This is a genomic window from Kitasatospora sp. NPDC004615, from assembly GCF_042873545.1.
In the GTDB taxonomy this organism is placed as follows: domain Bacteria; phylum Actinomycetota; class Actinomycetes; order Streptomycetales; family Streptomycetaceae; genus Kitasatospora.
This window is the reverse complement of record NZ_JBIALQ010000002.1, coordinates 713,471-770,804: the sequence shown is the minus strand read 5'-3', so window position 1 is coordinate 770,804 and position 57,334 is coordinate 713,471. Positions and strand designations below refer to the sequence as shown.

Here is a 57,334-nt window from a genome sequence, read left to right as displayed (position 1 = left end):
TTCGCGGTGAGTGGCCGGGTGGGGTCGATGCGGCCGGCGGCCTGGCGGAGGACGGTGTAGGCGACCCAGGTGGTCTGGACGCCGGGGTCGGTGACGTCGATGGTGGTGCCGTTGCCGTAGGTGCGGGCGGTGGCGCGCAGGCTGTCCCAGACGGGGGAGCTCTCGGCGGGGAACCAGCCGGTGGCGTACGCGCCGCGGAGCGGGCCGCTGTCGCCGCCGGTGGAGTCGACCACGGACTGCTGGAAGGAGCCGATGACCGAGGCGAGTTGGGTGTTCCTGGGGTTGGCGCGGCGGTAGGGGTCGAGCAGGTTGCCGGTGGGTTCGGCGCCGAGTGCGGAGAGTACGCAGTTGCCGGGGCGGTCGTCGCCGATGGCCCGCCGGGCGTAGGGGGCGTAGTCGGGGGACTTTTCGGGGGCCTTGATGTCGGTGACCTTGATGCTGGTCTGCTTGACGGCGGTGTTGAGGTAGCTGACCAGGGCGTCGCCGGCCCGGGTGTCGGGGCGGATCAGGGCGATCTGCTTGCAGCCGGCGTCGATCAGTTGGCGTCCGCTGCCGGCGACGAGGGCGGGGGTGCCGCCGTTGACGGGGTAGGACAGCGGGCTGCTGAACTCGGGGGTGGAGAGGCCGTATCCGCCGATGAAGGGGATGCCGGCGGCTTCCAGGACGGGGATGAAGTTGCTGCCGTACTGGCTGGCGGAGCCGACCACGGCGACGGCGTGTGCCCCGACGGCCTGGTTGGCGCAGGCGGTGGCGCCGTCGGTGGTGTCGTGCTCGTTGCAGGTGAGGACGGTGACCTTGCGGCCGTTCAGGCCGCCGTGCGCGTTGAGGTCGCGGCCGATGGCTTCGGCGAGGGCCGTCATGCCGGGGCGGTCGGCGGCGCCGGTGCCGGACGGGGCGAAGGTCATCACGGTGACGTCCCGGCCGGTGGCGTCGGCGGCGGCGGGGCCGCCGCAGGCCGTGGTGGAGAGCAGGGCGGGCAGCGCCAGGCCGGCGGCGAGGGCGGCGGTGGTGCGGTGGTGGCGGCCGCTGACGGCGGGTCTCGGGCGGGGGGTTCCGTTCCGCGTCATGGTGCTCTGTTCCTCCCTGGAGATGCTGCGGGGACTGACCCGTGCTTCTTTGCGCAGGTTCGGCGCGTCCAGCGTGGTGGGGGCTGCGCACGGCGAGAGGGACGTGATGTGAACGGTCCGTCAACGGGGGAGGAACACGGGGTTCGCGGGTGTGATGACGTCGCGTGTGGAGGGCGACCGGCCGGGGAACGTACGATCATCTCCCGTGTCCGACAGCGTGGATTCTCCGTACCGTTCTGCCCGAAACTCTTCTCGAACGGGCGGCCGCTCCAGCACGATGGGCGTCATGCCCCTGACTGACGTGCCCTGGTGGCGCTGGCGCGCCCGGATCCGTTCGGCGTTGCACATGCTTTCCGACCCCGGCTTCCAGCGGATGGCCTGGCTGGAGGGGCAGGGCGACTACGGGGATCTCCACGACGCGGTGTACCGGCTGGTCGAGGACAGCTGGCTGGACCGGTGGAAGGCGGCGGAGAAGTACGTCGGCTCGGTGTTCCGGGACTCCGCGGAGGCGGTCGCGGTGGACGCGGCGGTGCTGCGGGTGCTGCGGATCGTGAGCCAGGTCGGCGAGTACGCCCCGGCGGCCGTCTACCTCGGGCACCCGGACTGGCCGGAGGCGGTGCGGGCGGCGCGTGAGGCGCACCACCTGCTGGCCGTCAACGACGGTACGGACCCCGACCTGCCGCCGTCCACGCCGGCCGAGCTGCGGCAACTGACCGCGCACCGCTGAGCGGTGGGGGTGGCGCGCAGTCTCGGGTGGCGGGCGGTGGCCGCAAGGCGGGCGGATTTGTGCCAGGCTGGGCGATCCGTCCGCACCAGAGCCGAGAAACGGGACCCCGCGACATGGAAGAGACCGCCCACTCCCAGTACGTTCTGACGCTGTCCTGTCCCGACAAGCAGGGCATCGTGCACGCGGTCTCCAGCTATCTGTTCATGACGGGCTGCAACATCATCGACAGCCAGCAGTTCGGCGACGCCGGTACCGGGCTGTTCTTCATGCGGGTGCACTTCTCGGCCGAGCAGCCGGTGACGGCGGAGAAGCTGCGGGCGTCGTTCGCGGCGGTCGGCGCCTCGTTCCGGATGGACTGGCAGATCCACGAGTCCGCGGAGCGGATGCGGGTGCTGCTGATGGTCTCGAAGTTCGGCCACTGCCTGAACGACCTGCTGTTCCGCACCCGGATCGGGGCGCTGCCGGTGGACATCGTCGGGGTGGTGTCCAACCACACCGACTTCCGCGAGCTGACCGAGTCCTACGGCGTCCCGTTCCACCACCTGCCGGTCACCAAGGACACCAAGGAGCAGGCCGAGCAGCAGTTGCTGGACCTGGTCGAGCAGGAGCGGGTCGAACTGGTGGTGCTGGCCCGCTACATGCAGGTGCTGTCGGACGGGTTGTGCAAAGAGTTGTCCGGCCGCGTGATCAACATCCACCACTCGTTCCTGCCGAGCTTCAAGGGTGCCCGGCCCTACCACCAGGCGCACGCCCGCGGTGTGAAGCTGATCGGTGCGACCGCGCACTACGTCACCGCCGACCTGGACGAGGGCCCGATCATCGAGCAGGAGGTCGCCCGGGTCACCCACGACGTGACGCCGGAGCAACTGGTGGCGCTCGGCCGGGACGTCGAGTGCCAGGCGCTGGCCCGTGCGGTGAAGTGGCACAGCGAGCGGCGGGTGCTGCTGAACGGCACCCGGACCGTGGTGTTCGCCTGACGAATGCTCGGCGGGCGCCGTTCGAGCGCCCGCTGGACATTTGTGGGAAGGGTGGTTCGCTCGTGGCGGCCCGGTGATGACGGGGCGTGGGGAGTACGGTCGGGAGTACCCGCGGTGGCGGTGCCGCCGACCGGTCGTGCGAACCCCGGCAGGGTGAGCGGGACAGTATGCACCGAGACATCCCCCGAACGCTGGAATATGCCCGAAGCTCTTGCTGCGACCCGGTCCCGGAATCATTCTGGGGCGTATTCGTGTCGATGCCATGGGCAGTGCGGATCGGCGGCCTCCACGAGGCACGGCCGACCGGACCGGCGGGATCAAGCGGGCCGAATACCGAGTGCGGGTGGTGGAACGGTGCAGGTACTTCAGGTACAGCTGGCGGTCCAGGCGGACCCGGCGGAGGTCTCACGAGCCCGGCGCTGGGTACGGGCCCGGTTGGAGGCCGGCGGTCTCGACCCGGACTCGCCGGTTGCCGAGACGCTGGTGCTGGTGGTCTCCGAACTGGTCACCAACGCGGTGGTGCACACCGGTTGTCCGGCGGTGCTGCGCCTGCTGATGCCGGCCGGTCCGGACGCCCCGCCGGGGGTCCGGGTGGAGGTCGCGGACGCCAGCTGCGCCGCCCCCGCCCCCCGGCACGCCGGGGCCGACGCGGAGGCCACCAACGGGCGCGGCCTGGAGCTGGTGGAACTGCTGTGCGAGCGCTGGGGCTGGTACCCGGACGGCTCCGGCAAGCGGGTGTGGTGCGAGATCGGCCCGGTGGCGGCGGTGTGCGAACGGGCGGCGCAGCCGGTCGCTTCGGCGCGCTGAACGCCCGTCGGCGGGTCCGGGCGCGCCACGCGTGCGCTGTCCGCGCTCCGGGTGATCCATCTGAATTTCGGACAACCCATTGACGTGACGTATCCGACTGATCACTCTTGGGTGCGGCGTTCCGTTGCGAGGGGACGCCGAGGGAGCCCGGGCGGTGCCGACACTCAGGGGGTCGTTGGCCGCATCCGCCCGGAACCTCGGCGAAATCGGGACGCCCGGCGTCACGGCTTCAGGGCCCGGACGCAGACCCGGACGACAGCCCGCGGTGCCGTGCTCGGGGCGCGCACGGCGGGCTGTCGTCCGGTCAGTCACCGGTCGGACGCCGCATCGTGATCCAAAAGCACTGGCAAACGGTGGTGGTCTACACCAAAACTGTGGGTCGTGACCGCACCAGAACTCGATACTGCCTCCACCGCGCGCGTCAGTACCCCCGCCGAACCCGCCATCTGGTCGGGCAATTTCCGGCTCTACTTCACCGCCCGCTCGGCCGGCCTGCTGAGCGACGCGATGCTCCCCGTGGCCGTCACCACCGGACTGCTGACCAGCGGGCACTCGGCCTCCACGGTCGGCTACGCGATGGCCTTCCTGCTCGCCCCGTTCGCCGGCCTGGTCCTGATCGGCGGCGTCCTCGCGGACCGCTTCACCGCCCGCCGGCTGATGATCTTCGCCGACCTGCTCAACCTCACCACCCGGGTGCTGCTCGCGCTGCTGTTCTTCCGCGGCGTCGACCAGCTCTGGCAGCTCTACCTGCTGCTCGCGCTGGCCGGCACCGCCGCCGCGATGTTCCAGCCGGGCGCCGCCTCCACCGTCCCGCTGGTGGCCCGCGACGTGCAGGGCGCCAACGGCATCCTGCGGATCTCCGAGGCGCTCACCGTCCTTGCCGGCCCGCCGCTGGCCGGCCTGCTGGCCGCCGCCTCCACCGGCTGGGTGATGGTCATCGCCGGCGTGATGTACGCGATCAGCGCCAGCTCGCTGCTGGTGCTGCGGCTCGGCCCCGTCCCCGCGCCGCCGCCCGGCGACAGCCTGTGGAAGAACCTGGTCGAGGGCTGGCACGAGTTCCGCTCCCGCAGCTGGATGTGGGGCGTCATCGTGATCTGGATGATCTTCACAGTGCTCTCCTGGGGTCCGCTCACCCCGCTGCTCGGCTCGCTGGTGGTGCCCGCGCACGGCGGCACCGTGTTCGGCATCCTGAACGGCATGTTCGGCGCCGGCACCGTGATCGGCGGACTGATCGCGATCCGGGTCAAGCCCGTCCGTCCGCTCGCCGCCGGTGCGTTCGCCCTCCTGGCCTTCCCGCTCCAGCAGTTCGCGCTCGCCTTCGACCTGCCCTGGCCGGTGCTCGGCGCGGCGATGACGGTCTCCGGCATCGGCATCAGCTTCTGGGGCGTCATGTGGGCCACCAGCGTGCAGACCCAGGTGCCCGGCGAGGTGCTCAACCGCATCCACGCGTACGAAGTGGCCGGCTCCGTCTGCATGTTCCCGCTCGGCTCCGCGCTCGCCGGACCCGCGATGGAGACTTTCGGCGCGCAGCACGTCCTGGTGGTCGGCGGCATCGTCACCGTACTGACCGCCACCGCCCTGCTGCTCAGCGCGCCCATCCGAGGCCTGCGCAGGGTCCCCGACGGCGGGCCGGTCGCCGGCGGGCACTGACGTCGCGGGCGCCCGGACGGCGTCCGGATCTCGATGGGAGATGGCAGCAAACCCCGTCGTGCGGGCGGGGCCGGGAACCGCAGACTCGGCGGGTGAACGAACTCACCACCACGCCCGTCGCCGACCCGGCCCCGCCACGGCCCGCCCCGCGCCTGCACTACGCCTGGATCGTCGCAGCCGTCTCGCTGGTCGTCCTGGTCGGCTCCGCCGGATTCCGCTCCGCGCCAGGCCTGATGATGGACGCCCTGCACAACGAGTTCGGCTGGTCGCACGCCACCATCTCCAGCGCAGTCTCCGTCAACCTCACCCTCTACGGCCTCACCGCCCCGTTCGCCGCCGCCCTGATGGACCGCTTCGGCGTCCGGCTGGTGGTGGTCTGCGCACTGCTCACCATCTCCGTCGGCGCCGGACTCACCGTCCTGATGACCGCCTCCTGGCAGCTGATCCTCTGCTGGGGCGTCCTGGTCGGACTCGGCAGCGGCTCGATGGCCGGCGCGTTCGCCACCACGATTTCCGGACGGTGGTTCCAGGCGCGGCAGGGATTGGTGACCGGCGTGCTGACCGCCGCCGGCGCGGCAGGCAACCTGATCTTCATGCCGGTGCTCGCCGCGCTCGTCGAAAACCAGGGCTGGCGGACGGCGGTGGTGGTCGTTTCGCTCGCCGCCACGGCCGTCGCCGTCCCCGTACTGATCCTGATGCGCGAACGCCCCGCGGACCTCGGGCTGCTGCCGTACGGGGCCACCGAGGCCCCCGCGCCGCCGGTGGTCGACGGCTCGGCGATCGCCCGCTCCCTGCGAGTGCTGCGCGGGGCCACCCGCAGCCGGGCGTTCTGGCTGCTCGCCGCCTCCTTCGCGATATGCGGTGCGACCACCGCCGGTCTGGTCGGCACCCACTTCATCCCCGCCGCCCACGACCACGGCATGCCCGTCACCACCGGGGCCTCGCTGCTGGCGCTGATCGGGGTCTTCGACGTGGTCGGGACGATCGCGAGCGGGTGGTTCACGGACCGGTTCGACTCCACGCGGCTGCTGATCGCCTATTACGGTCTGCGGGGTCTCTCGCTGGTGCTGCTGCCGTCGCTGTTCGGGGAGAGCCTGCGGCCGCCGATTCTCGCCTTCGTCGTTTTTTACGGGCTGGACTGGGTGGCGACCGTGCCGCCGACCGTCGCGCTGTGCCGGCGGCACTTCGGGGCGGATGCGCCGATCGTTTTCGGGTGGGTGCTGGCGGCGCACCAGGTGGGGGCGGCGATTGTTGCCGGGCTGGCCGGGTTGGCTCGGGACAGCTTCGGGAACTACGACGCGACTTGGTACGCGGCGGGGGTGTTGTGTGTGGTGGCGGTGGGGTGCTGTCTGGCGCTTGCAGGGCGGACATTCAGGGGCTCGGGGAACGGTGAGGCCGAGCTGCGAGTGGTCGGGGACAGCGGGGGGTCGTGACTGCGGCGGGCCTCAGGCCCTGGCGGGGCTCCCCTCTGCGCTTGAAAGATGTGAGGTCGTGCTTCACTGGGAGGGCCATTACCCCCTCGTGCCCTGCGGCGCGACCCGGCAGTGAAGGACGATCCCCGGTGAGCAGCAAGATCAACGCGACGCTCCGCTACACCTCGCTGCGGGCGAGCATCTTTCTGGCCTGCCTGCTGGTCGCGTTGCTGCTGGCCCATTTCGGGGTGATTCCGGTGGTCGGTGACCTCGGGCTGATCCTGCTGTTCGCGCTGGCGATGGTGGCGTCCTCGGCGATCAGCTACGTGGTGCTGAGCAAGCAGCGGGACGAGATGTCGGCGCAGATCGCGAACCGGATCGACAACCGCAAGGCCCGCTCCGTCGTCCGGGACGCCGCCGAGGACGAGGCGGACGACGCGGCCCGGGCCGCTGCCGCCCGGCAGGCGCAGGCCGGCTGACCGGCGTGTCGGACTCCGGGTCCGGCGAGGGGGCGCGGCGGCGGCCGACCGGGCGGGACGTGGCCCGGCTGGCGGGGGTGTCGCAGGCGACGGTCTCGCTGGTGTTCTCCGGCAGCGCCGGGCACCGGGTCTCGGACGCCACCCGCCAGCGGATCACCGATGCCGCCCGGGAGCTGGGCTATCGCCCGCAGGCGGCCGGCCGGCAGTTGCGGTTGGGCCGCAGCGGCATGGTGCTGCTGACGGTGCCGAACCTGCTCGGCCCGTTCTTCGGCCGGGTGCTGACGGGCGTGCACGAGGAGGCGGCCCGGCACGGTCTTTCGGTGGTGGTCTCCAGCGGCTGGGACGCGGCGACGCTCGCCGAGGCCGCGGCCGCGGGCCGCTTCGACGGCATGCTGATCTGCTCCCCGGACGACAAGCAGCTCGGTGGGCTGCCCGCCGACACGGCGGCGGTGTTCCTGGACGCCGACCCGGCGGCCAACCCCGGCCGCCCCACCGTCGAACTGGACCTGACCGCGGGCATGCGGGCCGCCGTCGACCACCTGGCGGCGCTGGGGCACCGGCGGATCGGCTACCTGCGTTCGGTGCACTCGGCGTACACCTTCCGGGTCCGGCAGGCGGCGTTCGCGGCGGCGGCCGCGGAGCTGGACGTGCAGGAGCGGGCGGTCAGCCTGAACGAGGGCAACCGGGAGGCGGCGCGGGCGGCCCGGGAGCTGCTGGCCGGGCCGGACCGGCCGCGCGCCGTGGTGTGCGACGACGACGTGGTGGCGTCCGGGCTGTACCAGGCGGCGAACGAGCTGGGGCTGCGGATCCCCGGCGACCTGTCGGTGGTCGGCATGGACAACATTCCGGTGGCGGAGCTGCTCAGCCCGCCGCTGACCACCGTCGATCTGCCGGGGGAACAGCTCGGCCGGACCGGCCTGGCCACCCTGGTGGCCCTGCTGGGCGGTGAACTGCCGTCACCGGCCGACCCGTTGGCGACCACGCTGGTGGTGCGGCGGTCCACGGCGCCGGCCTGAGCGGCTACTGCTCGCCGAGCACCATCCACTTCTCCGGTAGCGCGAGCGGGTTGAACCCGACCTTGGCGTACACCTCGTGCGCGTCCCGGGTGGCCAGCATCAGGCGGCGCAGTCCGAGTGCGGCCAGCTCGTCGCGGACGGCGGCGGTCAGCGCGGTGCCCAGGCCCAGGCCGCGGGCCGGCGGGGCGATGTACACGTCGCACAGCCAGGCGAATGTGGCCCGGTCGGTGACCACCCGGGCGTAGCCCACCTGGGCGCCGGAAGTCTCCTCGTACAGGCCGAAGTTGAGGGAGTGGTCGATCGCCCGGTCCTGCTTCTCGCGGGGCCGGCCGAGGGCCCAGTAGGCGTCCTCGGAGAGCCATTGGTGCACCGACTCCCGGTCGAGGAGCGCCGGATCGGTGGAGACCGTGTAGCCCGCGGGCAGCTGGAAGTTCGTCATGCGGCGCATCCAAGCAGGCCGCGGGCGGTGCGGGCGAGCGGTTTCAGGCGGCCAGCGCGACCTGGGCGGGGCGCAGCCGGTGGCGGGTGGTGAGGAGCAGCAGGCCGCCGAGGGCGGAGCCGGCGACGGCGCAGAGGGCGACGGCGTGCAGGGAGGTGTCGACCAGTGCGCCGGAGACGGCGTAGCCGGCCGCGTTGCCGGTGGCGAACAGGGTGACCAGCCAGGCGAACGCCTCGGTGACGGTGCCGGCCGGGGCGAGTTCGGCGACCAGGATGAACGCGGCGGCCAGCAGCGGGGCCAGGCCGAGGCCGGAGAGGAACGCGAGCGCGGCCATCGGCAGCGGGCCGGGCAGGAGCAGCAGCGGCAGGTAGCCGAGGGCCATGCCGAGCGCGAGTATCCAGGTGCGGGTGGCGGTGTCGGCCTTCCAGGCGGTGGCGCCGTAGCCGAGCGCGCCGAGCAGGCCGGCCAGTGCGGCCAGTGCCAGCAGGGTGCCGGCGCCGCCGGGCAGGCCGCCCGGGTGGCGTTCGGCGTAGGCGATGAACAGCACGTTCTGCGCGCCGACCGCCCAGCCGGTGCCGGCCAGGCCGAGCAGCAGGAGGACCAGGCCGGGGGAGCGCAGCGGGCCGAGCAGTCCGGCGGATTCGGCGCGCGGCGGGGCCTGCCAGTGGCGGGCGGGGGCGGTGGTGGCGACCACCAGCGAGCCGAGCAGGCCGAGCGCGGCGGCCGTCCACAGGGCTGTGGACGGCGAGAACGCGGCGGCCAGTCCGGCGACGGCCAGCGGTCCGGCGACGTACAGGATCTGCTGGGAGGCGGAGTCGAAGGCGTACGCGGTGTCGAGCTGCTTCTCCTCGACGACGTCGGGCCAGAGGGAGCGCAGGCAGGGTTCCAGCGGCGGCATGCACAGGCCGGCGATCGCGGCGCCGAGCGGGGCGGCGACGGGGGAGCCCGGGGCGAGCGCGAGCAGCGCGTAGCCGCCGCCGGCCAGGGTGGCGGAGGCGAGCAGGACGCGGGGCTGGCCGGTGAGGTCGACGATCCGGCCGAGGACGGGGCCGCCGATCGCGGCGGCGATCGCGTACGCGGCGGTGGCCAGGCCGATCCGGCTGTACGGGGTGCCGGCCTCGCGCAGGGCGAGGGCGATCACCAGTGCGGTCATGCCGGCGGGGAGTCGTCCGATCAGGGTGCCGACCAGCAGCCGGGTGACGTGCGGGGCGCGGAGCAGTGCGGCGTAGCCCATGGGCGTCCTTCTGGCGAGGTCTCGGTGAAGCCTCAAGTTATACGTATAACCAGAGGGGCGTCAAAGCTGCAGGCCGTGGGCCGTTCGAGCTGATGATCCGTCAGTGAAGGGTGGTTCGAGAACGATCTCAAACAAGTACTTTGAACATCTCAAAGGTTTGTTGCTAATCTACGGGGCATGACCACCGCAGACGCCGCGCGCCAGACCGGGACGAGCACCCCGCTCATGTCCCGCTGCCCGCGTCTGCCCGGTGCCGTGGACGGCCCGTGCCGCTGTCGCTCCGGCGGCTGTATGCGGGCGGCACGCCGCTCCTGACGCGCTGACAGCTCCGCTGTCGGCTCCCGGGTCTCCCCACCCGGCCCGCGTCCGGCGTGCCGCCGCCTCCGCCCCTCACCCCACCCCCGCACCTCACCGGAGTCGCACACCCATGTCCACCGCGCCCGTGCCCGCGCCCACCCTGCTGGGACGCATCCGACGCACCCCGTTCTGGGTCCAGATCGTCGGCGGCCTCGTCCTCGGCCTGCTGCTCGGCTGGATCGCCCGGTCCGGCGACGTGTCCTGGCTGAAGACCACCCTCGACACCATCGGCAAGACCTTCGTCCAGCTGCTCAAGCTGGCCGTCCCGCCGCTGGTCTTCACCGCGATCATCGTCTCGGTCGCCAACCTGCGGAACGTCACCAACGCCGCCCGGCTGGCCGTCCGCACGCTGTTCTGGTTCCTCGCCACCTCGCTGATCGCGGTTGCCGTCGGCCTCGGCCTCGGCCTGCTCACCGACCCCGGCAAGGGCGCCAACCTCTCCACCGCCGGCGTCAAGGGCGTGGAGAAGGGCGGCAGCTGGGTCGACTTCCTGACCGGCATCATCCCGACCAACATCGCCGACGCCTTCCTGAAGGTGAACGTCCTTCAGATCGTCTTCCTCGGCGTGGTCGTCGGCGCGGCCCTGCTCAAGCTCGGCGACAAGGCCGAGCCGGTCCGCAAGCTCTCCGAGGCGATCCTCGAACTCGTCCAGACCGCCCTGTGGTGGGTCATCCGGCTCGCCCCGCTCGGCACCCTCGGCCTGATCGGCAAGTCCGTTGCCGTCTACGGCTGGGACCTGCTCAAGCCCTTCTCCACCCTGACCATCGACGTCTACGTCGGCTGCGCGATCGTCATGTTCGGCGTCTACTCGCTGCTGCTGCGCTTCGTCGCCGGTCTCAACCCGCTGAACTTCTTCAAGGGCGCCTGGCCCGCGATCCAGCTGGCCTTCGTCTCCCGCTCCTCCGTCGGCACCCTGCCGGTCACCCGCCGCGTCACCGAGCGCCTCGGCGTCCCGTCCGAGTACGCGTCGTTCGCCGCGCCGTTCGGCGCGACCACCAAGATGGACGGCTGCGCCGCGATCTACCCGTCGCTCGCCGCGATCTTCGTCGCCCAGGTGTACGGCATCGACCTCGGCATCAAGGACTACCTGCTGATCGCCTTCGTCTCGGTGATCGGCTCCGCGGCCACCGCCGGCCTCACCGGCGCGATCGTGATGCTCACCCTGACCCTCTCCACCCTGGGCCTCCCGCTGGAGGGCGTCGGCCTGCTGCTGGCCATCGACCCGATCCTCGACATGATGCGCACCGCCACCAACGTGGCCGGTCAGGTCGTCGTCCCGATCCTGGTCTCGGCCCGTGAGAAGACCCTCGACCTCACCGCCTACAACCGCCCCACCGGCGACCTCCTCACCGAGGACCGTCCCGCCGCGGTTCCGGCCGCCGCCTGACACACACCCTGCCCGACGGCCCGCACCCCTCCTGGGGGTGCGGGCCGTCGCTCGTTGGGGTGAGATTCCTTTGGGACGAGCAGGGACGATCGGTAGCGTGGAGCCGACGAAGGAGGGGTCGATGAGTGCTCTGCCCAGCGAACTGCCGTACAACTCGGTCGATCCGGAACAGGCCCTGAAGTACGCGATCCAGCATCACGCCGGTGAACGCGTCCAGATCATTGAGGGGGTCATCGAGCCGATGGCACCGGGGTGGGGACACGAGGCGATCGCCAGTCATGTGCGCCGCCAACTGAACGACAAGGTCCACGCACTCGACTGTGTGATGGGCGCGGGCGATCTCGATCTTCCAGGGTCCAGCAACTGGTTCATCCCGGACGTGGCCGTCGTACCCACCCCGTTGGCCAAGGACGGTGGCGCACTGCTCCCCGACCAGACCCTGCTGGTGGTCGAGGTGACGTCCGACTCCAACGGCGACACCGACCGGGTGGTGAAGCGGCGGCGGTACGCCGAGTACGGGGCTCCGCTCTATCTGCTGATCGACCGCCGGGACCGGGCCTGCACGCTGTTCTCAGAGCCGGGCCCGCTCGGGTACACCCGGACGATCGGGCCGCTGCCCTTCGGGGAGCCGGTCGAGCTGCCGGAACCGTTCGGACTCCGGCTGGACACCTCGGACTTCTGACCGCCCGACGGCCCGCACCCCTTTCCGGGGGTGCGGGCCGTTCTGCTGGGTGGGGGTCAGACGCCGGTGGCGATTTGGCCGAGGTCGGTCCAACCGCCGCCGGTGTCGTCGCCGCCGTTGTTGGCGAAGGCGCGGGTGGGGCCGTTGACGATGAGGTAGTCGGCGCGGGCGTCGCCGGTGATGTCGGCGAGGTGGACGGTGTTCTGGTCGGTGGTGAGGCCGGCGGCGATCTTGGGGCGGAGGGTCCAGCCGCCGTGGGTGTCGCCGCCGTTGTTGGTGTAGCTGGTGATGGAGCCGTCCGGATTGATGACGTTGTAGTCGGCGCGGCCGTCGCCGGTGACGTCGGCGAGGCGGACCCGGGAGCGGTCGGTGGTGACGCCGCCGGCGACCTTGCCCTGGACGTTCCAGCCGCCGTGGCCGTCGCCGCCGCGGTTGAGGAAGACGTTGACGGCGCCGTCGTCGCCGATGGTCACGTAGTCGGCGCGGCCGTCGCCGTCGAAGTCGGCGAACCGGACCTGGTCGGGGTTGCTGGTGGTGCCGCTGGCGACCTGACCGTAGTCCTGCCAGCCGCCGCGGCCGTCGCCGCCCTTGTTGAGGAAGACGTTCACCGCGCCGCCCGGCTGGATGACGAGGTAGTCGGCCTTGCCGTCGCCGTCGAAGTCGGCGAACCGGACGCGGGACTTGTCGCTGGTCAGGCCGGTGGCGACCTGGCCGAGGTCCTGCCAGCCGCCGTGACCGTCGCCGCCCTTGTTGAGGAAGACCCGGACGGCGCCGGAGTCCTCGACCACGATGTAGTCGGCCTTGCCGTCGCCGTCGAAGTCGGCGAACCGGGCCCGGCCCGCGCCGCCCGCCTCGGTGCCGGCCCGCGGGGCGGCGGGGCGGACGGCCAGGCCGTCGGTGAACGCCTGGTCGAGGCCGGCGGTGAAGACCTGGGCCATCCGCGCGTAGCCCTTGTCGTTGGGGTGCAGACGGTCGTTCATCTCGGTGGTGGTGAGCGCGGGCGGCGTGAGGTAGCGGACCTTGCGGCCGGCGTCGGCGCGGCTCTGGAGCTGGGCCTGGACGGCGGCGTTGAAGGTCTGGGCGGCGCTCTCCAGCTGGCCGGTGGTCGGGATGAGGCCCTGGACCAGCACGGTCGCGGTGGGCCGGTCGGCGGCGATCCGGTCGACCAGGGCGGCGAGCCGGTCGGGGGCGTGGGTCCGGTCGCCGCGGTCGAGGTCGTTGATGCCGAGGTGCAGCAGGACCACGTCGGGCTGGGCGCCGGCCAGCCAGCTGTCGATGTTCTGGGTGATCTCGTCGATCAGGGCGCCGCTGTGGCCGTCGTTGTCCGGGTCGCCGACCGCGCCGCCGGACCAGGAGCCGACCAGGTCGAAGCGGTAGCGGGACTGTCCGGACAGCGTGTTGTAGAGCGGCAGCCGGTAGCCGGCGCCGGAGGTGCTGCCGACGCCCGCGGTGATGGAGTCGCCGAGCGGCATGACGCGCAGCGGGGCCGGGGTGGGCGGAACGGTGGCGGCGGAGGAGGGGGCGGCGGTCGCGGAGAGGACGCCCACGGCGATTGCGGCGGCCAGGGCGAGGGAGGTGGGGCGCTTCACAGCGATGTCCTTCGGCTCGTACGGGTGCGGTCGGAGGGCGGCGCCGGCCGGCCGCTCCCCGGGCGGGGGCGGCGGGCCGGCGCTGCGGCGATGCGGTGCTGCGGGGGTCAGACGCCGGCGGCGATCTGGCCGAGGTCGATCCAGCCGCCGCCGGTGTCGTCGCCGCCGTTGTAGGCGAAGGCGTTGGTGGGGCCGTTGACGACCAGGTAGTCGGCGCTGCCGTCGCCCGTGACGTCGGCGAAGTGGACGACATTCTGGTTGGTGGTCAGGCCGGATGCGATCTTGGCGCGCAGGGTCCAGCCGCCGCCGGTGTCGCCGCCGTTGTTGGTGTAGCTGGTGATCGAGCCGTCCGGGTTGATGATGTTGTAGTCGGCCCGGCCGTCGCCGTTGATGTCGGCCCAGCGGACCCGGGAGCGGTCGGAGGTGACGCCGCCCGCGACCTTGCCGAGGTCCTGCCAGCCGCCGGCGCCGTTGGTGTTGCGGAAGACGCCCACCGAGCCGTCGGCCTGGGTCATGACGTAGTCGGCCTTGCCGTCGCCGTCGAAGTCCGCGAACCGGACCTGGTCGGGGTCGGTGGTGAGGCCGGTGGCGACCTGGCCGAGGTCCTGCCAGCCGCCGCGGCCGTCGCCGCCGTTGTTCTTGAACACGCCGACGGCGCCGTTCGGCTGGATGACGATGTAGTCGGCCTTGCCGTCGCCGTCGAAGTCGGCGAACCGGACGCGGGACTTGTCGTTGGTCAGGCCGGAGGCGACCTGGCCGAGGTCCTGCCAGCCGCCGTGGCCGTCGCCGCCCTTGTTGAGGAAGACCCGGATCGCGCCGGAGTCCTCGACCACGATGTAGTCGGCCTTGCCGTCGCCGTCGAAGTCCGCGAACCGGGCCCGGCCCGCGCCGCCCGACTCGGTCCCGGCGCTGCCGTTGATGACCTTCTTGTAGCGCAGCGCCTTGTAGTCACCGTTCGGGTGCGAGTCGAAGGTGGCGGCGTTGATCGACTGCCCGGTGACGTGCTTCACCGGGGTGGACCCGAAGGAGTAGTAGGAGAAGGTGGTGTGCGCGGCGTCGTCCCATTTCTCGAACAGCAGCACGTGGTCGTAGAAGCTGTTGAGGATGTCGCCCGGCTTGAGGTCGCTGCGCGAGATCTCGGTGGCGACGCCCGGCAGGGTCTGGGTGCTCAGGCTGGAACCCAGGTGCCAAGCCATCGAGACGTAACCCGAGCAGTCGGTGCGGTAGCTGCGGCCGGAGGAGTCGCCGTACGAGCCGCCTTGGTTGTAGGGGATCGACTTGCCCAGCCAGTACTGGGCGCGCTGGATGATCTCGCTGCGGGTGATCGGACCGTCCACCGAGGACGTGGTCGCGGCGTGCGCCGAGGTGGCGCCGAAGACGGCCGTGGCGGCGGTGGTGGCGACCGCGCCGGAGAGCGAGACGGCGGCGGCCAGGGCGAGGCGGGCGAGCTTGGACGCGTTTGCGGACATGGCGAATCTCCTTGTGGCGATGGGTGATTGATGGGCTGCGCCCCCGATGGGGCGGCGTGCTCGGGCGGACGGCTGTCCTGCAGGGCCAGCGGTCGGTTGTGCGAACGGGCTTGCCTGGTACGGGAGTTCAGTGCTCGGTCGGGGCGGGTGTCCGTGCCGCGCCAGGAAGCGTCGGCGCGGCACGGGGGAGCTGCGGATGCTGCCAATGGATGCGCGAACGTCGGTGCCCGGCGCGGGAGTTCAGTGCCCGGGCGGGGCGGGCGTCGGCGCCCGGAAGTGGCGAGGTCCGGCGGCTGTGGTGCTGCCGGGTCAGACGCCGGTGGCGATCTGGCCGAGGTTGATCCAGCCGCCGGCGTCGTCGCCGCCGTTGTAGGCGAAGGCGCGGGTGGGGCCGTTGACGACGAGGTAGTCGGCGTGGCCGTCGCCGGTGACGTCGGCGAAGTGGACGGTGTTCTGGTCGGTGGTCGTACCGGTGGCGATCTTGGCGCGCGTGGCCCAGCCGCCGCGGCCGTCGCCGCCCTTGTTGGTGTAGCTGGTGACCGAGCCGTCCGGGTTGATGACGTTGTAGTCGGCGCGGCCGTCGCCGTCGAAGTCGGCGAACCGGACCCGGGAGCGGTCGGAGGTGGCGCCGGTGGCGACCTGGCCGAGGTTCTGCCAGCCGCCGCGGCCGTCGCCGCCGTTGTTCTTGAACACGGCTACGGCGCCGTTGTCGGCGATGGTGACGTAGTCGGCGCGGCCGTCGCCGTCGAAGTCGGCGAAGCGGACCTGGTCGGCGTCGGAGGTGGTGCCGGTGGCGACGGTGCCGAGGTCCTGCCAGCCGCCGCGCCCGTCGCCGCCCTTGTTGAGGAAGGCCCGGACGGTGCCGCCCGGCTGGATGACGAGGTAGTCGGCGCGGCCGTCGCCGTCGAAGTCCGCGAACCGGACCAGGGACTTGTCGCTGGTCACACCGGTGGCGACGGTGCCGAGGTCCTGCCAGCCGCCGCGGCCGTCGCCGCCCTTGTTGAGGAAGGCCCGGATCGCACCGGAGTCCTCGACGACGAGGTAGTCGGCCTTGCCGTCGCCGTCGAAGTCGGCGTACCGGGTACGGCCGGCGCCCGCTTCGGTGCCGGCGCCGCCGTCGACGACCTTCTTGTAGCGCAGTGCCTTGTAGTCGCCGTTCGGGTGCCCGTCGATGGTGCCGGCGGTGATCGACTGGCCGGTCACGTGCGTCACCGGGGTGTCGCCGAAGGAGTAGTAGGAGAACCTGGTGTGCGCGGCGTCGTCCCATTTCTCGAACAGCAGCACGTGGTCGTAGTAGCTGTTGAGGACGTCGCCCGGCTTGAGCTGATCGCGGCCGATCTCGGTGGCGACGCCTGGAAGAGTCTGGGTGTTCAGGCTGGTGCCGAGGTGCCAGGCCATCGAGACGTAACCCGAGCAGTCGGTGCGGTAGTTGCGGCCGCTGGAGTCGGGGTACGCGCCGCCCTGGTTGTAAGGGATCGACTTGCCGTACCAGTACTGGGCGCGCTGGATGATCTCGCCGCGGGTGATCGGGCCGTCCACGGCCGAGGCGGCCCGGGCGGTGGTGGCGGTGGCGAGGGTGACAGCGGTGGCGGCGACCGACCCCGAGACGGCGATGGCGGTGGCCAGGGCGACGCGGGCGAGCTTGGACGTGGCGACGGGCATGACGGATCTCCTTGTGGCATCGAACGGTTGACGGGCGATGCCCCCGAGGGGCGACGTGCGCGGGCGGACGGCTGTCCTGCAGGGTCAGCGGTCGGTTGTGCGAACGGGCTTGCCTGGTACGGGAGTTCAGTGCTCGGTCGGAGCGGGATCCGAGGTCGGCGCCTGGAAGCGTCGGCGCAGCACGGGGGAAGCCTGGTGGCTGCGGACGAGCAGGCTGTGGGCGGCGGCCACGGGTGGTGGCGTGCCGGCGCCGGGCCGGGGGGTGAGCAGGTAGAGCAGCAGGTCGAGGCGGTCGCGCTCGCTGCGGGCGCTCACGTGCTCGAGGTTCTCCTCGGGGCGGGCGTGCGCCCACAGGATGCCGAGGACCTCGCCCACCTCGTTGGGCGGGACCGGGTCGGTGGTGCTTCTGCGATGCAGGCTGGCGTAGACGATTTCCATCGGGTCAGCTGCCCCAGCCGAGGCTGTCGCCCTGGGCGATGTTGCCGCCCCAGCCGAGGCTGTCGCCGCTGACGATGTTGCCGCCCCAGCCGAGGCTGCCGTCGATCGGGCCGTCGGCGACGGTGGTGCGGGTGGTCGGGGCGGATTCGGCGGCGGCCACGGCGGCGGGGGCGGTGATCAGGGCGCCCAGGGCGAGCAGGACCGCGGCGGCCTTGGCGAAGTGGTTGCGAAGCATCGGTTTCTTCCTCAACTGTCGGTTTCGGCAAAGGGGTTGGTCGTTCCCGTGGAGGCGTCCCGCGGTTGACGCGCTCTCCGGTTCGCCGCCCGGCCGGTTCTCCCTGGCGGCAATGACTACTCTCGTCGCCCGGCCACCCGTCGAGAAGGCTTCCGGGCCGTCCCCAATCCGCCTGTCCGACTTCGGACACGGCAACATGTCCATGTCAATAATCTCCCCGCAATGCGGCCATATCGGCCGCAACGGTGATGTGCCGCACACGCAGGATCCTTCCGGCATCCGGTGCGAGAGCCCAGCAATGCCACATATTCGATCTTGTGAGCGATTCTCTGTGCTGAGAGGATTCCGTGACGCTTCGTGTGGGGGAGCTCACGAGGCTTGCACATCCGCCACCTGGAGGGGGTACTCATGCTGGAAGCACTCGGACTGTCGGCCCGTGCCGGTCGGGTCTATCAGGCCATGCTCGACCACCCGGCCGATTCGGTGACCGACGTGGCGGTGCGTTGCGGCCTGGCACCCGGAGACGTCCACGACAGCCTGGACGAGCTCGGCGCGCTGATGCTGGTTCGCGCCTCCGCCGAGCAGCCGGGCCGGATGCGCGCGGTCGACCCGTCGATCGGCCTGGCCGACATGCTGGCCCGGCAGGAGGCCGAACTCGCCTCCCGGCAGGCCGCGCTGGCCGCCTCCCGGGCCGCCGTCACCCGCATGGTCGCCGACCGCGCCGAGCACCACGCCGCGCACGGCGAGCGGCTCACCGGCATGGACGCCATCCACCGTCGGCTGGAGCGGATGGGGCGCGCCGCCGCCGTCGAGGTGCTGAGCAGCCAGCCGGGCCAGCAGTTCGCGGAGGACCTCGACGCGTCCCGGCCCGCCGATGCCGAGGTGCTCGACCGCGGGGTGGCCGTCCGGACGCTCTATCAGGACTCCACCCGCAGCCAGCCGCACGTGTCCGGATACGCGCACTGGTTGCTCAGCCGCGGCGGCGAGGTCCGCACCGCACCCGTCATCCCGCAGCGGATCGTGCTGGTGGACCGGCGGGAGGCGCTCGTCCCGATCGACCCGGACGACAACCGCAAGGGCGCGCTGCACGTCACCGAGCCCGGCATCCTGCGCGCCCTGGCGGACCTCTGCGAGCAGGCCTGGAACACCGCCGTCCCGCTCGGCGCCGCCACCCCCGACGACCCCGCCACCGGACTCACCCCCACCGAGCGGGAGTTGCTGCGGCTGCTCGGCACCGGGCTCACCGACGACACCGCCGGGCAGCGGCTGGGCATCTCCTCGCGCACCGTCGGCCGGCACATGGCGTCGATCATGGAGCGGCTGAGCGCGGCCAGCCGGTTCGAGGCGGGCATCAAGGCGGCGCAACGCGGCTGGCTCTGAACGGCCGGCTTCGGAGCGGCCGGCCGCGCAGGTCAGCGGCCGCGGGCGTGCCGGACGCGCAGGCGGCCGAAGCCGGGGGTGCCCGTGATCCGGATGAGCGGGCCGCCCGGGACGGCGTGCCGGGGTGGCCGGTAGCGGACGTCCTTCCAGCCGCCCTGGACGCCGGACACGTCGACGGTGGCGTTGTGCGGGACGGTGATGGTGGCGCGGCCGAAGCCCAGGCCGAGCTCGATGTCGACCACCGGGTGGTCGATGATCGCGTGCGACAGGTCGAGCCGGACCTTGCCGAACGGGGAGGCGACCTTCAGGACGCGGGGCACCCGCCAGGCGCCGCGGCGGACGATCCGGCCGCCGCCGGTGGCGATGGTGGCGGTGTCCCCGACCGGCCGGTCCGCGGGCAGATCGGCGGTGACCAGGTCGAGTTCGGCCCGGGTGGTGGCGGTGAGCGCCTGCTGCAGGCGCTGCTCCATCTCCTCGTGGGTGATCCGTTCTTCGGCGTACGCCTGCTGGAGGCGTTCGGTGGTGGCGTCGCGCTCGGCGGAGCCGACCCGGGTCTGCGGGGTGTCCGGCAGTGAGGTCACCCGGGCAGCGTAGTAGCTGATGCCCCGTCAGGGGCATTCCTCGCCCAGCGCTGGGCGAGGACGGTGCAGACCATCAGCTGGATCTGGTGGAACAGCATCAGCGGCAGCACCGTCAGCCCGACCGCGCCCGCGGGGAACAGGATGGTGGCCAGCGGCAGGCCGTTGGCCAGGGACTTCTTGGAGCCGCAGAACTGGATGGTGATCCGGTCCGGGCGGGAGAAGCCGAGCCGCCGGGAGGCCACGTGGGTGAAGCCGAGGACGGTGGCCAGCAGCACCGAGGACAGCACCACGAGAGCCAGCAACTGCCCGACCGTGACCCGGCTCCAGATGCCCTCGCGGACGCCCTCGCCGAACGCGCTGTAGACGATCAGCAGGATCGAACCCCGGTCCACCAGCCGGGTCACCAGCCGGTGCCGGGCGATCCACGGCCCGACCCAGCGGCGCAGCAGCTGACCGGCGGCGAACGGGACCAGCAACTGCAGCACCACGTCCAGCACCTGGCCGCCGTCCACCGAGACGCCGGACGCGCCGGAGAGCAGCCAGGCGGCGAGCAGCGGGGTCAGCACGATGCCCAGCAGGCTGGAGAAGGTCGCGGCGCAGATCGCGGCGGCCACGTTGCCGCCGGCGATCGAGGTGAACGCGATCGAGGACTGCACGGTGGACGGCAGCAGGGTGAGGAACAGGACGCCGGTGAACAGCTCCGGCGGCAGCACCGCGTCGGGCAGCAGCCGGGTGGCCTCGCCGAGCAGCGGGAACAGTACGAAGGTGCAGCCGAGGATCAGCAGGTGCAGCCGCCAGTGCCGGGCACCGGCCAGCGCCTCCTGCGGGGAGAGCCGGGCGCCGTACAGGAAGAACAGCAGGCCGACGGCGAGGTGCACACCGCCGGTGACGGCACTCGCGGCGGCGCCCCGGGCGGGCAGCACGGTGGCCAGCAGGACGGTGCCGAGCAGCAGCAGGAGATAGGTGTCGATACCGATCCGGCGCAGCGTGCGGTCGAGGGTGCGGTGGGCGGATCGGAGGCGGTGCATGCCTCGATGATCCCCCCGTCGGGCCGCGGCCCGGATAGCGGGGTCGGGGCCGCTTCGGCGGTGGGGCCGGAGGTTTATCGGAAATGCGTCCGGAATGCGGACGGAATGTGTCGGGAGGGGAAATTCGGGCGGAAAAGGCAGGGGGCCCGCCGATGGGCGGGCCCCCTTGGGGACTTCAACTCATACGGACCCGAGGGGCCGTGAGCGATCAGAAGTGCAGAGATGTCAGATAGCGACGACGTTCTCGGCCTGCGGGCCCTTCGGGCCCTGGGTGACGTCGAAGCTGACCGCCTGGTTCTCCTCCAGCGAGCGGAAGCCGCTCGCGTTGATGGCGGAGTAGTGGACGAAGACGTCGGGGCCGCCGCCCTCCTGGGCGATGAAGCCGAAGCCCTTCTCGGCGTTGAACCACTTGACGGTTCCGGTCGCCATACCGTTCTCCTTGCAAGGGACGTAGTGGACACCACACCTTGTGGCGCCCGGGTCCGCTGCGCTGATCGCCCTGCCTCCGGACGAGCCCGGAGTTTTTTCGCACAGTGCTCAATCAATGCTCAATTGATGCCTGATGCTGCTGAAAAATTACAAAAAGCCTGCGGTTACATGCTCCGCAGGCTCCAAGTACTGCAAGGGGAATCAAACTGCAACTGGTGTGAACGGTAGCACGCGGTGGCGGCCCCGACCAGGGGCCGACGGAGGTGTCGGAGAGCGTGTCGGAGAGCATGTCGGAGCGCCCCCGAACGGTGTGTCGGGCACCGGGTGCGAGCCCCCCGGAGCGGCAGGCATACGCTGCCCGGAGAGCACCAACGGCAAGGGAGTACACGGTGAGCAGTCGGGAAGCCGAACGGCCGGCGGCCGCGGTCAGGCCGCGGGTCGGACACATTCAGTTCCTCAACTGTCTTCCCCTCTACTGGGGGCTGGCGCGCACGGGGAACCTGCTCGACCTCGACCTCACCAAGGACACCCCGGAGAAGCTGAGCGACCGGCTGGTGGCCGGTGAACTCGACCTCGGCCCGATCACCTGCGTGGAGTACCTGCGCAACGCCGACCGGCTGGTGGTCCTCCCCGACATTGCGGTGGGCAGCGACGGCCCGGTGATGTCCTGCGTGATCGTCAGCAAGGTCCCGCTGGACCAACTGGGTGGCCGCAAGGTCGCGCTCGGCTCGACCAGCCGCACCTCCGTCCGGCTGGCCCGGCTGCTGCTGGAGGAGCGCGAAGGGGTGCGCCCCGAGTACTTCAGCTGCCCGCCCGATCTGGACGCGATGCTCGCCGAGGCCGACGCCGCCGTGCTGATCGGCGACCCCGCGCTGCGCGCCTCGCTGGAGCAGGCCCCCCGGCAGGGGCTGGCCGTGCACGACCTCGGCGCGATGTGGAAGGAGTGGACCGGACTGCCCTTCGTGTTCGCGGTCTGGGCCGCCCGCCGCGAGTACGTCGAGCGGAACCCGGAGCTGACCGCCGCCGTGCACCGGGCGTTCCTGGAGTCCCGCGACCTCTCGCTGACCGAGGCCGCCAAGGTCGCCGAACAGGCCGCCCGCTGGGAGGAGTTCGACGCGCCGCTGCTGGAGCGGTACTTCAGCGAGGCGCTGGACTTCTCGCTGGGCGAGCGCCAGTTGGCCGGTCTGGCCGAGTTCGCCCGCCGGGTCGCGCACGACAGCGGCTTCGCGCCGGACGTGGAGATCCGGCTGCTGGAGCCGGCCGGGGCCGAAGCGGCCGTTCCTGCCTGAGAATTGATGCACCGGACCTCCGATCATTTTGGGATGATCGGACCGGTCCTGGTGGGTTTCGCGGGCGGTCGAGGGGCGGCGGCCGGTGCCGGAGGGGGAACGGTCATGGAGCTGCTGACGGCTGACGACCCGTCGACGATCGGCGACTACCGGCTGCTGCGGCGGCTCGGCGCCGGCGGCATGGGGCGGGTCTACCTGGGCCGGACGGCGGGCGGGCGGACCGTCGCCGTCAAGGCCGTCCGCCCCGAACTCGCCGACGACCCGGAGTTCCGGGCCAGGTTCCGCCAGGAGGTGTCCGCCGCCCGCAAGGTCGGCGGCCGGTGGACCGCGCCCGTCCTGGACGCCGACACCGAAGGCCCCCGCCCCTGGGTGGCCACCGGCTACATCGCCGGCCCCTCGCTCGGCGCCGCCGTGCACACCGGCGGACCGCTGCCCGCCCCCTCCGTGCACGCCCTCGGCGCCTGGCTGGCCGAGGCCCTGGACCAGGTGCACACGCTCGGCCTGGTGCACCGGGACGTCAAACCGTCCAACGTGCTGCTCACCCTGGACGGTCCCCGGCTGATCGACTTCGGGGTGGCCCGGGCGCTGGACGCCGCTGCCTCGCTCACCCACAGCGGGTACGTGGTCGGCTCGCCCGGCTTCATGTCGCCCGAGCAGGCCGCCGGTTCGCCGGTCGGACCGGCCGGCGACGTCTTCTCGCTGGGCGCCCTGCTCGCCTTCGCCGCCACCGGCACCGCCCCGTTCGGCGAGGGCGTCAGCGCCGCCGTCCTGCTCTACCGGGTGCTCCACGAGGAACCGGAACTGCGCGGCCTGGACGGTGAGCTGCGCGAGATCGTGACGGAGTGCCTGGCCAAGGACCCGGACCGCCGCCCCACCCCCGCCGAACTGCGCGCCCGGCTCGCCCCCGGCGCCGCCGCCGTCGGCCCCGAGACCTGGCTGCCCGGCCCACTGGCCGCCGCGGTCGGCCGCGCCGCCGTCGAGCTGCTCGACCTGGAGGCCGACAGCGCGCCTGGCTTTGCCGGCCCGGCGACGCCCGCCGTCGTGGACCGGGTGCCCACCGCGCTGGACGGCGGAGCGGCGCGGGTCGCCCCGGGCGCGGTGACGGAACAGCTGGAACGCGGGCGGCGGAGCCGGGTGTGGATGGCGGTGGCGGCCGGGGTGGTGCTGCTGGGCGCGCTGTACGGCGGGCTGGCCGCGACCGGGAACCTGCCCTGGCAGTCCGGGACGCCGGGCGCCACGCAGTCTCCTGCCGCGCCGGTTCCTCCGCTGGGCGCGGCCGGTAGCAGCCCGTCCGGCGGCAGTTCCGGTCCGGCAAGCAGCGGGAAAGCGCTTCCCGGCGCGTTCCTCGGCACCTGGAAGGGCACCATCACCACCAAGGTGGTCGCGCTGCCGTCCACGTTCACGGCCACCTTCACCGCCGGGAAGGTCGGCGAGGACGTCGGACGGACCAGCAACGCCTCGGCGTTCAGCAGCACCGTCTGCCGCGGCGTGCTGACCCTGGTGTCGGCCGACGCCCGGACGATCACCCTGCGGGAACGGCTGGACGGTCCGCAGTCCGGGTGCGGCGTGGTGTCCGAGACGCAGACGTACACCGTCCTGGACAACGGTGCGGGCCTGCACGTGTCGGTCACCGGGGCGCAGCTCGGCACCGACCCGGAAGGGGACTTGCTGAAGCAGCAGTAGGGCTGAGCAGGGGCGGAAATGCCCTGGCGTAGTCTGGGCGGGACGCCCCTCCGACGATGAAAGCAGGCCCGCCAGGTGTCCGAGCAGAACCTTTCCGCCGCCCAGCTGCAGGCCGTTCTGGACCGTGCGGCCGAGGGCGGCCGGATCACCGCCGAAGAGGCGCTGGAGCTGTACCGTTCGGCCCCGCTGCACGCGCTCGGCGCGGCAGCCGACGCGGTGCGCCGGCGGCGGTACGCGGGCGTGGAGCACATCGCCACGTACATCATCGAGCGGAACATCAACTACACCAACGTCTGCGTGACGGCGTGCAAGTTCTGCGCGTTCTACGTCCCGCCGAAGAGCGACAAGGGCTGGTCGCGGGACCTCGAGGAGATCCTGCGCCGCTGCGCGGAGACCGTCGAGCTCGGCGGCACCCAGATCATGTTCCAGGGCGGGCACCACCCCGACTACGGGGTCGAGTACTACGAGCGGAACTTCTCCGCGATCAAGGAGCGCTTCCCCGAGCTGGTGATCCACTCGCTGGGCGCCTCCGAGGTCGAGCACATGGCGAAGATCTCCGGCGTCTCCATCGAAGAGGCGATCACCCGGATCCACGCCGCCGGCCTGGACTCGTTCGCGGGCGCCGGCGCCGAGCTGCTGCCGGAGCGGCCGCGCAAGGCGATCGCCCCGCTGAAGGAGTCCGGCGAGCGCTGGCTGGAAATCATGGAGACCGCGCACCGCCTCGGCGTCGAATCCACCTCCACCATGCTGATGGGCACCGGCGAGACCAACGCCGAGCGGATCGAGCACCTGCGGATGATCCGCGACGTGCAGGACCGCACCGGCGGCTTCCGGGCCTTCATCCCCTACACCTACCAGCCGCAGAACAACCACCTGAAGGGCTCCACCCAGGCCACGGTGTTCGAGTACCTGCGGATGATCGCCATCGCCCGCCTGTTCCTCGACAACGTCGCCCACATCCAGGGCTCCTGGCTGACCACCGGCAAGGAGGCCGGCCAGCTGTCGCTGCACTACGGCGCGGACGACCTCGGCTCGGTCATGCTCGAGGAGAACGTGGTCTCCGCGGCCGGCGCCAAGCACCGCTCCAACCTGCACGAGCTGATCCACCTGATCCGCACGGCCGGCCGCGTCCCCGCCCAGCGCTCCACCACGTACCAGCACCTGCGCGTCCTGGACGACCCCGCCAACGACCCGGTGGACCCGCGAGTCGCCTCGCACATCGCCTCCACCGCGATCGAGGGCGGCACCGCGCACCCCGAACTGACCATCCTGGCCACGAACTGACCACTGTCCCGTGCTGACGCTCCATCGCGCCCGCGAGGTCGTGGCCGACCCTGCCGCCCCGTCGATCGTGGACGGGGCGGTGCTGGTCGACGGGACGACCGTCGCCGCGATCGGGCCGTTCGCCGAGCTGGCCTCCGGGTCGGCCAGGGTACGTGACTGGGACGGCGTGCTGGTGCCCGGGCTGGTCAACCGGCACGGGCGGTGGCTGCTGGAGAGCGCCTACCACCCGGACCCGCGCGAGGAGTTGGGGGACCAGCCGCTGCTGCCGTCCGGCGAGTTGAGCGAGGAACGGTGGGGCGGGAGCGCCCGCCGGGGCCTCCAGCGGATGCTCGGGTTCGGCGCGACGGCCGTGACGGGCCCGTTCGACCGGGCGTCGGTGCGGACCGCGGTGGCGCGGTCCGGGTTTCACGTGGTGGCGGGTGATGGCGCGCCGGGGCCGCTCTCGCCGTTGGACGGTCGGCCTCTCGCGGCGGCGGCGCATCGGCCGTTGACGGTCGGCGGGCCGGCGGACTTCGCGGTGTTCGACGCCCGGACGCTGGAGGAGCTGGAGACCGGGGCGAGCTGCTTGGCGACGGTCCTCGGCGGGCGGCTGCTCTATCGCAGGCGGTGAAGCGTTTCAGGGGCCCGGGGAACGGCGGGGCCGGGCTGCGGGTGGTCGGAGACAGCGGGGGGTCGTGGCTGCGGCGGGTCAAAGGCGGGGACCAGAAACGACGGGACCTCTTCGCGCCCTGTCGATCCTCCGCGGACTCGCCCTCGCCGTTCCCCGAGCCCCTGGTCGTTGACCCCAAATCCTGACGCATCGTGACCTGACGGCCTACCAGCGGCTACGATCCCGATTCAGTACTTCGCCGAGTCAGGAACAGGACGCATGCGACCCGCCACCTCCGATTATTCGCGGACCAGGTCCGGCCGGGGGTGGTACGTGGGGGCGGTGCTGAGTGCCGTGGTGGCCGTCACGATGTGTCTGCTGGGGTGGCGGCAGGCGGACCAGGCGGACCGGATCAATGCGCATCCGGTGCGGGTCGAGGGCACGGTGACCCAACTGCCGGGTGGCAGCGGGACGTACAGCCAGGTGAGTTATCTCGCGGACGGGCGGAAGCTGACGGCCGCGGACCTGTGGCTGCCGGAGGGCGCGAAGGTCGGCGATCCGATCTGTCTGGAGCGGGCGGCGGACGACGCGGGTGCGGTGCGGGTGTGCGGGAAGCGGTATCCGCAGCCGGTGGGTGTCGGGCTGGCGCAGACGAGTGTGCCGGTGGCGGTGCTGCTGTGCCTGGTGTGCGTGTTGCGGATCCGGCGGCTGAGGCGGGCGTACCCGGCGGACGGGCAGGCGGGGGCGGCCGGGATCACGGTGGCGTTCGCGGCGGAGGGGATGCCCGCGCTGACGCACGGGAAGCGGTCGCGTCGGCGCCGCAAGGGGGGCCGCCGCGCGCTGCGGTGAGCCCTGGTGACGGTCGTCCGGGGGGCTGGGTTAAGAATGGGGGCGTGACCCGAGCCCATCTGGACAAGCAGCCGCACGATGTCGCCGCCATGTTCGACGACGTCGCGGCCAAGTACGACCGCACCAACGACGTGCTCTCGCTGGGCCAGGCCCGGCTGTGGCGCCGCGCGGTGGCCGACGCGGTGGGGGCCGTCGCGGGCCAGCGCATCCTGGACCTCGGTGCGGGCACCGGGACGTCCTCGCTGCCGTTCCTGGAGGCCGGCGCGGACGTCGTGCCGTGCGACTTCTCGATCGGGATGCTGACCGAGGGCAAGAGCCGGCACCCCGAACTGGCGCTGACCGCCGGCGACGCGACCCGGCTGCCGTTCGCGGACGAGTCGTTCGACGCGGTGACGATCTCCTTCGCGCTGCGCAACGTGCAGGACCACCAGGGCGCGATGCGCGAGATGCTCCGGGTCACCAAGCCCGGTGGCAAGGTGGTGATCTGCGAGTTCTCCACGCCGACCTGGACGCCGTTCCGCACCGTGTACACCGAGTACCTGATGCGGGCGCTGCCGCCGGTGGCCACCAAGGTGTCCTCGAACCCGGAGGCGTACGTCTACCTCGCCGAGTCGATCCGGTCCTGGCCCGACCAGCCTTCGCTGGCCGCCGAGTTGCAGCAGGCCGGCTGGACGAAGGTGGCCTGGCGCAACCTGACCGGCGGCATCGTGGCCCTCCACCGCGGCTTCAAGGCCCCGTAGACTGCGAGGGTTCGGCACTCCGGGCCGTTTCCGACGACGGAGGGTCCGGACCCGACCCCCGTGACCCCGACGCGCTCAGGAGAGAGCCGAATGACCGAGACCGCCGTGGAGTCCACCGCCGACGTCATCGTGGTCGGGGCCGGTCCGGCCGGCTCCACCACCGCGTACTGGCTGGCCCAGGCGGGCCTGGACGTACTGCTGCTGGAGAAGACCGAGTTCCCGCGCGAGAAGGTGTGCGGCGACGGCCTGACGCCGCGCGCCGTCAAGCAGCTGGTGGACATGGGCATCGACGTGTCCACCGAGAACGGCTGGCTGCCCAACAAGGGCCTGCGGATCATCGGCGGCGGCGTCCGGCTGGAGCTGGACTGGCCGGAGCTGGCCTCGTTCCCCGACTACGGACTGGTCCGCAAGCGCGCCGACTTCGACGAACTGCTGGCCCGTCAGGCGCAGAAGGCCGGCGCCCGGCTGTACGAGAACTGCAACGTCAGCGGCCCCATCCAGGACCGCACCGGCCGGATCACCGGCGTCACCGCCAAGCTCGGGCCGGAGAAGCGCGAAGTCGCCTTCCACGCCCCGCTGGTGGTCGCCGCCGACGGCAACTCCACCCGGCTGTCGCTGGCTATGGGCCTGCACCGGATCGAGTCCCGCCCGATGGGCGTCGCCTACCGGACGTACTTCACCTCGCCCCGGCATGACGACGACTACCTGGAATCCTGGCTGGAGCTGTGGGACACCCGCGGCGGGCAGAAGAAGCTGCTGCCCGGCTACGGCTGGATCTTCGGCATGGGCGACGGCACCTCCAACGTCGGCCTCGGCATCCTCAACTCCTCGCCGGCGTTCGGTGACCTGAACTGGCGCGAGGTGCTGAAGAGCTGGTGCGCCGGCATGCCCGAGGAGTGGGGCTACACGCCGGAGAACATGACCGAGCCGATCCGCGGCGCCGCCCTGCCGATGGCCTTCAACCGCCAGCCGCACTACACCCGGGGCCTGCTGCTGGTCGGCGACGCCGGTGGCATGGTCAACCCGTTCAACGGCGAGGGCATCGCCTATGCGATGGAATCCGGCCAGCTCGCCGCCGGCGTCATCGTCCAGGCCATGGCCCGCATCACCCCCGAGGGCCGCGAGCGGGCCCTGGCCCGCTACCCGCAGATCCTCAAGGACACCTACGGCGGCTACTACACCCTCGGCCGCGCGTTCGTGAAGATGATCGGCAACGACCGCGTGATGCGCATCGCCGCCGAGCGCGGCCTCACCCACCCGGTCCTGATGAAGTTCGTCCTCAAGCTCCTGGCCAACCTCACCGACCCCACCGGCGGCGACGCCGCTGACCGCATCATCAACGGCCTCGCAAAGGTCGCCCCCCGGGCCTGAGAGTGCCTGGGCCGGCCCGGCCCTCCGTTCGGCCGGGCCGGCCCGCATCAGGCCACGTAGAGCCGTCCGGCGCGAGCCCGCGGCACCTTGTCTGCCTGGAGCTTCGTGAGTTTCCGAAGCTCCAGGCAGAACTCGTAGGTGTTCCACCGAGGGACCGGTGAGCGGCCGACAGGTCAACGCGCACGACCTCGGGCCGATACACGACCAGGGGAAACGCCTCGTCCGGCCAGTACGGCCGCTCCGGAAACGTTGCCAGGCCCCTGCTTCGAAGCAGCTCGCACACTCTGCGCCGAGAGCGACGCCGTCGTTCCGGTCCGCCCGCCTCTCCAGGACATCGAGCGTGTCACTTCGGACGTAGCCGGCCAACGCTTCCTCCACGCCGGGTAAATGGCGCCGACTTCGTGGTCGGCCGCTGCTGGGCGCCGGACTTCCCCCCGTTCTCGAGCGAACCGATCGGGAGTCCTGGTGCGGCCGCCGATCTGTTGCCCGTCACCTGTCGTGGGCGGCGTCGGGCGGGCGGTCGCGGGGGCTTGTGAATGAAGGGTCAAGCGGGTGGGGGTCGGGGTCCATCGGGTGGGTGAGGGGCTTTATCACGTAAACGTGATCGTGCAGAAATTTGCTTGTTCCGCCGCAGAATTGATATAGGCCGTGGCCGAACAGCGGTTGTTTCGCGTTGAGTTGCGACTGTATGTGGCCATGTGCCTGCTCTGGGTCGAACAGTGGTGCCCTGTGGCGGTCTGTGCGGTTCGTCGGGTGGCGAAGATCACAAAGATCGTCGGGAACTGCGTGTCGCAGATCACAAGCAGACAGGCATAGGATGCGCTCCAACCTGGCTTTGTGAACTGCCTCACATGGAGCCGGATCTCACGAAGTGGATCATCGGTTCACCGCTGGTGACCTGGTGGTTCCGATCTGCAGTCAAGGACGACTGGACGGAGGGAGCGGGGGCTATGAATGCCTACGCGCCGATCCTCGTACTCGGTGCCATTGCCGCGGCGTTCGCGGTCGGCTCCGTGGTGATGGCCTCGCTCACCGGCCCGAAGCGCTACAACCGGGCCAAGTTGGAGGCGTACGAGTGCGGCATCGAACCGACCCCGCAGCCCGTGGGCGGCGGTCGGTTCCCGATCAAGTACTACCTGACGGCGATGCTGTTCATCGTCTTCGACATCGAGATCGTCTTCCTCTACCCGTGGGCGGTCAGCTTCGACGCCCTGGGGATCTTCGGGCTGGTCGAGATGCTCCTGTTCATCGCCACCGTGTTCGTCGCCTACGCCTATGTGTGGCGCCGCGGCGGCCTGGAGTGGGACTGACCCCCGACCCCGTGTTTGTGAACGGGCGGACAAGCCACCGGACTCGAAGGCATTGAGAGGGAACTGATGGGTATCGAGGAGAAGCTGCCGAGCGGCTTTCTGCTCACCAGCGTGGAGGCCGCCGCGGGTTGGGTGCGGAAGGCTTCGGTCTTCCCGGCCACCTTCGGGCTCGCCTGCTGCGCGATCGAGATGATGACCACGGGGGCGGGCCGTTACGACCTGGCCCGGTTCGGCATGGAGGTGTTCCGCGGGTCGCCGCGGCAGGCCGACCTGATGATCGTGGCCGGCCGGGTGAGTCAGAAGATGGCTCCGGTGCTGCGCCAGGTGTACGACCAGATGCCGAATCCCAAGTGGGTCATCTCGATGGGCGTGTGCGCCTCCTCCGGCGGCATGTTCAACAACTACGCGATCGTCCAGGGCGTCGACCACATCGTGCCCGTGGACATCTACCTGCCGGGCTGTCCGCCCCGTCCGGAGATGCTGCTGGACGCGATCCTCAAGCTGCACGACAAGATCCAGCACGAGAAGCTCGGCGTGAACCGCCGCCGGGCCGAGGAGGAGGCCGAGCGCCTCGCGCTGCAGGCCACCCCGACCAGTGAGATGCGGGGGCTGCTGCGATGAGCGAGCAGGAGAAGGGCGAGCAGGCCGAGGTTCCGGCGACGCGGCGGGAGATTCCGGTCGAGGTGGTCGGCACCCGGCAGGGGATGTTCGGTGCGCACGGTACCGGCGACACCTCGGGTTTCGGTGGACTGAACGCCGCGATCGTGCTGCCCGGCCCGAGCGAGCGGCCGTACGGCGGCTACTTCGACGAGGTGGCGGACGAGTTCGAGGGCGCGCTGGAGGAGCAGGGCCTCGACGTCGACGACGTGATCGAGAAGACCGTGGTGGACCGCGGCGAGCTGACCTTCCACGTCGCCCGCGAGCACCTGCTGAAGGCGGTGCGGATCCTGCGCGACGACCCGGCGCTGCGGTTCGAACTGTGCCTGGGCGTCAGCGGCGTGCACTACCCGAGCGAGGTGGGCCGGGAGCTGCACGCGGTCTACCACCTGCGTTCGATCACCCACGGCCGGCTGATCCGGATCGAGGTGACCGCGCCGGACGCGGACCCGCGGATCCCGTCCGTGGTGAGCGTCTACCCGACCAACGACTGGCACGAGCGGGAGACCTACGACTTCTTCGGCCTGGTCTTCGAGGGCCACCCGGCGCTCACCCGGATCATGATGCCGGACGACTGGCTGGGGCACCCGCAGCGCAAGGACTACCCGCTCGGAGGCATTCCCGTCGAGTACAAGGGCGCCCAGATCCCGGCGCCCGACCAGCGGAGGTCGTACACCTGATGAGCAGCACACAGTACGAAGCGGGCTCCAGGGAGACCACCGAAGGACGGGTGTTCACCGTCACCGGTGGCGACTGGGGCGAGGTCGCCGAGGCCGTCGCGGGCGCCGACGACGAGCGGATCATCGTCAACATGGGCCCGCAGCACCCGTCCACCCACGGCGTGCTGCGGCTGATCCTGGAGATCGACGGCGAGACGGTCACCGAGGCCCGCTGCGGCATCGGGTACCTGCACACCGGCATCGAGAAGAACATGGAGTTCCGCAACTGGGTGCAGGGCACCACGTTCGTGACGCGGATGGACTACCTCACTTCGCTGTACAACGAGACCGCCTACTGCCTGGCCGTGGAGAAGCTCCTCGGGATCACCGCCGACATTCCCGAACGGGCGTCTGTGATCCGGGTGTTGATGATGGAGCTGAACCGGATCTCCTCGCACCTGGTGGCCCTCGCCACCGGTGGCATGGAGATCGGCTCCACCACCCTGATGATCTACGGCTTCCGCGACCGCGAGACCGTCCTGGACATCTTCGAGCTGGTCACCGGCCTGCGGATGAACCACGCCTACGTCCGCCCGGGCGGGCTGGCGCAGGACCTGCCGCCCGGCGCGGTCGACAAGATCCGCGAGGGCGTCAAGCTGCTCCGCTCCCGGATGCACGAGTACGACAAACTCGCCACCGACAACCCGGTGTTCAAGGCCCGCCTGGTCGACGTCGGCTTCCTCGACCTGCCCGGCTGCCTGGCGCTCGGCGCCACCGGCCCGATCCTGCGCTCCACCGGGCTGCCGCACGACCTGCGCAAGACCGACCCGTACTGCGGGTACGAGAACTACGAGTTCGAGGTCGCGACGGCCGACAGCTGCGACTCCTACGGGCGGTTCGTGATCCGCCTGGAGGAGATGAAGCAGTCGCTGCGGATCGTCGAGCAGTGCCTGGACCGGCTGAAGCCCGGACCGGTGATGGTCGCCGACAAGAAGATCGCCTGGCCCGCCCAACTCGCCGTCGGCCCCGACGGCATGGGCAACTCGCTGGACCACATCCGGAAGATCATGGGCACCTCGATGGAGGCCCTGATCCACCACTTCAAGCTGGTCACCGAGGGCTTCAAGGTGCCGGTCGGGCAGGCGTACGCGGCCGTCGAGTCGCCCAAGGGCGAGCTCGGCGTGCACGTGGTCAGCGACGGCGGCACCCGGCCCTACCGGGTGCACTTCCGCGACCCGTCGTTCACCAACCTGCAGACGATGGCGGCGATGTGCGAGGGCGGCCAGGTGGCCGACGTGATCGTGGCAGTGGCCGGGATCGACCCGGTGATGGGAGGCGTGGACCGGTGAGCAGCACAGAACTCGGCCTGCCGGCGCTGCCGGCCAAGCCCTACCCGCCGGAGGTCGAGCAGCGACTGGCCGCCGACGCGGCCGAACTGATCGCCCGCTACCCGCACTCCCGCTCCGCGCTGCTGCCGCTGCTGCACCTGGTGCAGGCCGAGGAGGGCTTCGTCTCGGCGACCGGAATCCGGTTCTGCGCCGAGCAGTTGGACCTCACCACCGCCGAGGTCACCGCGGTCGCGACCTTCTACACCATGTACCGGCGCCGCCCGGCCGGCGAGTACCACGTCGGGGTGTGCACCAACACGCTGTGCGCGGTGCTCGGCGGCGACCAGATCTTCGACGAGCTGAAGCAGCACCTGGAGATCGAGAACAACCGCACCACCGAGGACGGCGCGATCTCGATCGAGCGGATCGAGTGCAACGCGGCCTGCGACTACGCGCCCGTGGTGATGGTGAACTGGGAGTTCTTCGACAACCAGACACCGGAATCCGCACGGGAGCTGGTGGACCGGCTGCGCGCGGGCGAAGAGGTCCGGCCGACCCGCGGCGCGAAGCTCTGCTCGTTCAAGGAGACCTCCCGGATCCTGGCCGGTTTCGCCGACGAACGCGAGGGCGCGGTCGACGAGTCCGGGGCCGGCGGCGCGCCCTCGCTGGCCGGCCTGCGGCTGGCCAAGGGCGAGGCACTGCCCGGCACCCCGGGCGCCAAGGTGGTCTCCCCCCGGCAAGAAGGGACGGAAGCGTGATGACCTCCGCCGAGCCGGCCGAGAAGCTGCTCTCCCCAGTCCTCTCCGCGTCCTGGGACGACCACCGCCCCTGGACGCTCGAAACCTACCGCCGGCACGGCGGCTACGACGGCCTGCGGGCCGCCCTGGCGATGGCCCCCGACGACGTGATCGCCCTGGTCAAGGACTCCGGCCTGCGCGGCCGCGGCGGCGCCGGCTTCCCCACCGGCATGAAGTGGCAGTTCATCCCGCAGAACGACGGCAAGCCGCACTACCTGGTGGTCAACGCCGACGAGTCCGAGCCGGGCACCTGCAAGGACATCCCGCTGATGTTCGCCAACCCGCACTCGCTGATCGAGGGCATGGCGATCGCCTCCTACGCGATCCGCTGCAACCACGCCTTCATCTACCTGCGCGGCGAGGTCGTCCCGGTGCTGCGCCGCCTGCAGGCCGCCGTCGCCGAGGCGTACGCGGCCGGGTTCCTCGGCAAGGACGCCCTCGGCGAGGGCATCGACCTCGACATCACCGTGCACGCGGGCGCCGGCGCGTACATCTGCGGCGAGGAGACCGCACTGCTGGACTCGCTGGAGGGCCGCCGCGGCCAGCCCCGGCTGCGCCCGCCGTTCCCGGCGATCGCCGGCCTGTACGCCTGCCCGACGGTGGTCAACAACGTCGAGTCGATCGCCTCGGTGCCGCCGATCCTGGCCCGCGGCAAGGAGTGGTTCAAGTCGCTGGGCACCGAGAAGTCGCCCGGCTTCACGCTGTACTCGCTGTCCGGGCACGTCACCAACCCCGGCCAGTACGAGGCCCCGCTGGGCATCACGCTGCGCCAGCTGCTGGACATGTCCGGCGGCGTCCGGACCGGGCACCGCCTCAAGTTCTGGACGCCGGGCGGCTCGTCCACCCCGATGTTCACCGACGAGCACCTCGACGTCCCGCTCGACTACGAGGGCGTCGGCGCGGCCGGCTCGATGCTCGGCACCAAGGCCCTGCAGGTGTTCGACGAGACCACCTGCGTGGTGCGGGCCGTCACCCGGTGGACCGAGTTCTACGCCCACGAGTCCTGCGGCAAGTGCACCCCCTGCCGGGAGGGCACCTACTGGCTGGTCCAGCTGCTGAAGCGGATCGAGGCCGGCCAGGGCGTGCCCGGCGACCTGGAGAAGCTGCTGGACATCGCCGACAACATCAACGGCAAGTCCTTCTGCGCGCTGGGCGACGGCGCCGCCAGCCCGATCGTCTCCTCGCTCGAGCACTTCCGCGCCGAGTACGAGCAGCACATCAACGAGCACCGCTGCCCGTTCGACCCGGCGGCCTCCACCGTCTGGGCCGACCGGGCCTCCGTCCACGAGTCCGCCACCGAGAGGGAGGTGCACGCGTGACGGTCACGGAGCCTTCGTCCACCCAGACCGAGCTGGTCACGCTCACCATCGACGGCGTCGAAGTCAGCGTCCCCAAGGGCACGTTGGTGATCCGCGCCGCCGAGCAGATCGGCACCCAGATCCCGCGCTTCTGCGACCACCCGCTGCTCGACCCCGCCGGGGCGTGCCGCCAGTGCATCGTGGAGGTCGAGGGGCAGCGCAAGCCGGTCGCCTCCTGCACCATCCCGGTCGCCGAGGGCATGGTGGTGCGCACCCAGCTGTCCTCGCCGGTCGCCGAGAAGGCGCAGCGCGGCGTGATGGAACTGCTGCTGATCAACCACCCGCTGGACTGCCCGGTCTGCGACAAGGGCGGCGAGTGCCCGCTGCAGAACCAGGCGATGACCAACGGCGACGCGGAGTCCCGGTTCGAGGGCGTCAAGCGGACGTACGAGAAGCCGATCCCGCTCTCCACCCAGGTGCTGCTGGACCGCGAGCGGTGCGTGCTGTGCGCGCGCTGCACCCGGTTCTCGCAGCAGATCGCCGGTGACCCGTTCATCGACCTGGTCGAGCGCGGCGCGCTCCAGCAGGTCGGCACCGGCGTCGACCAGCCGCTGGACTCGTACTTCTCCGGCAACACCATCCAGATCTGCCCGGTCGGCGCGCTCACCTCCGCCGCCTACCGGTTCCGCTCCCGCCCGTTCGACCTGGTGTCCTCCCCGTCCGTGTGCGAGCACTGCTCGGCGGGCTGCGGGCAGCGCACCGACCACCGGCGCGGCAAGGTGCTGCGGCGGCTGGCCGGCAACGAGCCGGAGGTCAACGAGGAGTGGAACTGCGACAAGGGCCGGTTCGCGTTCCGCTACGCCCAGCAGCGGGACCGTTTCACCTCGCCGATGGTGCGCCGTGACGGCGAACTCGTCGCGGTGTCCTGGTCGGAGGCGCTCGCCGAGGCCGCCGAGGGGCTGCGCGGCAAGCGGGCCGCGGCGCTGGCCGGCGGCCGGGTCACCGTCGAGGACGCCTACGGCTGGGGCAAGTTCGCCCGCCTGGCGCTCGGCACCAACGACGTCGACTTCCGTTCCCGCCCGCACAGCGCCGAGGAGGCCGAGTTCCTGGCCGCGGTCGTCGCCGGGCACGGGACGGATGTGGACGGCGGCGGGGTGACGTACCGCGAGCTGGAGGCCGCACCGGCCGTGCTGCTGGCCGGACTCGAAGCGGAGGAAGAGGCGCCGATCGTCTTCCTGCGGCTGCGCAAGGCCAACCGGGCCACCGGACTGCGGGTGTTCTCGATCGCCTCGCACGCCACCCGGGGCCTCGCCAAGCTGCACGGCGCGCTGCTGCCCGCCGCCCCCGGCACCGAGGCCGAATGGCTCGGCGCGCTCGCGGGCGACGAGGTGCTCGCCGACGACGCGGGACGCTGCGCCGACGCGCTGCGCTCCCCGGGCGCGGTGATCCTGGTCGGCGAACGGCTCGCCCAGACCGCCGGCGGCCTGACCGCCGCGCTGCGCCTGGCGCAGACCACCGGGGCGAAGCTCGCCTGGGTGCCGCGCCGGGCCGGCGAGCGCGGCGCGGTCGAGGCGGGCGCGCTGCCCGGGCTGCTGCCCGGCGGCCGGTCCGTCGAGGTGCCCGCCGCCCGCGCCGAGGCCGCCACCCACTGGGGCGTCGACGAACTGCCCGCCGCGCCCGGCCGCGACACCGGCCGGATCCTGGCCGCCGCCGCGGCCGGTGAGCTGGACGCGCTGGTGATCGGCGGCGTCGGCCTGGACGACCTGCCGGACCCGGCGCTCGCCGAACAGGCCCTGGAACAGGCCGGGTTCGTGCTCTCGCTGGAGCTGCGCCCGTCCGCCGTGACGGCGCACGCCGACGTGGTGCTGCCGGTCGCGGCCGTCGCGGAGAAGGCCGGCACCTTCCTGGACTGGGAGGGCCGGGTCCGGATGTTCGAGCCGGCCATCAAGCCCGACCAGCTGATGGGACGCCACCTGCACGCGGACGTCCGGGTGCTGTCGATGGTCGCGGACGCGCTGGGGCGGCCGATCGGCCTGCCCGACGTCCGGGTGGCCCGGCTGGAGCTGGACCGCTTCGCCCCCTGGCAGGGCGACCGCCCCGCCGAGCCCGCCGCGCACCCCGCCGCGCTGCCCCGCCCCGTCACCGGGCAGGCCGTGCTGGCCGGGCACCGGATGCTGCTCGACAACGGCTCGCTGCAGGACGGCGACGAGCACCTGGCCGGCACCCGGCACCCCGTGGTGGCCCGGCTGTCCGCCGCCACCGCCGCCGAGATCGGCGCCACCGGCGCGCTGCTGCGGATCTCCGGCCCGGCCGGGTCGCTGACCCTGCCGCTGGAGGTCACCGGGGCGATGCCGGACCGCACGGTCTGGCTGCCGCTCAACTCGACGCCCGGCGGCGGCGTGCACCGCACGCTCGGCACCACGCTCGGCCACCTGGTCACCATCGCCCCGGCGGAGGAATCATGACGGACCTCGCTGCTGCGTACGACACTTTGGGCTACTTCGGCCGCGACCCGTGGTGGCTGGTGCTGCTGAAGGCGGTGTTCTGCTTCGCCTTCCTGGTGCTGACGGTGCTGATCGCGATCGTCTGGGAGCGCAAGGTCGTCGCCTGGATGCAGCTGCGGATCGGCCCGAACCGGCATGGCCCGTGGGGTCTGCTGCAGTCGCTGGCCGACGGTGTGAAGCTGGCGCTGAAGGAAGACCTGGTGGTGAAGGGCGCCGACAAGGCGGTCTACATCCTGGCGCCGATCGTCGCGGCGATCCCCGCGTTCATGGCGTTCGCGGTGATCCCGTTCGGCCCGGCGGGCAACGAGGTGTCGATCTTCGGTACCCGGACGCCGCTGCAGCTCACCGACCTGCCGATCGCGCTGCTGTACATCCTGGCCACCGCCTCGGTGGGCATCTACGGCATCGTGCTGGCGGGCTGGTCGTCCGGTTCGACGTACCCGCTGCTCGGCGGTATCCGCTCGTCCGCCCAGATGATCAGCTACGAGATCGCGATGGGCCTGTCGTTCGCGGCGGTGTTCATCTACTCGGGCTCGATGTCGACCTCGGAGATCGTCTCCTCGCAGCAGCCGACCTGGTTCGCGGTGCTGCTGCCGGTGTCGTTCATCGTCTACATCATCGCGATGGTCGGCGAGACCAACCGGGCCCCGTTCGACCTCCCGGAGGCCGAGGGCGAGCTGGTCGGCGGTTTCAACACCGAGTACTCCTCGCTGAAGTTCGCGATGTTCATGCTGGCCGAGTACGTCAACATGGTCACCGTCTCGGCGGTCGCCTCGACGCTGTTCCTCGGCGGCTGGCGGGCCCCGTGGCCGATCTCGACGTTCTGGGCGGGTGCCAACCACGGCTGGTGGCCGATGCTGTGGATCGTGCTGAAGATCCAGCTGCTGCTGTTCTTCTTCATCTGGCTGCGCGGCACGCTGCCCCGGCTGCGCTACGACCAGTTCATGAAGCTCGGCTGGAAGGTGCTCATCCCGGTCTCGCTGGTGTGGCTGGTGATGGTGTCCGCGGTGCGGGCGCTGCGCAACGAGGGCTACGACTTCACCAAGGTGCTGCTGTACGTGGGCGCCCCGCTGGCGGCGATCCTGCTGATCGCGCTGGTGGCGGACGTGATCCGGAAGAAGCCCGCGGAGCCGCCGGCCGCCGCCCCGCCGGCGGCGTTCGACCCGATGGCCGGCGGCTATCCGGTGCCGCCGCTGCCCGGTCAGCAACTGCCGCCCGTCCCGCGCCGCCGTCGCCGGACCCCGCAACTCCAGGACGCCCTCAACGGGGCCGACCATTCCGAAGGGAGCTGAGCCCCGCCATGTCTGACGAATCTTCGGAAAAGTCGGTCCTCGGGCCGGCCGCCGGCTTCGGCGTGACCTTCAAGGCCATGTTCAAGAAGCGGCTCACCGAGCAGTACCCGGAGTACAAGAAGCCCACCGCCCCGCGTTTCCACGGCCGCCACCAGCTGAACCGGCACCCGGACGGCCTGGAGAAGTGCGTCGGCTGCGAGCTGTGCGCCTGGGCCTGCCCGGCCGACGCGATCTACGTCGAGGGCGCCGACAACCATGACGACGAGCGGTACTCGCCCGGCGAGCGGTACGGCGCGGTCTACCAGATCAACTACGCCCGCTGCATCCTGTGCGGGCTGTGCATCGAGGCCTGCCCGACCCGGGCACTCACCATGACCAACGAGTACGAACTGGCCGACGACAGCCGGCAGGACCTGATCTTCACCAAGGAGCAGCTGCTGGTCGGGCTGACCGAGGGCATGGTCGACTCGCCGCACGCGTACTTCCCGGGCGCCGACGAGGGCGCCTACTACCGGGGCGAGATCACCGGTGCCGCGCCGGGCACCGTGCAGCAGGAGAAGCACGCGCACGACAAGGAGGCGCAGTCATGACCTCCACCGGCGAGGCCGTGCAGTTCTGGGTGCTGGCCGTGATCGCGGTCGGCGGGGCGCTCGGCATGCTGCTGATGAAGAAGGCGGTGCACTCGGCGCTCTGCCTGGCCGCCACCATGCTGTCGCTGGCGGTCTGTTACCTGGCGCAGGGCGCGGTGTTCCTGGGTGTGGTGCAGATCGTGGTCTACACCGGCGCGATCATGATGCTGTTCCTGTTCGTGGTGATGCTGGTCGGCGTCTCCTCGGCGGACTCGCTGAAGGAGCAGCTCAAGGGCCAGCGGATCGCCGCGGTGCTCTGCGGCGTGGGCTTCGGCGTGCTGCTGATCGCCGGTCTGGCGAACGCCAAGCTGTCGCACTTCACCGGCCTGTCCGAGGCGAACGCCGAGGGCAACGTGCAGGGCCTGGCGAAGCTGATCTTCACCAAGTACGTCTGGGCGTTCGAGGTGACCGGCGCGCTGCTGATCACCGCGGCGGTCGGCGCGATGGTGCTGACCCACCGCGAGAAGGTTCGCGACCGCCTGACGCAGCGTCAACTCGCGGCGCAGCGTGTCAAGGACAACATCCAGGTGCCGCCGATGCCCGCCCCCGGCGTGTACGCCCGGCACAACGCGGTGGACATCCCGGCGCTGCTGCCCGACGGCACCGTCGCCGAGGACTCGGTGATGAGCACCCTGCGCGAGCGCGGCCAGATCCGCGACGTCAGCCAGGAGATGCTGCGGCGGATGGCCGAGCTGGAGGAGAGCACCGCCGACTGGCTCGGCCGGCCGTCCTCCGCCCGTCCGAAGGTCACCGGGCCCCGCCAGGCGCTGGAGACCGTGCCGACCCCGAGCAAGGAGGAGGCGGAGTGAACCCGGTCAACTACCTGTACCTGGCCGCGCTGCTGTTCACCATCGGCGCCTCCGGCGTGCTGATCCGGCGCAACGCGATCGTGCTGTTCATGTGCGTGGAGCTGATGCTGAACGCCTCGAACCTGGCGCTGGTCACGTTCTCCCGGCTGCACGGCAACCTGGACGGCCAGATCCTCGCGTTCTTCACCATGGTGGTCGCGGCGGCCGAGGTCGTGGTCGGCCTCGCCATCATCGTCTCCATCTTCCGGACCAGGCACTCCGCTTCGGTCGACGACAGCAACCTGATGAAGCTGTAGGCGGAGGGCCCTTCAGTGAACTCTCTCATTCCGCTGCTGGTCGCGGCGCCGCTGGCCGGCGCTGCCCTGCTGCTGCTCGGCGGACGGGCCCTGGACCGTTTCGGGCACTGGATCGCGACCGCTCTCGCGGCGCTGTCCTTCGCCTTCGGCCTCACCCTGTTCGCGGACATGCTCGGCCGTGACACCGCGCACCGGGCCGTCATCGAGCGGCTGTACACCTGGATCCCGGTGGACGGCTTCCAGGCCGACATCTCCTTCCAGCTCGACCAACTGTCCATCGTCTTCGTGCTGTTGATCACCGGCGTCGGCACCCTGATCCACCTGTACTCGGTGGGCTACATGGCGCACGACGAGCGCCGCCGCCGGTTCTTCGGCTACCTGAACCTGTTCGTGGCCGCCATGCTGATCCTGGTGCTGGCCGGCAACTACCTGCTGCTGTACGTCGGTTGGGAGGGCGTGGGCCTCGCGTCCTACCTGCTGATCGGGTTCTGGCAGCACAAGCCGAGCGCCGCGACGGCCGCCAAGAAGGCGTTCATCGTCAACCGGGTCGGCGACATGGGCCTGTCCATCGCGATCATGCTGATGTTCGCGGAGTTCGGCTCGTTCGCCTTCGGCCCGGTGTTCGGCGCGGCCGGCGACGCGAGCCAGGGCAAGCTCACCGCGATCGCGCTGATGCTGCTGCTCGCCGCCTGCGGCAAGTCCGCGCAGGTGCCGCTGCAGTCCTGGCTGGGTGACGCGATGGAGGGCCCGACCCCGGTCTCCGCGCTGATCCACGCGGCCACCATGGTGACCGCCGGCGTCTACCTGATCGTCCGCTCCGCGGCGATCTTCGACCTGGCCCCCGACGCGCAGACCGTCGTCGTGGTGGTCGGCGCGGTGACGCTGCTGTTCGGTGCGATCGTCGGTTGCGCGAAGGACGACATCAAGAAGGCGCTGGCCGGCTCGACCATGTCGCAGATCGGCTACATGATCATGGCGGCCGGCCTCGGCCCGATCGGCTACGCCTTCGCGATCATGCACCTGGTCACCCACGGCTTCTTCAAGGCCGGACTGTTCCTCGGCGCCGGATCGGTCATGCACGGCATGAACGACGAGGTGAACATGCGTCACTACGGCGGCCTGCGCAAGTACATGCCGGTCACCTTCTGGACGTTCATGGCCGGCTACGCGGCGATCATCGGCTTCCCGTTCCTGTCGGGCTTCTGGTCGAAGGACCAGATCATCGACGCGGCGTTCGCCAAGGGCGGCACCGAGGGCTGGATCCTCGGTGTGTGCGCGCTGACCGGTGCCGCGATCACCGCGTTCTACATGACCCGGGTGGTGCTGCTCACCTTCTTCGGCGAGAAGCGCTGGCAGCCGGACGAGAACGGCAACCCGCCGCACCCGCACGAGTCGCCGAAGAGCATGACCGTTCCGATGGTCCTGCTGGCCTTCGGCTCGGTGTTCGCGGGCGGGCTCTTCACCCTCGGCAGCTCCTTCGTGAACTTCCTGACGCCGGTCACCGGCCACGAGGAGGGCCACTCCCCGATCAACTCGGTGACCGTCAGCGTGATCGCCACCGTCTGCATGCTGGCCGGCGCCGGCCTGGCCTATGCGATGTACGGCCGCAGCCCCGTCCCGGTGCAGGCACCGGTCGGCTCGCTGCTCACCCGGGCCGCCCGCCGCGACCTGCTGCAGGACGACTTCAACCACGCCGTCCTGGTCCGGCCCGGCTCGGCGCTCGCCGCCACCCTGGTCTGGTTCGACAGCAGGGGCCTGGACGGCTTCGTCAACGGCCTGGCCGCCGCCATCGGCGGGCTGTCCGGGCGGCTGCGCCGGATCCAGACCGGATACGTCCGGACGTACGCGCTCTCCATGTTCGGCGGCACGCTGGTGCTGGTCGCCTCCACTCTCCTGATGAGGTCGGTCTGATGAGCTACCTCCTCTCCGCCACCTGTGCCGTCCCGGCCGCCGGAGCAGTGCTCACCGCTGCCCTCCCGGCCGGCACCGGCGAGGCCCGGCGGCGCACCACCAAGGCCGTCGCGCTCGCCGTCTCGGCGGTCACCCTGGGGCTGGCCGTCGCGGTCGCCGTCGCCTTCGAACCGGGCGGCCCCCGTTACCAGTTGACCGAGTCCTACAGCTGGATCCGGTCCTTCGGGATCAGCTTCTCGCTCGGCGTGGACGGCATCGGCGCCGTGCTGGCACTGCTCACCGCGGTGCTGGTGCCGCTGGTGATGCTGGCCGGCTGGCACGACGCCGACCCCGCCGCGCCGGAGGGCTCGTTCGAGTCCAAGCGCCGCACCCAGGGCTTCTTCGCCCTGATCCTCGCCGTCGAGGCGATGGTGCTGGTGTCCTTCCTGGCCACCGACGTGTTCGTGTTCTACGTGTTCTTCGAAGCCATGCTGATCCCGATGTACTTCCTGATCGGCGGCTTCGGCGACCGGGCCGGCGGACCCGATTCGGACCGTCAGCGCTCCTACGCCGCAGTGAAGTTCCTGCTGTACAACCTGCTCGGCGGACTGGTCATGCTGGCCGCCGTGATCGGCCTGTACGTGGTGGCCGCCGACCAGGGGCACGCGACGTTCAGCCTGCCCGCGCTGACCGACGCGATCTCCTCCGGCAAGCTGGTGATCGACCCGACCGCGCAGCGCGCGCTGTTCCTCGGCTTCTTCTTCGCCTTCGCGGTGAAGGCCCCGATGTGGCCGCTGCACACCTGGCTGCCGAACGCGATGGGGGAGTCCACCGCCGGAACCGCCGTGCTGATCACGGCAGTTGTCGACAAGGTCGGCACCTTCGCGATGCTCCGGTTCTGCCTCGGCCTGTTCCCGGACGCGTCCAAGACCTTCGCCCCGGCGATCCTGGTGCTGTCGCTGATCGGCATCGTCTACGGCGCGCTGGTCGCCATCGGACAGAAGGACATGAAGCGGCTGGTCGCCTACGCGTCCATCTCGCACTTCGGGTTCATCATCATGGGCATCTTCGCGATGACCAGCCAGGGCCAGTCCGGCGCCACCCTCTACATGGTCAACCACGGCATCTCCACCGCCGCGTGGATGCTGGTCGCGGGCTTCCTGATCTCCCGCCGCGGCTCGCGCCTGATCGCCGACTACGGCGGCGTGCAGAAGGTCGCGCCCGTGCTGGCCGGCACCTTCCTGATCGGCGGACTCGCCACCCTGTCGCTGCCCGGCATGGCCCCGTTCGTCAGCGAATTCCTGGTCCTGGTCGGCACGTTCACCCGCTACCCGGTGATCGGCATCATCGCCACCTTCGGCATCGTGCTGGCCGCGCTGTACGCGCTGATGCTGTACCAGCGCACCATGACCGGCCCGGTGAAGGCCTCCGTGCAGGGCATGCCCGACCTGAAGGCCCGTGAACTCGCCGTCGTAGCCCCGCTGGTGGCCCTCACCCTGCTGCTCGGCGTCTACCCGCAGCCGCTCACCAAGATGGTGAACCCGGCCGTGAACGACACCCTCGGCCAGGTCCACCGGACCGACCCCGCGCCCGCCCACCCGGTCGCCGCCACCAACGGAGGTGAGCAGAAGTGATCGCCACCCACGCGCTGGCCGCCGCCGGCGGCAACAGTCCGAGCATCCCCGCCCCGCACATCGAGTACGGCCAACTCTCGCCGATGCTGGTGGTGTTCGGCGCCGCCCTGATCGGCATCCTGGCCGAGGCGTTCCTGCCGCGACGGCTGCGCGCCTCCAGCCAGCTCGGCATCTCGCTGACCGGCCTGGTCGGCGCGTTCGTCGCCGTGGTGGTGCTCGCCGCCCAGGGCCACGCCTCCACCAAGGCCGGGCTGCTCGCGATGGGCTCGGTCGCCATCGACGGGCCCGCGCTGTTCCTGCAGGGCGTCATCCTGCTGACCGCCGTCCTCGCCGTCCTCACCTACGCCGAAGGCCGGCTGGAGCCGCGCATCAACGGCCACCGGATCGACGCGTTCACCGCGCAGGCCGCCGCCGTCCCCGGCGGCGAGCAGGAACGCGAGGCCACCCGCGAGGGCATGCGGACCACCGAGATCTACCCGCTCACCCTGTTCGCGGTCGGCGGCATGCTGCTCTTCCCCGCCGCCAACGACCTGCTGACCATGTTCGTGGCGCTCGAAGTGCTGTCCCTGCCGCTGTACTTGATGTGCGCGATCGCCCGGCGCCGCCGCCTGCTCTCGCAGGAGGCCGCCGTCAAGTACTTCCTGCTCGGCGCGTTCGCCTCCGCGTTCTTCCTGTTCGGCACCGCCCTGCTGTACGGCTACGCGGGCAGCGTCCGGCTCGGCGACATCGCCGATGTCGTCGCCGGCACCGCCCCCGTCACCCCCGCGCTCGCCGTCACCACCCAGAACGACGCGCTGCTGCTGATCGGCCTGGCCATGCTCGCCGTCGGCCTGCTGTTCAAGGTCGGCGCGGTGCCGTTCCACTCCTGGACGCCGGACGTCTACCAGGGCGCGCCCACCCCCGTCAGCGGGTTCATGGCCGCCGCCACCAAGACCGCCGCGTTCGGCGCCATGCTGCGGCTGTTCTACGTCGCCTTCCCCGGCATCCGCTGGGACTGGCGGCCCGTCATGTGGGGCGTCGCCATCCTCACCATGGTGGTCGGCTCGATCCTCGCCGTCACCCAGCAGGACGTGAAGCGCCTCCTCGCCTACTCCTCGGTCGCGCACGCCGGCTTCATCCTCACCGGCCTGATCGCCACCGACCGGCGCGGCGTCGCCGCCGTCCTCTTCTACCTGCTCGCCTACTCCTTCGTCACCCTCGGCGCGTTCGCCGTCGTCACCCTGGTGCGCGACTCCAAGGGCGAAGCCACCCACCTCTCCAACTGGGCCGGCCTCGGCCGCCGCTCACCGCTGCTCGCCGCGGTCTTCGCGCTGTTCCTGCTGGCCTTCGCGGGCATCCCGCTCACCTCCGGCTTCACCGGCAAGTTCGCGGTCTTCCAGGCCGCGGCCGCCGGCGGCGCCACCCCCCTGGTGATCATCGGTGTGCTGTCCTCCGCGATCGCCGCCTTCTTCTACATCCGCGTCATCGTCCTGATGTTCTTCTCCGACCCCCAGCCCGCCGGCCCCGCCGTCGCCGTCCCCAGCGCCCTCACCGCCACCACCATCGCCTTCGGCGTCCTGGTGACGCTCGGCCTGGGTCTGCTCCCGCAGTACTTCCTCGACCTGGCCTCGAAGGCGTCCGTCTTCATCCGTTGACGTTCTTCAGCACGATCCGGCCCCCGCCTGCACTACCTGGTGGGGGCCCGATCGTTGTCTGTGGCAGGGGGCAACAGGGAGTTCGGCCTGCCGTCCGACTTCGAGCTGGACCTCACCCGGATCATCCCCCGCTGACCTGCGGCCCCCGGCCCCCGGCCCCGCCACCAGGGGCGGAAGGTCCATGCCCGTGCAGTGATCCACTCGGGACCGGATACGCTGCCTTGTATGTGCATCGGCGGCGCTGAGGGACCGGCCCGCTGGATCGACCAGGGACAGGAGTGGTCAGCGTGACCGTCGTGGGGCCCTTCGGGCTGAGCGTGCAGGACCGCGATCTGACCCGTGACGTCCAGGCCGGGATGGAGGCCGTGGAGGCCGCCCTGATCGAGGCCGTCAAGTGCGACGTGCCCTTCATCACGGTGACCGCCAGCCACCTCATCGAGGCAGGGGGGAAGCGGTTCAGGCCGCTGCTGGTGATGCTCGCCGCCCAGTTCGGCGACCCCGCCGCGCGCGGGGTGGTGCCGTCCGCGGTGGTGGTCGAACTGACCCACCTCGCGACGCTGTACCACGACGACGTGATGGACGAGGCCCCCGTGCGGCGCGGCGCCCCCAGCGCCAACAGCCGCTGGGACAACTCGGTCGCCATCCTCACCGGCGACTTCCTGTTCTCCCGCGCCTCCCAGGTGCTCTCCGACCTCGGCCCCGAGGCCGTCCGGGTCCAGGCCGACGCGTTCGAACGGCTGGTCACCGGCCAGATCCTGGAGACCGTCGGGCCCCGCGCCGAGGACGACCCGCTGCAGCACTACCTGGACGTCCTCTCCGGCAAGACCGGCTCGCTGATCGCCGTCTCCTGCCGCTTCGGCGCGATGATGGCCGGCTCCGAACCGTGGATCGTCGACCTGCTCACCCAGTACGGCGAGCGCATCGGCACCGCGTTCCAGCTCGCCGACGACGTCCTCGACATCGCCAGCGACGGCCACGAGTCCGGCAAGACCCCCGGCACCGACCTGCGCGAGGGCGTCCCCACGCTGCCGGTCCTGCTGCTGCGTCAGATGCCCGTCGACCCGGCCGACCCCGAGGACGTCCGGCTGCGGGAGCTCCTCGACACCGATCTGGCGTCCGACGACGACGCCCACGCGGAAGCGCTGCGCCTGCTGCGTCGGCACCCCGCGCTGGAGCGGGCCCGCCGCGAGACGCTGCGCTACGCCGAGGAGGCGCGGGCGCTGCTCGACCCGCTGCCGGACTGCCCGGCGAAGGCGGCGCTGCAGGAGCTCTGCGACACGGTGGCGATTCGCACCATGTGACCGTCCGGTTGGGCGCTCTCACGTGCAAGTCGCCGTCCGTGCCGCGATCCTGCGATCGGGTGCGTTCCCCTTCGCGCGGTTCCCCGCGCCCCTGCGCGCTAGGGTTCGGGCTATGTTGCGTGTGGTGATCGCCGAGGATTCCGTGCTGCTCCGGGAGGGGCTGACGCGGTTGCTGACGGACCGGGGGATGGAGGTCGTGGCGGGGGTCGGTGACGGGGAAGCGCTGTTGCGGGCGGTGGACGGCCTGCACGGGGAGGGCTCGTTGCCGGATGTGGTGGTGGCGGATGTGAGGATGCCGCCGACGCACACCGACGAGGGGGTGCGGGCGTGCGTGGAGTTGCGCAAGCGGTACCCGCAGTTGGGGGTGCTGGTGCTGTCGCAGCACGTGGAGGAGCAGTACGCGGGTGAGCTGCTGGCGGGTTCGACCCGCGGGGTGGGGTACCTGCTGAAGGACCGGGTCGCGGAGGTGCGGGAGTTCGCGGACGCGGTGACCCGGGTCGCGGAGGGCGGCACGGCGCTGGACCCGGAGGTGGTGCAGCAGTTGTTGAGCCGCAGCCGGCAGGTGGACACGCTGGCGAATCTGACGCCTCGTGAGCGTGAGGTGCTGGGGCTGATGGCGGAGGGCCGGACCAACGCGGCGATCGCCAAGCAACTGGTGGTGTCCGACGGGGCTGTCGAGAAGCATGTGTCGAACATCTTTCAGAAGTTGCGTTTGGGACCGAGCCAGGAGGATCACCGGCGGGTTCTCGCGGTGCTGGCGTATCTGGAGTCCTGACCGGCTTGCGGACCCGCGTGGCGGTCTTCGCGAGTTCCCTTCCAGCGGTGCTCTGCCCGCTTAGGATTCCCTTGGTGCGCCAGGCGGACGGGGCACACGGCTCACGCCCGCTGCTGGCTCCCCTCGAGGAGGTCCGCGGCAGTGACCAGTCAGGTCGATCAGTCAGAGGCAGTGGACGGCCCGGGCGGCGAGCGCCGGTCGGGTCCGGCCTCGGCCCGGTCCGGGCGGCCGGCCAAGCCGATCCGGCGGTTGGACCGGGTGATCATCCGGTTCGCCGGTGACTCGGGCGACGGTATGCAGCTCACCGGCGACCGGTTCACCTCGGAGACGGCGGCGTTCGGCAACGACCTGTCCACGCTGCCGAACTTCCCGGCCGAGATCCGGGCCCCCGCAGGCACCCTGCCGGGTGTGTCGAGCTTCCAGCTGCACTTCGCCGACCACGACATCCTGACGCCGGGCGACGCCCCGGACGTGCTGGTGGCGATGAACCCGGCGGCGCTGAAGGCGAACCTGCCGGATCTGCCGGCCGGCGCCGAGATCATCGTCAACACCGACGAGTTCACCAAGCGCGCGCTGGCGAAGGTCGGGTACGACAAGGACCCGCTGGCGGACGGTTCGCTGGAGTCGTTCCGGCTGCACCCGGTGCCGCTGACCACGCTGACGCTGGAGGCGCTGAAGGACAGCGGGCTGGCCCGCAAGGACGCCGAGCGGGCGAAGAACATGTTCGCGCTGGGCCTGCTGTCGTGGATGTACCACCGGCCGACCCACGGCACCGAGCTGTTCCTGCGGCAGAAGTTCGCGAAGAAGCCGCAGATCGCCGAGGCCAACGTGGCGGCGTTCCGGGCGGGTTGGAACTTCGGCGAGACCACCGAGGACTTCGCGGTCTCCTACGAGATCCCGCCGGCCAAGCTGCCGGCCGGCACGTACCGCAACATCTCCGGGAACCTGGCGCTGTCGTACGGCCTGGTCGCGGCGGGGGAGCGGTCCGGGCTGCCGGTTTTCCTCGGCTCGTACCCGATCACCCCGGCCTCGGACATCCTGCACGAGCTGTCGAAGCACAAGAACTTCGGCGTGCGGACGTTCCAGGCCGAGGACGAGATCGCCGGTATCGGCGCGGCGCTCGGCGCGGCGTTCGGCGGCGCGCTGGGCGTCACCACCACGTCCGGTCCGGGCGTGGCGCTGAAGTCGGAGACCATCGGCCTGGCGGTGTCGCTGGAACTGCCGCTGCTGGTGGTCGACATCCAGCGCGGCGGCCCGTCCACCGGCCTGCCGACCAAGACCGAGCAGGCGGACCTGCTGCAGGCGATGTTCGGCCGCAACGGCGAGGCCCCGGTGCCGATCGTCGCCCCCGCGACGCCCGCCGAGTGCTTCGACGCCGCGCTCGACGCGGCCCGGATCGCGCTCACCTACCGCACCCCGGTGTTCCTGCTCTCCGACGGCTACCTGGCCAACGGCTCCGAGCCGTGGAAGATCCCGGACGTCGACGAACTCCCGGACCTGCGCGTCGAGTTCGCCACCGAGCCGAACGGCCCCGACGGCACCTTCCGCCCCTACCAGCGCGACCCGCACACCCTCGCCCGCCCGTGGGCGGTGCCCGGCACCCCCGGCCTCGAGCACCGGATCGGCGGCATCGAGAAGCAGGACGGCACCGGCAACATCTCCTACGACCCCGCCAACCACGACTTCATGGTCCGCACCCGGCAGGCCAAGATCGACGGCATCGAGGTGCCCGACATCGAGGTCGACGACCCGAGCGGCGAGGCCCGGGTCCTGGTGCTCGGCTGGGGCTCCACCTACGGCCCGATCACCGCCGCGGTGCGCCGGGTCCGGGCCGACGGCGGCCAGGTCGCCCAGGCCCACCTGCGCCACCTCAACCCGTTCCCGGCCAACCTCGGCACGGTGCTGAGCCGGTACGAGCGGGTGATCGTCCCCGAGATGAACCTCGGGCAGCTCGCCCTGCTGCTGCGCGCGAAGTACCTGGTCGACGCGCAGTCCTACAACCAGGTGCGCGGCCTGCCGTTCAAGGCCGCCCAACTCGCCGACGTGCTGCACGCGGCGATCGGCACGCTCGACGCGGAGGCGACGACCCGATGACCGACTTCCCCGCCCTGCGGCTCGTCCCCAAGGCTGACGGCCCGCAGACCGCGAAGGACTTCAAGACCGACCAGGAAGTGCGCTGGTGCCCCGGCTGCGGCGACTACGCGATCCTGGCCGCCGTCCAGTCCTTCATGCCGGAGCTCGGCATCCGCCGGGAGAACACCGTCTTCGTCTCCGGCATCGGCTGCTCGTCCCGCTTCCCGTACTACATGAACACGTACGGCATGCACTCGATCCACGGCCGCGCCCCGGCGATCGCCACCGGCCTGGCCGCCTCCCGCCCCGACCTGTCGGTGTGGGTGGTGACGGGCGACGGCGACGCGCTGTCGATCGGCGGCAACCACCTGATCCACGCGCTGCGCCGGAACGTCAATCTGAAGATCCTGCTGTTCAACAACCGGATCTACGGACTGACCAAGGGCCAGTACTCGCCGACCAGCGAGGTCGGGAAGATCACCAAGTCCACCCCGATGGGTTCGCTGGACGCACCGTTCAACCCGCTGTCGCTGGCGATCGGCGCCGAGGCTTCGTTCGTGGCCCGGACGATCGACTCCGACCGGCAGCACCTGCAGTCCGTGCTGCGGGCCGCGGCGCAGCACGAGGGCACCGCGCTGGTGGAGATCTACCAGAACTGCAACATCTTCAACGACGGCGCGTTCGAGATCCTCAAGGAGCCCGGCACCCGGGACGAGGCGCTCATCCGGCTGGAGCACGGGCAGCCGGTCCTGGTCGGCGCGGACCGGCACGTGGTGCGGGGCGCGGACGGGGAGCTGCGGATCGCTCCGCGGAGCGAGGGTGAGGCGCTGGTGCACGACGCGCACGCCAGCAGTCCCGCGACGGCGTTCGCGCTCACCCGGCTGACCGAGACGGACCTGCTGCACAACACGCCGATCGGTGTGCTGCGGGATGTGAAGCGGGCTGTTTACGACACGCAGATGGCTGACCAGCTGGCGCTTGCGGAGGAGCAGAAGGGGCGTGGGGAGCTGGCTGGTTTGCTGGCTGGGTCCAGCACCTGGACGGTGACCGCCTAGCCCGGAAGCTGTCAGCAGCAAAAGTTCCGTTTGGGGATGACACCTTCACCCGCGTGCCGCTACCTTTCGTAGGACGTTTCGTGCGCGGGTGAAGGGCAGGCCATGGCGGAGAGTGCGCGGGAGGCCAGGGTCGGGCTCTGGAACGGCTTTGCGGCGTACGGGATGTGGGGGCTGTTCCCGCTGTTCTGGCCGTTGCTGGAGCCGGCCGGGGCGGCGGACATCCTGGCGAACCGGATGGTGTGGTCGCTGGTGGCGGTGGTGGTGATGCTGCTGATACGCCGGCGCTGGGGGTGGATACGCCCGCTGTTGCGTCAGCCGCGCAGGCTGGCGCTGCTGGCGGTGGCGGCGGCGACCGTCTCGGTGAACTGGGGCGTGTACATCTGGGCCGTGAACGCCGGGCACGTGGTGGAGACCAGCCTCGGGTACTTCATCAATCCGCTGGTGACGATCGCGTTCGGCGTCCTGGTGCTGCGCGAGCGCCTGCGTACCGCGCAGTGGGCGGCGGTCGGGGTCGGTGTGGCGGCGGTGGCGGTGCTGACGGTGGCGTACGGGCGGCTGCCGTGGATCGCGCTGACGTTGGCGCTGTCGTTCGCCACGTACGGTCTGCTGAAGAAGAAGGTCGCGCTGGGCGGTGCGGAGAGCCTGGCGGTGGAGAGCGCGGTGATGTTCCCGTTCGCGCTGGGGTTCCTGGTGTACCTGGGCGTGCGCGGTGAGGGCAGTCTGACGCACTACGGCTGGGGTCACACCGCGCTGCTGGTGGCCAGCGGGGTCATTACGGCGGTGCCGCTGATGTGCTTCGGGGCGGCGGCGCTGCGGGTGCCGCTGACCACGCTGGGCCTGTTGCAGTACCTGGCGCCGGTGTTCCAGTTCCTGATCGGGGTGACGGTCTTCCACGAGTCGATGTCACCGGCCCGCTGGGCGGGTTTCGGGCTGGTGTGGGTGGCGCTGGTGGTGCTGAGCGTGGATGCGCTGCGCCGGGTGCGGTCGGAGCGGCGGCAGGTCGCGGTGCCGGTGCCGGCGGAGACGGTCGCCAACTGACGACGCGGGGCCCCGGGCGGTCCCGGGGCCCCGCGTGGTCGTGTGTGGTGGTTACTTGCCGGAGGCCGCGGCCTGCTCCAGGGTCTCCGGGGTGACGGCTCCCATGTAGACCTTGCCGTCCTTGGTGACCAGGGCGTTGACGATGCGGGTGGACACCAGGGTGCCGCCCTTGACCTCGCGGCCGGCGAACTTGGCGATGCCCTTGGCGGCGTCCGCGCCGGCGTCGCCGTGGGCGATGGCCGTCCAGCCCTCGCCGATGACGCCGCCCTTGGCGCCGTCCTTGGCGCCGTCCGTGCCGCCGCCCGTGGGCAGCGAGGGCAGGCCGGGGATGGACGGCATCGGGTTGGCGGTGTGGTCCTTCGCGGACTGCTCGATCACCTTGGCGCCCTTGGGGACGCTGAACTGGAAGGTCTTGGCGTCGGGCTTGTCGTAGGACAGGGTGCCGAAGCGCACGTCGAACGCGGTGGCGCCGTCCACGGTGCGCAGCTGCACGGCCAGCGGCATGCCCTTGTCGGCGTCGATCGAGACGCGGATCTCGGCGACGGTGGAGCCGGCCTGCTTGGGCTTGATGCTGAGCTTGTACGCGGCGTGCCCGGCGACCCGCTCGGTGCCGTCGACCGTCACCGAGGTGGTGGCGGAGGAGTGTTCGAGGAGCTGCTTGGCGACGTCCTGCGGGGTGATGGAGCCGATGCCCTCCTTGCCGTCGGGCCGGTGGCCGTCGGTGCCCGTGCCGGTGAGGTGCAGGGCCTGCTGGGAGCTGCGGTCGTACGCCCATACCTGGTCGCCGTTGTGGACCAGCTCGTAGCCGGACTTCTGGCCGGACAGGGTGAGCCGCTGGCGGTCCGGGCCGTCCGAGGAGACGGACAGGGTGTGCGAGCCGCCGAGCAGTTCGACGGCCTTCATCTGCGGGTCGGCACTGCCGGTCTTGGCGCCGGCGCCGCGGGCCATCTCGCCGAGCGGGCCGGAGCCGGAGGCGAGGTCGGTCAGCGCGGTGGGCAGGCCCAGGTCGGCGTTGACCCGGACGGTGCCGCTGAAGGTGTCGGTGTTCGCGGAGATGGCCTTGGCGATCAGGTCCTGGGCGCTGATGGCCGGCAGGTTCGGCGACTCGTCGCTGGCCAGTGCGGGCACCAGGCCCATGCCGATGGCGACGACGGTGGCGATCGCCGCCGGCACGCCGATCCGGACGGCGGTGCGGCGCCTGCCCGCCCGAACCGCCGTCATGTCCTCTACTGCGGTGGCTTCCTGGTTCACTGCGGCCCCCTCCAGAGCTCGTCTGCTGTCACTGTCCATTGAAGCCCCGCGGCACCCCTCGACGCGTCGCCCGGCGGCAGCAGATCGCGCTACGTCTCGCGTTGTATCCGGAGTATTGCGACCCTGAGACGCCGTCAGGGTCGTGTCCATCCGGAGGTGTACGCCTCGCGTAGGGTCGGGCCCATGAGCCACCAGCCCCCGCTGCCCGCCCCTTCCTCGCCCACCCCGACCGCGATGCGGCGTGCGCTGCGCCGGGCCCGTGACGGGGTGGCGCTGGACGCCGCGGAGGCGGCGGTGCTGCTCCAGGCGCGCGGCGCGGACCTGGCGGAGCTGTGCGGGTTCGCGGCGCGGATCCGGGACGCCGGGCTGGAGCAGGCGGGCCGTCCGGGCGTCATCACGTACTCGCGCAAGGTGTTCATCCCGCTGACCAGGCTGTGCCGGGACCGCTGCCACTACTGCACCTTCGCCACCGTGCCCGGCAAGCTCCGCAAGGACGGCCACGGGCTGTACCTGTCCCCGGACGAGGTGCTGGAGATCGCCCGCCGGGGTGCCGAACTCGGCTGCAAGGAAGCCCTGTTCACGCTCGGCGACCGCCCCGAGACCCGGTGGCCCGAGGCCCGCGAGTGGCTGGACGCGCACGGCTACGACGACACCCTGGCGTACGTGCGGGCGATGGCGGTGCGGGTGCTGGAGGAGACCGGGCTGCTGCCGCACCTGAACCCGGGCGTGCTGTCCTGGACGGACTTCCAGCGCCTCAAGCCGGTCGCCCCGTCGATGGGCATGATGCTGGAGACCACCGCCACCCGCCTCTGGTCGGAGCCCGGCGGCCCGCACCACGGCTCCCCGGACAAGGAGCCGGCGGTGCGGCTGCGGGTGCTGGAGGACGCCGGGCGCAGCGCCGTGCCGTTCACCACCGGGGTGCTGATCGGCATCGGCGAGACCTTCGAGGAGCGGGCCGAGTCGCTGCTGGCGATCCGCAAGGTGGCCCGCGCCTACCAGGGCGTGCAGGAAGTGATCGTGCAGAACTTCCGGGCCAAGCCGGACACCGCGATGCGGGCCATGCCGGACGCCGAACTGTCCGAGCTGGCGGCCGCGGTGGCGGTGGCCCGGCTGGTGCTCGGCCCGGCCGCCCGGATCCAGGCGCCGCCGAACCTGGTGGACGCCGAGTTCGCGCTGCTGATCGGCGCGGGCATCGACGACTGGGGCGGCATTTCGCCGCTGACGCCCGACCACGTCAACCCGGAACGCCCCTGGCCGCACATCGAAGAGTTGGCCGAACGGACCGCCGAGTCCGGGTACCTGCTGCGCGAGCGGTTGACGATCTACCCCGAGTACCTGAAGCGCGGCGAGCCCTGGCTCGACCCCCGGCTGCTGCCGCACGTGCGGGCGCTCGCCGACCCGGCCACCGGCCTGGCCGTCGAGGGCCGCCGCCCCGCCGGCCTGCCCTGGCAGGAGCCCGACGAGCCGATGACCGGCGGCGGCCGCACCGACCTGTTCCGCACCGTCGACACCGAGGGACGCACCGGCGACCGCCGCTCCGACTTCGACGAGGTCTACGGCGACTGGGAGTCGCTGCGCGAACAGGTCGCCGTCCCCGCCCCGAGCCGCCTGCCCGCCGACGTCCGCGCCGCACTGTCCACCGCCGCCGACGACCCGACGAAGCTGACGGACGACCAGGCCCTCGCGCTGTTCCAGGCCGACGGGGACGCGCTGGACGCGCTGTGCCGGATCGCCGACGACCTGCGCCGCGACACGGTCGGCGAGGAGGTGACGTACTGCGTCACCCGGAACATCAACTTCACCAACGTCTGCTACACCGGCTGCCGGTTCTGCGCGTTCGCGCAGCGCCGCACCGACGCCGACGCGTACACCCTGTCGCTGGACCAGGTCGCCGAACGGGCCGAGCAGGCCTGGGAGGTGGGCGCCACCGAGGTGTGCATGCAGGGCGGCATCCACCCGGACCTGCCGGGCACCGCCTACTTCGACATCGCCCGGGCCGTGAAGCAGCGGGTGCCGGGCATCCACGTGCACGCGTTCTCGCCGATGGAGGTGGTCAACGGCGCCACCCGCACCGGGCTTTCGATCCGCGACTGGCTGGCCGCCGCGAAGGAGGCCGGCCTGGACTCCATCCCCGGCACCGCCGCGGAGATCCTCGACGACGAGGTGCGCTGGGTGCTCACCAAGGGCAAGCTGCCCGCCGCGACCTGGGTGGAGGTGGTCAGCACCGCGCACGAACTGGGCCTGCGCTCCTCGTCCACCATGATGTACGGGCACGTCGACACCCCCAAGCACTGGCTGGGCCACCTGCGGCTGCTGGCCGAAGTCCAGCAGCGCACCGGCGGGTTCACCGAGTTCGTCACGCTGCCGTTCGTGCACACCAACGCCCCCGTGTACCTGGCGGGCATCGCCCGGCCCGGTCCGACCGCGCGCGACAACCGGGCGGTGACCGCGATGGCCCGGCTGCTGCTGCACCCGCACATCCCCAACATCCAGACCAGCTGGGTGAAGCTCGGCGCGGAGGGCGCCGCCGAGATGCTCCGCAGCGGCGCCAACGACCTGGGCGGCACGCTGATGGAGGAGACCATCTCCCGGATGGCGGGCTCCGGTTGGGGCTCCTACAAGTCGGTCCGCGACCTGGAGGCGATCGCCGCCCTGGCCGGCCGCCCCGCCCGGCAGCGCACCACCGACTACGGCCAGGTGCCCGCCGAACGCCGCGCGGCGGCCCTCGCCTCGGACGGACACCTGCCGCGGCTGCTGCCCGTGTTGGACTAGTGCCGCAACAGGCAACCTTTGCCCCGTCGCGGCCCGATGCATCCCGCCTGGACGCACCGCCAAAGCACCCAAGTACACCCAGTACGAGGGCGCTTCGGCGGCACGCCCAGCCGGGCGCCTCGGGCCGCTCCTTGACGGGCAAAAGTTGCCTGCCGCGGCACTAGTGCCTGTCGGGCGGATGGATGTTCGGTGGAGCCCGGCGGTTTCGGCCGGGCCTTCGAATACAGTGCGTCTGCTGTCCGACGCCCGCCGACCGAAAGGCCCCCACCCGTGATGCCCCTGTGGTCACGCGCCCAGCAGCAGGACTTCCGCAGCCGGGTGCGGGGCTGTCTGCTCGGTGGCGCGATCGGCGATGCCCTCGGCGCCGGCATCGAGTTCGAACGGCTGGGGCAGATCCGCGCCACTCACGGCGAGGCGGGCGTCACCGGCTATGTCCCCGCCTACGGGCGGCGCGGCGCCGTCACCGACGACACCCAGATGAGCCTGTTCACCGTCGACGGCCTGATCCGCGCCCACATAGGCCGCGACACCGGAGCCTGGCACCCGCCGTCCGACGTGCACCGCGCCTACCTGCGCTGGTACGCCACCCAGCAGGACTGGGGCCCGGACGAGCGCCGCAAGGACCTCGGCTGGCTGGGCCGCGAGGAGTGGCTGTACGAACGCCGGGCCCCCGGCAACGCCTGCCTGTCCGGTCTGGCCGGTACCGGGGACGGGCCGCCGGCCACCGTCGAGGAGCCGCGCAACCCGAACTCCAAGGGCTGCGGCACCGTGATGCGCGCCGCCCCGTTCGGGCTGCTCACCGCCTGGGACCCGGCCCTGGTGTTCCAACTCGCCGTCGAGTGCTCGGTGCTGACCCACGGTCACCCCACCGGCTACCTGTCCGCCGGGGCCTTCGCGGTGATCGTCCACGCGGTGGCCCGCGGCGGCACCCTGGAGGAGGGCGTCCACCTCGCCCTGGCGCTGCTGTCCGAGCGGCCGGGCCACGAGGAGACCACCGCCGCGCTGCGGGCCGCGCTGGACGCCGTCCGGGCCGGCGTGCCGTCCGCCGAACGGGTCGAGCAGCTCGGCGAGGGCTGGACCGCCGAGGAGTCGCTCGCCATCGGCCTGTACTGCGCCCTGGTCGCCGAGGACGTCCGCAGCGGCCTGCTGCTGGCCGTCAACCACTCGGGCGACAGCGACTCCACCGGCTCCATCTGCGGCAACCTGCTGGGCGCCCTGCACGGCGAGACCGCGCTGCCGCCCGAGCTGCTGGCCGAACTCGAGGGCCGCGGCACGATCCTGGAACTCGCCGACGACCTGGTGCTGGAACTGCTGCACGGCCCCGCGCTGCACGGCACCGAGGGCTGGAACACCCGCTACCCCGTCGGCAGTTGACGCTCCTCGGTACGACGGTGCCCGCCGCGGGGGAGCGACGGGCACCGGGAGTTGTGCAGGGAGCCGTGGATCAGACCTCGCCGAAGGCGCCGGTGCCGGCAGCCGCCG

Annotated in this window: 51 protein-coding genes (2 of these 51 cut by a window edge); 38 read left to right on the top strand and 13 right to left on the bottom strand. The window is 71.4% G+C overall.

Features of this window, described 5'->3' with window-relative positions; genetic code table 11:
- Window positions 1-1,067, bottom strand: partial view of an ABC transporter substrate-binding protein gene (locus ACFYS8_RS10340; RefSeq protein WP_387638490.1) — the 5' portion only. It extends 208 nt beyond the left edge of the window; only the first 1,067 of its 1,275 coding nucleotides appear in the window; its start codon is at window positions 1,065-1,067; the stop codon falls past the left edge of the window.
- A 286-nt stretch (window positions 1,068-1,353) separates the two neighbouring features.
- Between ACFYS8_RS10340 and ACFYS8_RS10335 the strand changes: the two genes are divergently transcribed.
- The 7 genes from ACFYS8_RS10335 (at window position 1,354) to ACFYS8_RS10305 (ending at window position 8,135) form a co-directional block, all read left to right on the top strand.
- A complete protein-coding gene (locus ACFYS8_RS10335) occupies window positions 1,354-1,794 on the top strand; it encodes a hypothetical protein (RefSeq protein WP_387638487.1) in 441 nt (146 codons plus the stop codon).
- A 113-nt stretch (window positions 1,795-1,907) separates the two neighbouring features.
- The gene (gene purU, locus ACFYS8_RS10330; protein WP_387638485.1) at window positions 1,908-2,771 is read left to right on the top strand and encodes a formyltetrahydrofolate deformylase; all 864 of its coding nucleotides are present in this window, start codon (window positions 1,908-1,910) and stop codon (window positions 2,769-2,771) included.
- A 354-nt stretch (window positions 2,772-3,125) separates the two neighbouring features.
- On the top strand, window positions 3,126-3,578 hold the full coding sequence (locus ACFYS8_RS10325; protein WP_387638482.1) for an ATP-binding protein: 453 nt from the start codon (window positions 3,126-3,128) through the stop codon (window positions 3,576-3,578).
- Window positions 3,579-3,959: 381 nt separating this feature from the next.
- Complete coding sequence (locus tag ACFYS8_RS10320; protein ID WP_387638480.1) at window positions 3,960-5,228, top strand: MFS transporter; 1,269 nt, start codon at window positions 3,960-3,962, stop codon at window positions 5,226-5,228.
- 92 nt (window positions 5,229-5,320) lie between these two features.
- Window positions 5,321-6,661, top strand: a complete 1,341-nt coding sequence (locus tag ACFYS8_RS10315) for an MFS transporter (RefSeq protein WP_387638477.1) — start codon at window positions 5,321-5,323, stop codon at window positions 6,659-6,661.
- A gap of 128 nt (window positions 6,662-6,789) precedes the next feature.
- Window positions 6,790-7,119 carry a DUF4229 domain-containing protein gene (locus ACFYS8_RS10310; RefSeq protein ID WP_387638475.1) on the top strand — a complete coding sequence of 110 codons (330 nt, stop codon included), beginning with the start codon at window positions 6,790-6,792 and terminating at the stop codon, window positions 7,117-7,119.
- A gap of 5 nt (window positions 7,120-7,124) precedes the next feature.
- A complete protein-coding gene (locus ACFYS8_RS10305) occupies window positions 7,125-8,135 on the top strand; it encodes a LacI family DNA-binding transcriptional regulator (protein ID WP_387638472.1) in 1,011 nt (336 codons plus the stop codon).
- 4 nt (window positions 8,136-8,139) lie between these two features.
- On the opposite strand, the gene ACFYS8_RS10300 is transcribed toward ACFYS8_RS10305, so the two are convergent.
- The gene (locus tag ACFYS8_RS10300; RefSeq protein ID WP_387638469.1) at window positions 8,140-8,574 is read right to left on the bottom strand and encodes a GNAT family N-acetyltransferase; all 435 of its coding nucleotides are present in this window, start codon (window positions 8,572-8,574) and stop codon (window positions 8,140-8,142) included.
- A 43-nt stretch (window positions 8,575-8,617) separates the two neighbouring features.
- A complete protein-coding gene (locus tag ACFYS8_RS10295; protein ID WP_387638467.1) occupies window positions 8,618-9,808 on the bottom strand; it encodes an MFS transporter in 1,191 nt (396 codons plus the stop codon).
- Between the two features lie 427 nt (window positions 9,809-10,235).
- Between ACFYS8_RS10295 and ACFYS8_RS10290 the strand changes: the two genes are divergently transcribed.
- Together ACFYS8_RS10290 and ACFYS8_RS10285 are read left to right on the top strand one after the other, a co-directional pair.
- Window positions 10,236-11,552, top strand: coding sequence for a dicarboxylate/amino acid:cation symporter (locus ACFYS8_RS10290; protein WP_387638464.1), 1,317 nt, complete (start codon window positions 10,236-10,238; stop codon window positions 11,550-11,552).
- A 121-nt stretch (window positions 11,553-11,673) separates the two neighbouring features.
- Window positions 11,674-12,234 (top strand): Uma2 family endonuclease, encoded by a 561-nt coding sequence (locus tag ACFYS8_RS10285; RefSeq protein WP_387638461.1) that lies wholly within the window; start codon window positions 11,674-11,676, stop codon window positions 12,232-12,234.
- 56 nt (window positions 12,235-12,290) lie between these two features.
- Here the strand turns inward: ACFYS8_RS10285 and ACFYS8_RS10280 are convergent, their stop codons facing one another.
- From ACFYS8_RS10280 to ACFYS8_RS10260, 5 genes are all read right to left on the bottom strand, one after another.
- Window positions 12,291-13,823, bottom strand: coding sequence for an FG-GAP-like repeat-containing protein (locus tag ACFYS8_RS10280; RefSeq protein ID WP_387638459.1), 1,533 nt, complete (start codon window positions 13,821-13,823; stop codon window positions 12,291-12,293).
- 107 nt (window positions 13,824-13,930) lie between these two features.
- Window positions 13,931-15,292, bottom strand: a complete 1,362-nt coding sequence (locus ACFYS8_RS10275; RefSeq protein ID WP_387638456.1) for an FG-GAP-like repeat-containing protein — start codon at window positions 15,290-15,292, stop codon at window positions 13,931-13,933.
- A gap of 309 nt (window positions 15,293-15,601) precedes the next feature.
- Window positions 15,602-16,954 (bottom strand): FG-GAP-like repeat-containing protein, encoded by a 1,353-nt coding sequence (locus tag ACFYS8_RS10270; protein WP_387638454.1) that lies wholly within the window; start codon window positions 16,952-16,954, stop codon window positions 15,602-15,604.
- Window positions 16,955-17,080: 126 nt separating this feature from the next.
- Window positions 17,081-17,392 carry a hypothetical protein gene (locus tag ACFYS8_RS10265; protein WP_387638451.1) on the bottom strand — a complete coding sequence of 104 codons (312 nt, stop codon included), beginning with the start codon at window positions 17,390-17,392 and terminating at the stop codon, window positions 17,081-17,083.
- 4 nt (window positions 17,393-17,396) lie between these two features.
- Window positions 17,397-17,627, bottom strand: coding sequence for a hypothetical protein (locus ACFYS8_RS10260; RefSeq protein WP_387638449.1), 231 nt, complete (start codon window positions 17,625-17,627; stop codon window positions 17,397-17,399).
- A 408-nt stretch (window positions 17,628-18,035) separates the two neighbouring features.
- Here ACFYS8_RS10260 and ACFYS8_RS10255 point away from each other — a divergent pair, with 408 nt between their 5' ends.
- Window positions 18,036-19,007: a LuxR C-terminal-related transcriptional regulator gene (locus ACFYS8_RS10255; RefSeq protein ID WP_387638446.1), complete on the top strand. Its 972-nt coding sequence runs from the start codon at window positions 18,036-18,038 to the stop codon at window positions 19,005-19,007.
- 32 nt (window positions 19,008-19,039) lie between these two features.
- Here ACFYS8_RS10255 and ACFYS8_RS10250 read toward each other — a convergent pair whose 3' ends face one another.
- From ACFYS8_RS10250 to ACFYS8_RS10240, 3 genes are all read right to left on the bottom strand, one after another.
- On the bottom strand, window positions 19,040-19,588 hold the full coding sequence (locus ACFYS8_RS10250) for a DUF1707 domain-containing protein (protein WP_387638443.1): 549 nt from the start codon (window positions 19,586-19,588) through the stop codon (window positions 19,040-19,042).
- Entirely contained in the window at window positions 19,585-20,616 is a 1,032-nt protein-coding gene (locus ACFYS8_RS10245; protein ID WP_387638440.1) for a bile acid:sodium symporter family protein, read from the bottom strand. Before ACFYS8_RS10245 ends, ACFYS8_RS10250 begins: the two co-directional genes overlap by 4 nt.
- A gap of 225 nt (window positions 20,617-20,841) precedes the next feature.
- The gene (locus ACFYS8_RS10240; RefSeq protein WP_031063656.1) at window positions 20,842-21,045 is read right to left on the bottom strand and encodes a cold-shock protein; all 204 of its coding nucleotides are present in this window, start codon (window positions 21,043-21,045) and stop codon (window positions 20,842-20,844) included.
- Between the two features lie 389 nt (window positions 21,046-21,434).
- On the opposite strand from ACFYS8_RS10240, the gene ACFYS8_RS10235 reads away from it, so the two are divergent.
- From ACFYS8_RS10235 to rarD, 26 genes are all read left to right on the top strand, one after another.
- Window positions 21,435-22,334 carry a menaquinone biosynthetic enzyme MqnA/MqnD family protein gene (locus ACFYS8_RS10235; protein WP_387638438.1) on the top strand — a complete coding sequence of 300 codons (900 nt, stop codon included), beginning with the start codon at window positions 21,435-21,437 and terminating at the stop codon, window positions 22,332-22,334.
- Between the two features lie 105 nt (window positions 22,335-22,439).
- Window positions 22,440-24,017, top strand: a complete 1,578-nt coding sequence (locus ACFYS8_RS10230) for a protein kinase (RefSeq protein ID WP_387638436.1) — start codon at window positions 22,440-22,442, stop codon at window positions 24,015-24,017.
- 75 nt (window positions 24,018-24,092) lie between these two features.
- Entirely contained in the window at window positions 24,093-25,301 is a 1,209-nt protein-coding gene (gene mqnC / locus ACFYS8_RS10225; RefSeq protein ID WP_387638433.1) for a cyclic dehypoxanthinyl futalosine synthase, read from the top strand.
- Between the two features lie 10 nt (window positions 25,302-25,311).
- On the top strand, window positions 25,312-25,911 hold the full coding sequence (locus ACFYS8_RS10220) for a hypothetical protein (RefSeq protein WP_387638431.1): 600 nt from the start codon (window positions 25,312-25,314) through the stop codon (window positions 25,909-25,911).
- 258 nt (window positions 25,912-26,169) lie between these two features.
- Window positions 26,170-26,739 carry a hypothetical protein gene (locus ACFYS8_RS10215; protein WP_387638428.1) on the top strand — a complete coding sequence of 190 codons (570 nt, stop codon included), beginning with the start codon at window positions 26,170-26,172 and terminating at the stop codon, window positions 26,737-26,739.
- A 44-nt stretch (window positions 26,740-26,783) separates the two neighbouring features.
- A complete protein-coding gene (locus ACFYS8_RS10210; protein WP_387638426.1) occupies window positions 26,784-27,479 on the top strand; it encodes a demethylmenaquinone methyltransferase in 696 nt (231 codons plus the stop codon).
- Window positions 27,480-27,569: 90 nt separating this feature from the next.
- Window positions 27,570-28,850, top strand: a complete 1,281-nt coding sequence (locus tag ACFYS8_RS10205) for a geranylgeranyl reductase family protein (RefSeq protein ID WP_100587508.1) — start codon at window positions 27,570-27,572, stop codon at window positions 28,848-28,850.
- A 950-nt stretch (window positions 28,851-29,800) separates the two neighbouring features.
- Window positions 29,801-30,160 carry an NADH-quinone oxidoreductase subunit A gene (locus ACFYS8_RS10200; RefSeq protein WP_014137597.1) on the top strand — a complete coding sequence of 120 codons (360 nt, stop codon included), beginning with the start codon at window positions 29,801-29,803 and terminating at the stop codon, window positions 30,158-30,160.
- Between the two features lie 66 nt (window positions 30,161-30,226).
- Window positions 30,227-30,781 carry an NADH-quinone oxidoreductase subunit B family protein gene (locus tag ACFYS8_RS10195; RefSeq protein WP_035865125.1) on the top strand — a complete coding sequence of 185 codons (555 nt, stop codon included), beginning with the start codon at window positions 30,227-30,229 and terminating at the stop codon, window positions 30,779-30,781.
- Window positions 30,778-31,497, top strand: a complete 720-nt coding sequence (locus ACFYS8_RS10190; RefSeq protein WP_387638421.1) for an NADH-quinone oxidoreductase subunit C — start codon at window positions 30,778-30,780, stop codon at window positions 31,495-31,497. Before ACFYS8_RS10195 ends, ACFYS8_RS10190 begins: the two co-directional genes overlap by 4 nt.
- The gene (locus ACFYS8_RS10185) at window positions 31,497-32,825 is read left to right on the top strand and encodes an NADH-quinone oxidoreductase subunit D (RefSeq protein WP_387638418.1); all 1,329 of its coding nucleotides are present in this window, start codon (window positions 31,497-31,499) and stop codon (window positions 32,823-32,825) included. The genes ACFYS8_RS10190 and ACFYS8_RS10185 overlap by 1 nt, the downstream gene beginning before the upstream one ends.
- A 17-nt stretch (window positions 32,826-32,842) precedes the next feature.
- Window positions 32,843-33,562 carry an NADH-quinone oxidoreductase subunit NuoE gene (gene nuoE / locus ACFYS8_RS10180; RefSeq protein WP_387638887.1) on the top strand — a complete coding sequence of 240 codons (720 nt, stop codon included), beginning with the start codon at window positions 32,843-32,845 and terminating at the stop codon, window positions 33,560-33,562.
- Window positions 33,562-34,920 carry an NADH-quinone oxidoreductase subunit NuoF gene (gene nuoF, locus ACFYS8_RS10175; RefSeq protein ID WP_387638415.1) on the top strand — a complete coding sequence of 453 codons (1,359 nt, stop codon included), beginning with the start codon at window positions 33,562-33,564 and terminating at the stop codon, window positions 34,918-34,920. The genes nuoE and nuoF overlap by 1 nt, the downstream gene beginning before the upstream one ends.
- Window positions 34,917-37,364, top strand: a complete 2,448-nt coding sequence (locus ACFYS8_RS10170) for an NADH-quinone oxidoreductase subunit G (protein WP_387638413.1) — start codon at window positions 34,917-34,919, stop codon at window positions 37,362-37,364. The genes nuoF and ACFYS8_RS10170 overlap by 4 nt, the downstream gene beginning before the upstream one ends.
- A complete protein-coding gene (nuoH, locus tag ACFYS8_RS10165; RefSeq protein ID WP_387638411.1) occupies window positions 37,361-38,695 on the top strand; it encodes an NADH-quinone oxidoreductase subunit NuoH in 1,335 nt (444 codons plus the stop codon). The genes ACFYS8_RS10170 and nuoH overlap by 4 nt, the downstream gene beginning before the upstream one ends.
- Before the next feature lie 8 nt (window positions 38,696-38,703).
- Window positions 38,704-39,285: an NADH-quinone oxidoreductase subunit NuoI gene (gene nuoI, locus ACFYS8_RS10160; RefSeq protein WP_387638409.1), complete on the top strand. Its 582-nt coding sequence runs from the start codon at window positions 38,704-38,706 to the stop codon at window positions 39,283-39,285.
- Window positions 39,282-40,133, top strand: a complete 852-nt coding sequence (locus ACFYS8_RS10155; RefSeq protein ID WP_387638406.1) for an NADH-quinone oxidoreductase subunit J — start codon at window positions 39,282-39,284, stop codon at window positions 40,131-40,133. Before nuoI ends, ACFYS8_RS10155 begins: the two co-directional genes overlap by 4 nt.
- Window positions 40,130-40,429 carry an NADH-quinone oxidoreductase subunit NuoK gene (gene nuoK, locus ACFYS8_RS10150; RefSeq protein WP_043915678.1) on the top strand — a complete coding sequence of 100 codons (300 nt, stop codon included), beginning with the start codon at window positions 40,130-40,132 and terminating at the stop codon, window positions 40,427-40,429. The genes ACFYS8_RS10155 and nuoK overlap by 4 nt, the downstream gene beginning before the upstream one ends.
- Window positions 40,430-40,444: 15 nt before the next feature.
- Window positions 40,445-42,340, top strand: coding sequence for an NADH-quinone oxidoreductase subunit L (gene nuoL, locus ACFYS8_RS10145; protein WP_387638402.1), 1,896 nt, complete (start codon window positions 40,445-40,447; stop codon window positions 42,338-42,340).
- Window positions 42,340-43,953 (top strand): NADH-quinone oxidoreductase subunit M, encoded by a 1,614-nt coding sequence (locus ACFYS8_RS10140; protein ID WP_387638399.1) that lies wholly within the window; start codon window positions 42,340-42,342, stop codon window positions 43,951-43,953. The genes nuoL and ACFYS8_RS10140 overlap by 1 nt, the downstream gene beginning before the upstream one ends.
- Window positions 43,950-45,587: an NADH-quinone oxidoreductase subunit NuoN gene (gene nuoN / locus ACFYS8_RS10135; RefSeq protein WP_387638396.1), complete on the top strand. Its 1,638-nt coding sequence runs from the start codon at window positions 43,950-43,952 to the stop codon at window positions 45,585-45,587. Before ACFYS8_RS10140 ends, nuoN begins: the two co-directional genes overlap by 4 nt.
- Window positions 45,588-45,874: 287 nt before the next feature.
- Complete coding sequence (locus ACFYS8_RS10130; protein ID WP_387638393.1) at window positions 45,875-46,888, top strand: polyprenyl synthetase family protein; 1,014 nt, start codon at window positions 45,875-45,877, stop codon at window positions 46,886-46,888.
- Between the two features lie 115 nt (window positions 46,889-47,003).
- A complete protein-coding gene (locus ACFYS8_RS10125) occupies window positions 47,004-47,663 on the top strand; it encodes a response regulator (protein ID WP_387638885.1) in 660 nt (219 codons plus the stop codon).
- A 171-nt stretch (window positions 47,664-47,834) separates the two neighbouring features.
- Window positions 47,835-49,757 carry a 2-oxoacid:acceptor oxidoreductase subunit alpha gene (locus ACFYS8_RS10120; protein WP_387638883.1) on the top strand — a complete coding sequence of 641 codons (1,923 nt, stop codon included), beginning with the start codon at window positions 47,835-47,837 and terminating at the stop codon, window positions 49,755-49,757.
- A complete protein-coding gene (locus ACFYS8_RS10115; RefSeq protein ID WP_387638390.1) occupies window positions 49,754-50,791 on the top strand; it encodes a 2-oxoacid:ferredoxin oxidoreductase subunit beta in 1,038 nt (345 codons plus the stop codon). The genes ACFYS8_RS10120 and ACFYS8_RS10115 overlap by 4 nt, the downstream gene beginning before the upstream one ends.
- A gap of 102 nt (window positions 50,792-50,893) precedes the next feature.
- Entirely contained in the window at window positions 50,894-51,829 is a 936-nt protein-coding gene (gene rarD, locus ACFYS8_RS10110; protein WP_387638387.1) for an EamA family transporter RarD, read from the top strand.
- A 51-nt stretch (window positions 51,830-51,880) separates the two neighbouring features.
- Here rarD and ACFYS8_RS10105 read toward each other — a convergent pair whose 3' ends face one another.
- A complete protein-coding gene (locus ACFYS8_RS10105; RefSeq protein WP_387638385.1) occupies window positions 51,881-53,080 on the bottom strand; it encodes an outer membrane lipoprotein carrier protein LolA in 1,200 nt (399 codons plus the stop codon).
- 183 nt (window positions 53,081-53,263) lie between these two features.
- On the opposite strand from ACFYS8_RS10105, the gene ACFYS8_RS10100 reads away from it, so the two are divergent.
- Complete coding sequence (locus ACFYS8_RS10100) at window positions 53,264-55,852, top strand: bifunctional FO biosynthesis protein CofGH (RefSeq protein ID WP_387638382.1); 2,589 nt, start codon at window positions 53,264-53,266, stop codon at window positions 55,850-55,852.
- 273 nt (window positions 55,853-56,125) lie between these two features.
- Window positions 56,126-57,226, top strand: a complete 1,101-nt coding sequence (locus ACFYS8_RS10095; RefSeq protein ID WP_387638380.1) for an ADP-ribosylglycohydrolase family protein — start codon at window positions 56,126-56,128, stop codon at window positions 57,224-57,226.
- A gap of 70 nt (window positions 57,227-57,296) precedes the next feature.
- On the opposite strand, the gene ACFYS8_RS10090 is transcribed toward ACFYS8_RS10095, so the two are convergent.
- Window positions 57,297-57,334, bottom strand: the 3' portion of a protein-coding gene (locus tag ACFYS8_RS10090) for a DUF397 domain-containing protein (RefSeq protein WP_387638378.1). 169 nt of this gene lie beyond the right edge of the window; 38 of the gene's 207 nt are visible here — the last part of the coding sequence; its start codon lies off the right edge, out of view; the stop codon is at window positions 57,297-57,299.

Excerpts from the sequence above, each read along its gene's own strand:
- ACFYS8_RS10255 (WP_387638446.1), top strand. The coding sequence starts at position 18,036 with ATGCTGGAAGCACTCGGACTGTCGGCCCGTGCCGGTCGGGTCTATCAG.
- ACFYS8_RS10100 (WP_387638382.1), top strand. The coding sequence starts at position 53,264 with ATGAGCCACCAGCCCCCGCTGCCCGCCCCTTCCTCGCCCACCCCGACC.
- ACFYS8_RS10240 (WP_031063656.1), bottom strand. The coding sequence starts at position 21,045 with ATGGCGACCGGAACCGTCAAGTGGTTCAACGCCGAGAAGGGCTTCGGC.
- purU (WP_387638485.1), top strand. The coding sequence starts at position 1,908 with ATGGAAGAGACCGCCCACTCCCAGTACGTTCTGACGCTGTCCTGTCCC.
- ACFYS8_RS10260 (WP_387638449.1), bottom strand. The coding sequence starts at position 17,627 with ATGCTTCGCAACCACTTCGCCAAGGCCGCCGCGGTCCTGCTCGCCCTG.
- rarD (WP_387638387.1), top strand. The coding sequence starts at position 50,894 with ATGGCGGAGAGTGCGCGGGAGGCCAGGGTCGGGCTCTGGAACGGCTTT.
- ACFYS8_RS10245 (WP_387638440.1), bottom strand. The coding sequence starts at position 20,616 with ATGCACCGCCTCCGATCCGCCCACCGCACCCTCGACCGCACGCTGCGC.
- ACFYS8_RS10285 (WP_387638461.1), top strand. The coding sequence starts at position 11,674 with ATGAGTGCTCTGCCCAGCGAACTGCCGTACAACTCGGTCGATCCGGAA.
- ACFYS8_RS10300 (WP_387638469.1), bottom strand. The coding sequence starts at position 8,574 with ATGACGAACTTCCAGCTGCCCGCGGGCTACACGGTCTCCACCGATCCG.
- ACFYS8_RS10115 (WP_387638390.1), top strand. The coding sequence starts at position 49,754 with ATGACCGACTTCCCCGCCCTGCGGCTCGTCCCCAAGGCTGACGGCCCG.
- ACFYS8_RS10195 (WP_035865125.1), top strand. The coding sequence starts at position 30,227 with ATGGGTATCGAGGAGAAGCTGCCGAGCGGCTTTCTGCTCACCAGCGTG.
- ACFYS8_RS10155 (WP_387638406.1), top strand. The coding sequence starts at position 39,282 with ATGACCTCCACCGGCGAGGCCGTGCAGTTCTGGGTGCTGGCCGTGATC.
- ACFYS8_RS10230 (WP_387638436.1), top strand. The coding sequence starts at position 22,440 with ATGGAGCTGCTGACGGCTGACGACCCGTCGACGATCGGCGACTACCGG.
- ACFYS8_RS10185 (WP_387638418.1), top strand. The coding sequence starts at position 31,497 with ATGAGCAGCACACAGTACGAAGCGGGCTCCAGGGAGACCACCGAAGGA.
- ACFYS8_RS10190 (WP_387638421.1), top strand. The coding sequence starts at position 30,778 with ATGAGCGAGCAGGAGAAGGGCGAGCAGGCCGAGGTTCCGGCGACGCGG.
- nuoH (WP_387638411.1), top strand. The coding sequence starts at position 37,361 with ATGACGGACCTCGCTGCTGCGTACGACACTTTGGGCTACTTCGGCCGC.
- nuoI (WP_387638409.1), top strand. The coding sequence starts at position 38,704 with ATGTCTGACGAATCTTCGGAAAAGTCGGTCCTCGGGCCGGCCGCCGGC.
- nuoF (WP_387638415.1), top strand. The coding sequence starts at position 33,562 with ATGACCTCCGCCGAGCCGGCCGAGAAGCTGCTCTCCCCAGTCCTCTCC.
- ACFYS8_RS10140 (WP_387638399.1), top strand. The coding sequence starts at position 42,340 with ATGAGCTACCTCCTCTCCGCCACCTGTGCCGTCCCGGCCGCCGGAGCA.
- ACFYS8_RS10265 (WP_387638451.1), bottom strand. The coding sequence starts at position 17,392 with ATGGAAATCGTCTACGCCAGCCTGCATCGCAGAAGCACCACCGACCCG.
- ACFYS8_RS10290 (WP_387638464.1), top strand. The coding sequence starts at position 10,236 with ATGTCCACCGCGCCCGTGCCCGCGCCCACCCTGCTGGGACGCATCCGA.
- ACFYS8_RS10295 (WP_387638467.1), bottom strand. The coding sequence starts at position 9,808 with ATGGGCTACGCCGCACTGCTCCGCGCCCCGCACGTCACCCGGCTGCTG.
- ACFYS8_RS10275 (WP_387638456.1), bottom strand. The coding sequence starts at position 15,292 with ATGTCCGCAAACGCGTCCAAGCTCGCCCGCCTCGCCCTGGCCGCCGCC.
- ACFYS8_RS10215 (WP_387638428.1), top strand. The coding sequence starts at position 26,170 with ATGCGACCCGCCACCTCCGATTATTCGCGGACCAGGTCCGGCCGGGGG.
- ACFYS8_RS10270 (WP_387638454.1), bottom strand. The coding sequence starts at position 16,954 with ATGCCCGTCGCCACGTCCAAGCTCGCCCGCGTCGCCCTGGCCACCGCC.
- ACFYS8_RS10200 (WP_014137597.1), top strand. The coding sequence starts at position 29,801 with ATGAATGCCTACGCGCCGATCCTCGTACTCGGTGCCATTGCCGCGGCG.
- ACFYS8_RS10095 (WP_387638380.1), top strand. The coding sequence starts at position 56,126 with ATGCCCCTGTGGTCACGCGCCCAGCAGCAGGACTTCCGCAGCCGGGTG.
- ACFYS8_RS10335 (WP_387638487.1), top strand. The coding sequence starts at position 1,354 with ATGCCCCTGACTGACGTGCCCTGGTGGCGCTGGCGCGCCCGGATCCGT.
- ACFYS8_RS10205 (WP_100587508.1), top strand. The coding sequence starts at position 27,570 with ATGACCGAGACCGCCGTGGAGTCCACCGCCGACGTCATCGTGGTCGGG.